General features: G+C 62.8%; 49 protein-coding genes. 27 read left to right on the top strand and 22 right to left on the bottom strand.

Annotated elements, in window-relative coordinates:
* Window positions 1-162: 162 nt before the first annotated feature.
* Window positions 163-2739, bottom strand: a complete 2577-nt coding sequence (locus PG900_RS22230) for a bifunctional acetate--CoA ligase family protein/GNAT family N-acetyltransferase (RefSeq protein WP_270832322.1) — start codon at window positions 2737-2739, stop codon at window positions 163-165.
* A 72-nt stretch (window positions 2740-2811) separates the two neighbouring features.
* Window positions 2812-3003, bottom strand: coding sequence for a hypothetical protein (locus tag PG900_RS22225; RefSeq protein WP_076362872.1), 192 nt, complete (start codon window positions 3001-3003; stop codon window positions 2812-2814).
* Between the two features lie 169 nt (window positions 3004-3172).
* On the opposite strand from PG900_RS22225, the gene PG900_RS22220 reads away from it, so the two are divergent.
* Entirely contained in the window at window positions 3173-4045 is an 873-nt protein-coding gene (locus PG900_RS22220) for a substrate-binding periplasmic protein (protein ID WP_270832321.1), read from the top strand.
* Here the strand turns inward: PG900_RS22220 and ilvY are convergent.
* Window positions 4034-4927 carry an HTH-type transcriptional activator IlvY gene (ilvY, locus tag PG900_RS22215; RefSeq protein WP_017411123.1) on the bottom strand — a complete coding sequence of 298 codons (894 nt, stop codon included), beginning with the start codon at window positions 4925-4927 and terminating at the stop codon, window positions 4034-4036. The genes PG900_RS22220 and ilvY overlap by 12 nt on opposite strands.
* Window positions 4928-5136: 209 nt before the next feature.
* On the opposite strand from ilvY, the gene ilvC reads away from it, so the two are divergent.
* A complete protein-coding gene (ilvC, locus tag PG900_RS22210) occupies window positions 5137-6618 on the top strand; it encodes a ketol-acid reductoisomerase (RefSeq protein WP_029305272.1) in 1482 nt (493 codons plus the stop codon).
* 148 nt (window positions 6619-6766) lie between these two features.
* Here the strand turns inward: ilvC and pgi are convergent, their stop codons facing one another.
* Window positions 6767-8416 (bottom strand): glucose-6-phosphate isomerase, encoded by a 1650-nt coding sequence (gene pgi, locus PG900_RS22205; RefSeq protein WP_270832320.1) that lies wholly within the window; start codon window positions 8414-8416, stop codon window positions 6767-6769.
* A 416-nt stretch (window positions 8417-8832) separates the two neighbouring features.
* On the opposite strand from pgi, the gene PG900_RS22200 reads away from it, so the two are divergent.
* The gene (locus PG900_RS22200; protein ID WP_270832319.1) at window positions 8833-9021 is read left to right on the top strand and encodes a holin; all 189 of its coding nucleotides are present in this window, start codon (window positions 8833-8835) and stop codon (window positions 9019-9021) included.
* Window positions 9022-9146: 125 nt separating this feature from the next.
* Here the strand turns inward: PG900_RS22200 and PG900_RS22195 are convergent, their stop codons facing one another.
* The 4 genes from PG900_RS22195 to coaBC form a co-directional block, all read right to left on the bottom strand.
* Window positions 9147-9983, bottom strand: a complete 837-nt coding sequence (locus tag PG900_RS22195; RefSeq protein ID WP_060389807.1) for a mechanosensitive ion channel domain-containing protein — start codon at window positions 9981-9983, stop codon at window positions 9147-9149.
* Between the two features lie 186 nt (window positions 9984-10169).
* Complete coding sequence (slmA, locus tag PG900_RS22190; RefSeq protein ID WP_011704178.1) at window positions 10170-10766, bottom strand: nucleoid occlusion factor SlmA; 597 nt, start codon at window positions 10764-10766, stop codon at window positions 10170-10172.
* Between the two features lie 69 nt (window positions 10767-10835).
* The gene (gene dut, locus PG900_RS22185) at window positions 10836-11294 is read right to left on the bottom strand and encodes a dUTP diphosphatase (RefSeq protein WP_016349004.1); all 459 of its coding nucleotides are present in this window, start codon (window positions 11292-11294) and stop codon (window positions 10836-10838) included.
* Window positions 11295-11334: 40 nt separating this feature from the next.
* Window positions 11335-12537, bottom strand: a complete 1203-nt coding sequence (gene coaBC, locus PG900_RS22180) for a bifunctional phosphopantothenoylcysteine decarboxylase/phosphopantothenate--cysteine ligase CoaBC (protein WP_101150976.1) — start codon at window positions 12535-12537, stop codon at window positions 11335-11337.
* A gap of 147 nt (window positions 12538-12684) precedes the next feature.
* Between coaBC and radC the strand changes: the two genes are divergently transcribed.
* The 6 genes from radC (at window position 12685) to PG900_RS22150 (ending at window position 16362) form a co-directional block, all read left to right on the top strand.
* A complete protein-coding gene (gene radC, locus PG900_RS22175) occupies window positions 12685-13359 on the top strand; it encodes a RadC family protein (RefSeq protein ID WP_270832317.1) in 675 nt (224 codons plus the stop codon).
* 136 nt (window positions 13360-13495) lie between these two features.
* Window positions 13496-13732, top strand: coding sequence for a 50S ribosomal protein L28 (rpmB, locus tag PG900_RS22170; protein WP_005307492.1), 237 nt, complete (start codon window positions 13496-13498; stop codon window positions 13730-13732).
* 11 nt (window positions 13733-13743) lie between these two features.
* Entirely contained in the window at window positions 13744-13911 is a 168-nt protein-coding gene (gene rpmG / locus PG900_RS22165) for a 50S ribosomal protein L33 (RefSeq protein ID WP_005307500.1), read from the top strand.
* Window positions 13912-14004: 93 nt separating this feature from the next.
* On the top strand, window positions 14005-14460 hold the full coding sequence (locus tag PG900_RS22160; protein ID WP_270832315.1) for a hypothetical protein: 456 nt from the start codon (window positions 14005-14007) through the stop codon (window positions 14458-14460).
* Window positions 14461-14489: 29 nt separating this feature from the next.
* Window positions 14490-15302 (top strand): bifunctional DNA-formamidopyrimidine glycosylase/DNA-(apurinic or apyrimidinic site) lyase, encoded by an 813-nt coding sequence (gene mutM / locus PG900_RS22155; protein ID WP_011704183.1) that lies wholly within the window; start codon window positions 14490-14492, stop codon window positions 15300-15302.
* 178 nt (window positions 15303-15480) lie between these two features.
* Entirely contained in the window at window positions 15481-16362 is an 882-nt protein-coding gene (locus PG900_RS22150) for a VirK/YbjX family protein (protein WP_270832311.1), read from the top strand.
* Between the two features lie 54 nt (window positions 16363-16416).
* Here PG900_RS22150 and coaD read toward each other — a convergent pair whose 3' ends face one another.
* A complete protein-coding gene (gene coaD / locus PG900_RS22145) occupies window positions 16417-16899 on the bottom strand; it encodes a pantetheine-phosphate adenylyltransferase (RefSeq protein WP_011704185.1) in 483 nt (160 codons plus the stop codon).
* A gap of 223 nt (window positions 16900-17122) precedes the next feature.
* Between coaD and PG900_RS22140 the strand changes: the two genes are divergently transcribed.
* Entirely contained in the window at window positions 17123-18166 is a 1044-nt protein-coding gene (locus tag PG900_RS22140; RefSeq protein WP_017411134.1) for a glycosyltransferase family 9 protein, read from the top strand.
* 70 nt (window positions 18167-18236) lie between these two features.
* Here the strand turns inward: PG900_RS22140 and PG900_RS22135 are convergent, their stop codons facing one another.
* Window positions 18237-19025, bottom strand: coding sequence for a glycosyltransferase family 2 protein (locus PG900_RS22135; RefSeq protein WP_039214869.1), 789 nt, complete (start codon window positions 19023-19025; stop codon window positions 18237-18239).
* 241 nt (window positions 19026-19266) lie between these two features.
* On the opposite strand from PG900_RS22135, the gene waaF reads away from it, so the two are divergent.
* On the top strand, window positions 19267-20382 hold the full coding sequence (gene waaF / locus PG900_RS22130) for a lipopolysaccharide heptosyltransferase II (protein WP_016349010.1): 1116 nt from the start codon (window positions 19267-19269) through the stop codon (window positions 20380-20382).
* A gap of 1 nt (window position 20383) precedes the next feature.
* The gene (gene waaA / locus PG900_RS22125; RefSeq protein ID WP_270802634.1) at window positions 20384-21649 is read left to right on the top strand and encodes a lipid IV(A) 3-deoxy-D-manno-octulosonic acid transferase; all 1266 of its coding nucleotides are present in this window, start codon (window positions 20384-20386) and stop codon (window positions 21647-21649) included.
* 66 nt (window positions 21650-21715) lie between these two features.
* Here waaA and PG900_RS22120 read toward each other — a convergent pair whose 3' ends face one another.
* From PG900_RS22120 to PG900_RS22110, 3 genes are read right to left on the bottom strand one after another with little or no spacing between them, the layout of a single operon-like run.
* The gene (locus tag PG900_RS22120; RefSeq protein WP_270832308.1) at window positions 21716-22972 is read right to left on the bottom strand and encodes a PTS ascorbate transporter subunit IIC; all 1257 of its coding nucleotides are present in this window, start codon (window positions 22970-22972) and stop codon (window positions 21716-21718) included.
* A 60-nt stretch (window positions 22973-23032) separates the two neighbouring features.
* The gene (locus tag PG900_RS22115) at window positions 23033-23320 is read right to left on the bottom strand and encodes a PTS sugar transporter subunit IIB (RefSeq protein ID WP_187267976.1); all 288 of its coding nucleotides are present in this window, start codon (window positions 23318-23320) and stop codon (window positions 23033-23035) included.
* A gap of 35 nt (window positions 23321-23355) precedes the next feature.
* Window positions 23356-23799 (bottom strand): PTS sugar transporter subunit IIA, encoded by a 444-nt coding sequence (locus tag PG900_RS22110; protein ID WP_270832307.1) that lies wholly within the window; start codon window positions 23797-23799, stop codon window positions 23356-23358.
* A gap of 252 nt (window positions 23800-24051) precedes the next feature.
* Here PG900_RS22110 and PG900_RS22105 point away from each other — a divergent pair, with 252 nt between their 5' ends.
* The 4 genes from PG900_RS22105 to PG900_RS22090 all read left to right on the top strand — a co-directional run bounded on the left by PG900_RS22105 (window position 24052) and on the right by PG900_RS22090 (window position 26752).
* Window positions 24052-25074, top strand: a complete 1023-nt coding sequence (locus tag PG900_RS22105; protein ID WP_024946139.1) for a LacI family DNA-binding transcriptional regulator — start codon at window positions 24052-24054, stop codon at window positions 25072-25074.
* 29 nt (window positions 25075-25103) lie between these two features.
* The gene (gene acuI / locus PG900_RS22100; RefSeq protein ID WP_270832305.1) at window positions 25104-26084 is read left to right on the top strand and encodes an acrylyl-CoA reductase (NADPH); all 981 of its coding nucleotides are present in this window, start codon (window positions 25104-25106) and stop codon (window positions 26082-26084) included.
* 74 nt (window positions 26085-26158) lie between these two features.
* Entirely contained in the window at window positions 26159-26281 is a 123-nt protein-coding gene (locus PG900_RS22095; RefSeq protein WP_016349017.1) for a hypothetical protein, read from the top strand.
* Window positions 26282-26410: 129 nt separating this feature from the next.
* Window positions 26411-26752: a DUF2799 domain-containing protein gene (locus PG900_RS22090; RefSeq protein WP_011704195.1), complete on the top strand. Its 342-nt coding sequence runs from the start codon at window positions 26411-26413 to the stop codon at window positions 26750-26752.
* A 13-nt stretch (window positions 26753-26765) separates the two neighbouring features.
* Here the strand turns inward: PG900_RS22090 and PG900_RS22085 are convergent, their stop codons facing one another.
* Entirely contained in the window at window positions 26766-26936 is a 171-nt protein-coding gene (locus PG900_RS22085; RefSeq protein WP_005307551.1) for a hypothetical protein, read from the bottom strand.
* A gap of 106 nt (window positions 26937-27042) precedes the next feature.
* Window positions 27043-27477, bottom strand: a complete 435-nt coding sequence (locus PG900_RS22080; RefSeq protein WP_011704197.1) for a flagellar basal body-associated FliL family protein — start codon at window positions 27475-27477, stop codon at window positions 27043-27045.
* Window positions 27478-27621: 144 nt separating this feature from the next.
* Between PG900_RS22080 and PG900_RS22075 the strand changes: the two genes are divergently transcribed.
* The gene (locus PG900_RS22075; protein WP_029302639.1) at window positions 27622-28158 is read left to right on the top strand and encodes a chorismate--pyruvate lyase family protein; all 537 of its coding nucleotides are present in this window, start codon (window positions 27622-27624) and stop codon (window positions 28156-28158) included.
* The gene (ubiA, locus tag PG900_RS22070) at window positions 28155-29018 is read left to right on the top strand and encodes a 4-hydroxybenzoate octaprenyltransferase (protein WP_011704199.1); all 864 of its coding nucleotides are present in this window, start codon (window positions 28155-28157) and stop codon (window positions 29016-29018) included. Before PG900_RS22075 ends, ubiA begins: the two co-directional genes overlap by 4 nt.
* 64 nt (window positions 29019-29082) lie before the next feature.
* On the opposite strand, the gene plsB is transcribed toward ubiA, so the two are convergent.
* Window positions 29083-31506 (bottom strand): glycerol-3-phosphate 1-O-acyltransferase PlsB, encoded by a 2424-nt coding sequence (gene plsB / locus PG900_RS22065; RefSeq protein WP_270802628.1) that lies wholly within the window; start codon window positions 31504-31506, stop codon window positions 29083-29085.
* Between the two features lie 204 nt (window positions 31507-31710).
* Here plsB and lexA point away from each other — a divergent pair, with 204 nt between their 5' ends.
* The 4 genes from lexA to dinF all read left to right on the top strand — a co-directional run bounded on the left by lexA (window position 31711) and on the right by dinF (window position 35317).
* Window positions 31711-32334: a transcriptional repressor LexA gene (lexA, locus tag PG900_RS22060; RefSeq protein ID WP_011704201.1), complete on the top strand. Its 624-nt coding sequence runs from the start codon at window positions 31711-31713 to the stop codon at window positions 32332-32334.
* Between the two features lie 439 nt (window positions 32335-32773).
* A complete protein-coding gene (locus PG900_RS22055) occupies window positions 32774-33061 on the top strand; it encodes a hypothetical protein (protein WP_011704202.1) in 288 nt (95 codons plus the stop codon).
* 221 nt (window positions 33062-33282) lie between these two features.
* A complete protein-coding gene (locus PG900_RS22050) occupies window positions 33283-33909 on the top strand; it encodes an SCO family protein (protein ID WP_016349021.1) in 627 nt (208 codons plus the stop codon).
* 22 nt (window positions 33910-33931) lie between these two features.
* Window positions 33932-35317 carry an MATE family efflux transporter DinF gene (dinF, locus tag PG900_RS22045; protein WP_270802626.1) on the top strand — a complete coding sequence of 462 codons (1386 nt, stop codon included), beginning with the start codon at window positions 33932-33934 and terminating at the stop codon, window positions 35315-35317.
* A 28-nt stretch (window positions 35318-35345) separates the two neighbouring features.
* On the opposite strand, the gene trmL is transcribed toward dinF, so the two are convergent.
* The 3 genes from trmL to PG900_RS22030 all read right to left on the bottom strand — a co-directional run bounded on the left by trmL (window position 35346) and on the right by PG900_RS22030 (window position 37932).
* Entirely contained in the window at window positions 35346-35816 is a 471-nt protein-coding gene (trmL, locus tag PG900_RS22040; protein ID WP_270802660.1) for a tRNA (uridine(34)/cytosine(34)/5-carboxymethylaminomethyluridine(34)-2'-O)-methyltransferase TrmL, read from the bottom strand.
* Window positions 35817-35884: 68 nt separating this feature from the next.
* Window positions 35885-37240: an ATP-binding protein gene (locus PG900_RS22035; RefSeq protein WP_226032707.1), complete on the bottom strand. Its 1356-nt coding sequence runs from the start codon at window positions 37238-37240 to the stop codon at window positions 35885-35887.
* The gene (locus tag PG900_RS22030; RefSeq protein ID WP_016349025.1) at window positions 37237-37932 is read right to left on the bottom strand and encodes a response regulator; all 696 of its coding nucleotides are present in this window, start codon (window positions 37930-37932) and stop codon (window positions 37237-37239) included. The genes PG900_RS22035 and PG900_RS22030 overlap by 4 nt, the downstream gene beginning before the upstream one ends.
* A gap of 86 nt (window positions 37933-38018) precedes the next feature.
* On the opposite strand from PG900_RS22030, the gene fieF reads away from it, so the two are divergent.
* From fieF to PG900_RS22010, 4 genes are all read left to right on the top strand, one after another.
* Window positions 38019-38930, top strand: a complete 912-nt coding sequence (fieF, locus tag PG900_RS22025; protein ID WP_016349026.1) for a cation efflux pump FieF — start codon at window positions 38019-38021, stop codon at window positions 38928-38930.
* Between the two features lie 8 nt (window positions 38931-38938).
* On the top strand, window positions 38939-39718 hold the full coding sequence (gene cysE, locus PG900_RS22020; protein WP_011704210.1) for a serine O-acetyltransferase: 780 nt from the start codon (window positions 38939-38941) through the stop codon (window positions 39716-39718).
* Between the two features lie 21 nt (window positions 39719-39739).
* The gene (locus PG900_RS22015; protein WP_270832303.1) at window positions 39740-41020 is read left to right on the top strand and encodes a hypothetical protein; all 1281 of its coding nucleotides are present in this window, start codon (window positions 39740-39742) and stop codon (window positions 41018-41020) included.
* Window positions 41021-41266: 246 nt separating this feature from the next.
* A complete protein-coding gene (locus PG900_RS22010; protein ID WP_016349028.1) occupies window positions 41267-41476 on the top strand; it encodes a cell division protein ZapB in 210 nt (69 codons plus the stop codon).
* Window positions 41477-41548: 72 nt separating this feature from the next.
* Here the strand turns inward: PG900_RS22010 and elbB are convergent, their stop codons facing one another.
* Window positions 41549-42199 (bottom strand): isoprenoid biosynthesis glyoxalase ElbB, encoded by a 651-nt coding sequence (elbB, locus tag PG900_RS22005; RefSeq protein WP_257686198.1) that lies wholly within the window; start codon window positions 42197-42199, stop codon window positions 41549-41551.
* A 400-nt stretch (window positions 42200-42599) separates the two neighbouring features.
* On the opposite strand from elbB, the gene polA reads away from it, so the two are divergent.
* Window positions 42600-45353, top strand: a complete 2754-nt coding sequence (gene polA / locus PG900_RS22000) for a DNA polymerase I (protein ID WP_139393492.1) — start codon at window positions 42600-42602, stop codon at window positions 45351-45353.
* A gap of 79 nt (window positions 45354-45432) precedes the next feature.
* Here the strand turns inward: polA and PG900_RS21995 are convergent, their stop codons facing one another.
* Together PG900_RS21995 and PG900_RS21990 are read right to left on the bottom strand one after the other, a co-directional pair.
* Window positions 45433-45972 carry a gamma carbonic anhydrase family protein gene (locus PG900_RS21995; RefSeq protein ID WP_270832301.1) on the bottom strand — a complete coding sequence of 180 codons (540 nt, stop codon included), beginning with the start codon at window positions 45970-45972 and terminating at the stop codon, window positions 45433-45435.
* Between the two features lie 89 nt (window positions 45973-46061).
* On the bottom strand, window positions 46062-46255 hold a 194-nt coding region (locus tag PG900_RS21990; protein ID WP_270832300.1), incomplete at its 5' end, for a hypothetical protein.

Genomic DNA, 46255 nt, shown 5'->3' with positions numbered 1-46255 from the left:
CTCAGAAGTGAAACGCGGTAGCGCCGATGGTAGTGTGGCATTCGCCATGCGAGAGTAGGACACTGCCAGGCACCCAACACGAGAAACCCCGCTCATCTGAGCGGGGTTTTTTATTGTCCGAAATTCAGCGATTTATGGCCATAAACCGCTGATTTCTCTGCTTTATACCTGCCCTTGACTGGCGCAGGGCAGCTCCATGTTGACCACCCCATCTTCCAGCTGGATATCGATCTTGAAGCCAAGCCGTTTGGCCAGGTTGATCATGCCGCGGTTGCTGGGCATGGTCATGCCCGACAGCTGGCCAATGCCGCGTTCTCTGGCATAGCGCACTATCTTCTCCATCATCAGCTTGCCAAGCCCCAACCCTTTCAGGTCGGAACGCACCAGGATGGCAAACTCTGCATCAGACAGGTCCGGGTTGGAAATGGCGCGTACTACCCCCAGGATCTGCTGGTCGAACGGACCATCCTGCCCCACGGCGACAAACGCCATTTCCCGGTCGTAATCGATCTGGGTCATGCGGGCCAGCTCTTCATGTCCCAGCTCCCCCACGTCGGCGAAGAAGCGCTTGTACCTGTCTTCATCCGATACCTTGAGTACAAACTGCTTGTGAGCCGGTTCATCCTCCGGCCGGATTGGGCGGAGCAGCACATGGCTCTGGTCCTTGAGCCAGGCCCCCTCTTCCAGTTCGGTGGGATAGGGACGGATAGCCAGTCTGCAGCGGCCTTCTTCAGCCGCTTGCAGGGTCAGGCTGGCATCCAGCACCACCATTTCGGCGCCGCAGGCCTGCAGTGGGTGCAGATCCAGCTGCTGGATCTCGGGGAAAGCGAGCAGGAGCTCCGACAATTGGCACAGCACCTGGCCGAGGGCATCGATATCGAGTCGCTCCGGACTGGCCTGCTCGCGGATCTTGCGGCTCTTGAGCGCCCCAATGATCTGGTAGCGTGCCAGCGCCTGGTTCAGCGGCGGCAAGGCTGCCATCATCTCCTGCGGCTCAGCCCCTGACTCGCCGAGCAGGATGACAGGGCCGAATACGGGATCTTGTTGCAGCCGGATCCGCAGCTCCAATCCGCCGCTGCGCCGCGCCATGCGCTGCACCAGCAGGCCTTCGATGCGGGCACCGGGATCGTGCTGCCTGACTCGATCCAGAATGGCATCCGCAGCCTGGGCGACTTCGGCCGAGGTACGCAGGTTGAGCATGACACCGTGTACCGCCGACTTGTGGAGGATGTCCGGCGAGCGCAGCTTGACTGCCACCGGATAGCCGATCTGCTCCGCGGTCAGGGTTGCCTCGATGGCATCGGAGACGATCCAGGTCGGCAGGGTGGAGAGCCCAGCGGCCTGCAGAATGGGGTGTGCCAGATGGGTGTCGAGGGTGAGTTGTTTGCGTTCCAGCGCTTGTCTGATCAACTGCTGGCACAGCTCGAGGTTGAGCTTGTCACCCTGCAGGGAGGCGGGGGTCTCCATCAGCTGCTTCTGGTTGCGCCGGTATTCCACCATGTGCATGAAGGCGGCGACCGCGCTCTCAGGGGTGCGGTAGGTGGGGAAGCCTGCCTCGCTGAACAGACGACGCCCCTCCTGGGCCGAATATTCCCCCGCCCAGTTGGTCAGGATATTGAAGCGTCTGGCCCTGGGGTGCTGCTTGACGTAGTCGATCAGACTGCGCGCCAGGGCGGCGCCACGGGCGGTGAGTGAAGGGGCATGGATGAGCAGGATGGCGTCAGCCTCATCCCCTTGCAGCAGGTTGTCGAGAGCCTGTTGATAGTCATTGATGTCGGCATCGCTGCCGATGTCGCGGGGCGGCATCGCCAGCTTGCCGCCCCGCTCCAGCAACTTGTCGATCGCCATGTTGGCCAAGCCACGGCCATTGGAGATGATGGCTAGCCGCTCCCCCTTGAGGGTCAGGGAGTGACTCAGGGTCTCGACGGCGGCAAACAGTTCGTGGGTATCCCGCACCCGCAGCATACCGGCGCGACGGATGGCGGCGTCATAGACGTTGTCGAGCCCGCTGTCCGGTTCATGGCGGCCACTCTTGAGCACCAGAATGGGTTTGTTGCGGGCAGCTGCGCGGGCGGCCGAGAGAAAATGGCGGGCGTCCTGCAGCTTGTCCATGTAGAGCAGGATGGCGCGGGTCACGCTGTCGCGGGAGAGCTGATCCAGCAACTGGCCGAAGTTGATGTCGCAGTGATCGCCAAGGGAGATGAAGGCCGAGAAGCCGAGTTCATGCTGTTTGACCCAATCCAGGATGGTGGTGCTGACGGCGGCCGACTGGGAGAGAAAGGCAACCTGACCGGGTTTGGCAGCAATCGGCGAGAAACTGGCATTGATGCCCTGACCCGGCAGCAGCATCCCCATGCTGTTGGGGCCGAGCAGGCGGATGCCGTATTGCTGGCTGAGTTGCTGCAGCTGTTCCCGCTCCGGCGCAGTGAAGTCTGCCGCCAGTATGATGGCGGCGCCCGTTCCCCGTTTGCCAAGCGCTTCGATGAGGGTCAATACCCGTTCCCGCCGGGTACAGACGATGGCGAGATCCGGGGCCAGCGGCAGGCTGTCGATATCGGCATAGGCCAGCACACCGGCGATGGCCTTGCTGTGCGGGCTGACCGGCAGGATGGGGCCTTTGAACTGGCCGGCGAGCAGGTGTCTTATCACCACGTGACCCGCTTTCTGCGGGTCGGTCGAGGCGCCGATGACGGCGATTGACTGGGGTTTGAAGAGCCGATCCAGGCCGCTTGGTTTCATGGGCACTCCCGTGGGTGGCGGATGGTGCCAGTGTAATACGCTTTCAGCGCCGGTTCTGTGACCGGTTGCGGATCACTGCCTGGTCAGGGCGCTGGCTCGCAGGTAAAACTTCAACTCACCTTGAATCTGGCGTACCGCTGCCAGGTGGCGCTCCTGCAGATAGATATCCTGCTCCTGATCAAGCTGTGTTTGTGCTACTCCCAGGCTCTGCAGATACTCATCGAACAGCAGCGAGCTGGTGATTTCGATCAGATGAGGCATCATGGCGCGGCTCCTTGTTCCATTCAGATTGAGCATCCAGTCTAGTCTGTGCGCTGCTTTTCAGGCTGACCATTGTCAGATTTGACACGAAGTGGCTCACACATCTGTGGCGCAATGAGTCAAGAGGGCCCGGCCTGAGGTTATAGTGAATGGATGGTGGGGGAGGTGCGCGATGAGCAGGATCTGGTTGTGTTGCGTCATGCTGTTTGCCGGCAGCGTGCCGGGGGCAGAGGTATCCATCAGGGCCTGGAACCTGCTGCTGGACCATCCCAATCCTGCTGTGGCCGGTCTGCTGCGACTCTCGCTCGATCTGACCGTGCCGGAATACGGCCCCTATCGGCTGATTACCAGCCCGCCGATGGAGCAGGGACGGGCGGTCAAGGAGCTGCAAAGCGGCGAGTTGGTGCAGGTCGGGGTGTTTGCTCCCGATGAGGAGCGCGAGCGTACCCTGCTGGCCATCCACGTTCCGCTGGCAAAAGGGTTGCTGGGCTGGCGGGTGTGCCTCATTCGGCAGGGGGACGAGGGGCGGTTCGCCAACATACGATCGCTGGCTGACTGGCAGCAGGCCGGGTTTCGCATCGGGCAGCACAGATCCTGGCCTGATACCCGTCTGCTCAAGGAGAACGGTCTCAACGTGGTGGTGGGCAGCCTCTACGACGCCCTCTTCAACATGTTGCGCAAGCAGCGCTTCGACTGCTTCCTGCGCTCGGTCATCGAGATTGAGGAGGAGCTCAAGCAGCACCCGGATCTGGCCATCGAGCCGCACCTGGTGTTTCGCTATCCGCTGGCGCTGCTGTTCTTCGTCTCGCCCAAATACCCGGAACTGGCCAAACGCATCGAGCTCGGACTGCAGCGAGCCCGTCAGTCCGGTGACTATGAGCGGGTATTCGAGGCGGGCTTTGGCAGCACCATCCGGCGGCTGCAACTCGATCGGCGGGTAATGCTGGAGCTGAGCAATCCCGATCTGCCGGCCGGCAGCCGGGCCATGATGCAGGATCCTTCGCTCATTTATGCTCCGGCGCTGCCCGCCGTGTCAGCGCAGTGAACCCTGGCCCCGAGCCGTATCCCAGAAGGCGCGGATCAGCGGTTCTTCCAACCGCTTCTTGAGCACGGCGATGCCGACATCGAACGGCTTGAGCGCCGGTTTGGGCTCGACAATACGTACCTTTTCGCCCATGGGGCTGTGGTCGATCACCGCCGCCGGCACCAGCCCCACTCCGAAGCCGAGCGCCACCATGGCGACAATCCCCTCGTTGCCCGCTACCTCCGCATAGATGTTGGGGGCGATCCCCTTGTTGCGCAGCCACTGATCGCAGCGTTTGCGGGCCAGCCCCTGCTCGGAGAGGATCAGTGGCAGCCGCTCCCAGTCTGGCTCTCCCTGAGAAAACCACTGGCTCTGCTGCGGTGCGGTGCGGGGGGCGATGAACACCAGCGGTACCTGCTGCAGACTGGCAAATTCCAGCTTGGCGGAGAGGGCATCCGGGCGGGCGGCGATGGCCAAATCGGCCTCGTCGGCCAGGATCTTGTCCACCGCCAGTGCCGGGTCGCCGGTCTCCAGCTTGATCTCCAGCTGGGGATAACGGCGGCGAAAGCGCTCAAGTACCTCGGGCAGCAGAAAGTAGCTGGCGGTGACCGAACAGAAGACCCGCAGCCGTCCCTGCAGCGGCTCGTCGCTGCGTTTGAGCTCCTGCTTGAGCTGGCGCCACTCCTGCAGCAGGGCGCCGCCGAATTCGCGCAGCTTCTCGCCCGCCGGGGTGAGCCGCACCGAGCGGTTGTCCCGCTCGAACAGCACACAGCCGGTCTCCTGCTCCAGCCGCTGGATGGCGCGGCTGAGAGTGGAGGGGCTGACCGCCATGGCATCGGCGCTCTTGCCGAAGTGGAGGGAGTCGGCGAGGTGGAGAAACAGCTCGAGATTGCGAAGGTCCATCTTTCAACTCCTGGTGCGGCATCTCTACTCGAGAGCCTGGGCATCTGCCATCTGGCGCTAGATCCTGCCAGCGATGATGAAGGGTTAACGTTTCAATTATTGCAACGTACTGTTTCGAATATATCAGTTCAGGCAATAAGTGTCCCGCGCTATAGTGGTTCAGACAACGCCGCTACCCGGCATGGAATCAATCGAACGGAGCAATCACCATGGCTAACTATTTCAACACCTTGAACCTGCGTCAGCAGTTGGCCCAGCTGGGCAAGTGTCGTTTCATGCAGCGCGAAGAGTTCGCGGACGGCTGCAACGTGCTGAAGGGCAAGAAGGTGGTGATTGTGGGCTGTGGTGCCCAGGGTCTGAACCAGGGGCTGAACATGCGTGACTCCGGGCTGGATATCTCCTACGCCCTGCGCAAGGCTGCCATCACCGAGAAGCGCGCCTCCTGGCAGAAGGCTACCGACAACGGCTTCGCGGTCGGCACCTATGAAGAGCTGATCCCGACCGCCGATCTGGTGCTCAACCTGACTCCGGACAAGCAGCACTCCGACGTAGTGAAAACCGTGATGCCGCTGATGAAGCAGGGCGCTGCATTGGGTTACTCCCACGGCTTCAACGTGGTGGAAGAGGGTCAGCAGATCCGCTCCGACATCACCGTCGTGATGGTGGCGCCCAAGTGCCCGGGTACCGAAGTGCGTGAGGAGTACAAGCGTGGCTTTGGTGTACCGACCCTGATCGCCGTTCACCCGGAGAACGATCCCAAGGGTGAAGGAATGGCCATCGCCAAGGCGTGGGCCTCTGCCACCGGCGGCGACCGTGCCGGCGTGCTGGAGTCCTCCTTCGTGGCGGAAGTGAAATCTGACCTGATGGGTGAGCAGACCATCCTCTGCGGCATGCTGCAGGCCGGTTCCCTGCTCTGCTACGACAAGCTGGTTGCCGAAGGGACCGACAAGGCCTATGCCGGCAAGCTGATCCAGTTCGGTTGGGAGACCATCACCGAAGCCCTGAAGCAGGGTGGCATCAGCCTGATGATGGATCGCCTCTCCAACCCGGCCAAGCTGCGCGCCTTCGAGCTCTCAGAGCAGCTCAAGACCCTGATGCGCCCGCTGTTCGAGAAGCACATGGACGACATCATCGCCGGTGAGTTCTCCCGCGGCATGATGGCCGACTGGGCCGAAGACGATGCCAAGCTGTTCGGCTGGCGCGAAGAGACTGGCAAGTCCGCCTTCGAAAACGCCCCGGCGTTTGCAGGCAAGATTGCCGAGCAGGAGTACTTCGACAATGGCGTGGTGATGGTGGCCATGGTCAAGGCGGGTGTCGAGCTGGCGTTCGAGACCATGGTGGCCTCCGGCATCTATGAAGAGTCTGCCTACTACGAATCCCTGCACGAGCTGCCGCTGATCGCCAACACAGTTGCCCGCAAGCGTCTGTACGAGATGAACGTGGTCATCTCCGACACCGCCGAGTACGGCAACTACCTGTTCGCCAACGCCGCCGTGCCGTTGCTGCGCGAGCACTTCATGCCGACCCTGAAAGCGGGCGATCTGGGTGCTAGCAAGGCGGATGAGCAGAGCGTCGATAACCTGGCGCTGCTGGCAGCCAATGAGGCGACCCGCAACCACCCCATCGAAGCGATCGGTCAGGTACTGCGTGGTTACATGAAGGACATGAAACGCATCGCCGTCGGCGGTTAAGCCGGCATCGGGCAGGATGATGAAGGGGCGGGGATGACGATCTCCGTCGCCGGTCGGGCTGGACACCCGACTGGCCAGCCAGAAAACCCGGCCACAAAAAAGCCCCGCTCATCGAGCGGGGCTTTTGCATTCAGAAAGGCCGGCTAAATCAGGCCTTCCATGCTTTCCAGGTGTTGATCAGACCGTTGGTGGAGCAGTCGTGGCTGGTGACAGCCGCATCGGTATTGAGCTCCGGCAGGATCTTGTTGGCCAGCTGTTTGCCCAGCTCCACGCCCCACTGGTCGAAGCTGAAGATGTTCCAGATTGCGCCCTGTACGAAGATCTTGTGCTCGTACATGGCAATCAAAGAGCCAAGCGTCTTCGGGGTCAGGCTCTTGAACAGGATGGAGTTGGTCGGGCGGTTGCCTTCGAACACCTTGAACGGCACCAGATCCTTGACCTGCTCCAGGGTTTTGCCAGCCGCCAGGAACTCGGCTTCGACCTGCTCCTTGCTCTTGCCGAAGGCCAGCGCTTCGGTCTGGGCGAAGAAGTTGGCCAGCAGTTTCGGGTGGTGGTCGCCGATCGGGTTGTGGCTGATGGCCGGTGCCAGGAAGTCACAGGGGATCAGCTTGGTGCCCTGGTGGATCAGCTGGTAGAAGGCGTGCTGGCCGTTGGTACCCGGCTCACCCCAGATGATGGGGCCGGTCTGGTAGTCAACCGGCTTGCCGTTGCGGTCGACGTACTTGCCGTTGGACTCCATGTTGCCTTGCTGGAAGTAGGCAGGGAAGCGGTGCATGTACTGGTCGTACGGCAGGATGGCTTCGGACTCGGCACCGTAGAAGTTGTTGTACCACAGGCCGATCAGCGCCAGCAGCACCGGCACGTTCTGCTCATAGGAGGCTGTGGCGAAGTGCATGTCCATCTCGAAGGCGCCTTGCAGCAGGGCTTCGAAGTTTTCGAAACCGACGGACAGGGCGATGGGCATGCCGATGGCTGACCAGGAGGAGTAGCGGCCGCCAACCCAGTCCCAGAACTCGAACATGTTGTTGGTGTCGATGCCGAATTCGGCCACGGCCTTGCCGTTGGTGGAGAGCGCAGCGAAGTGCTTGGCAACGTGAGCCTTGTCACCGGCGATGTTGATGAACCAGTCGCGAGCGGTCAGGGCGTTGGTCATGGTCTCCTGAGTGGTGAAGGTCTTGGAGGCCACCAGGAACAGGGTGGTTTCCGGATCGATCTTCTTCAGGGTCTCGGCGATGTGGGTGCCATCGACGTTGGAGACGAAGTGCATCTGCAGGTGGTTTTTGTAGGGACGCAGTGCCTCGGTGATCATCACCGGGCCGAGATCGGAGCCACCGATACCGATGTTGACCACGTGCTGGATCGCCTTGCCGGTGTAGCCTTTCCACTCGCCGGAGATGATCTTCTCGCAGAAGCCTTTCATCTTGGCCAGCACGGCATTCACTTCCGGCATCACGTCCTTGCCGTCGCTCTCGATGGGGCGGTCGGAGCGGTTGCGCAGGGCCACGTGCAGCACCGAGCGGCCTTCGGTCATGTTGATCTTGTCGCCGTTGAACATAGCGTCGATCGCGCTGTGAAGATCGGTCTCTTTGGCCAGATCAACCAGTAACTTGAGGGTTTCTTCGGTGATCAGGTTCTTCGAGTAATCGACCAGGATGTCGCCGCCGAAGGTGAGGGAGAATTTGTCGAAACGCTGGGGATCCTGGGCAAACAGATCCTTGAGCCGGGTCTCTTTGTTCGCTGCAAAGTGGGCTTCCAGTGCCTGCCAGGCCTGGGTCTGGGTTGGATTGATGTTTTTCATAGGATTATCAGTCTTCCAAGTTGTGTATGAACCTTGCAGGCAAGGCTCCCGCCAAACCTTATTATTCGAGCATTATACCGGGCCAGTTGCGCCGCCCGTGTAACAGAGCTTTACCAATTGTCTGCCATCGACCGAGTTTACAACCAAAACGCTGCGATTATGAGTCACTGATGGCAGCCGGATCTTGCGTTTGCGCATACTTGGTCGGGCTTGCCGCCGCTGAAAGGGCTTTCAGGGCGAGGGCAGGCTGCGAGTGGGGTGGCAGTTTGGCCTGGCAGCCAAAAGAGTATTCGACAGACGCCTTTTTGCTCATTTCATGCGCAGGCGCAAGTTGTTGGTCCCGGAGGCTGGCTAGCATATGAGCGAATGGACGAGATCTCCCAGGGATGGCCACTGTCTGGAATGAGGAGATCGCTATGAAAGCTGTGTTGTCCCTGTTTGCTCTGAGCTTGATCGCCACCGGCCTCATCGGCCTGCTGACCATGGTACTGACCAGTGCGGCGCCTACCTTGCCGTTACGGGTGCTGGCAGTGATCGGTACCGTGCTGGGAGGCTATGTGCTGGTGCAACCGCTGCTCAACCGGGTGGTTCGTCGGCTGGTGTGAGTCGACGCCCCCGGCATGCTGAACACAAAGTCCGGCCCCGGGTGGCCGGATTTTTTATGCCCGTCAGGGGGCCGGAAACGACAATGCCAGCCCTAAGGCTGGCATTGTGTCATTCAGGAAAAGGCTCAGGCCTGCGGCTTTTGCATGTGCATGACCATCTGCGGGAAGGGGATCTCGATGCCTTCGGCATCGAAGGTGAGCTTCACCTTCTCGTGGAAGTCGAACCAGACACCCCAGTAGTCGCCGGTCTTGACCCAGGGGCGTACCACGATATTGACCGAGGAGTCGGCCAGCGCGGCGACGGCGATAGTGGCTGCCGGCTCCTTGAGGATGCGTGGCTCTTCATTCACCAGGCGCTCGAGGATCTGCTTGGCCTTGCGCAGATCCGAGCCGTAGCCGATGCCGAAGGTCATGTCAACGCGGCGGGTATCCATGCGCGAGTAGTTGACGATGGTGCCGTTGAGGATGGCGGAGTTGGGCACTACCACCATCTTGTTGTCACCGGAGGTGAGGGTGGTGGTAAAGAGCTGAACGGATTGCACCACGCCATTGGTGCCTGCCACCTCGATGAATTCCCCTGCCTTGATGGGGCGGAAGATGATGAGCAGAAAGCCGGCGGCAAAGTTGGAGAGCGAACCTTGCAGCGCCAGACCGATGGCCAGACCGGCGGCACCGATAATGGCGACGAAGGAAGCGGTCTGCACCCCGACCCGGCCCAGCGCGGCGATCACCACGAACACCAGGATGGCGTACTTGAGGATACTGCCGACGAAGTGGGTGACAGTGGTGTCCAGCTTGCGGGCCTGCATCACCTTGACCACGGCGCTGCTGATGAGGTTGGCGGCGATATAGCCGACCAGCAGGGTGATCAGGGCGGCCGCGATGTTGACGGCATACTCGATCAGCAGGCCTTGGTTGTTGACCAGCCAGGTCTGCGCTTCGGTGATGATTTCGGGTTCCATAGGGTGTCCTGTCAGGCGATAAAAGGTTTATGACGCATGAATCTAACATTGGAATGCGACAATCCGGGTCGCATCTGGTGCTCATCGCCTCTTTTGTGCCACAAAAAACAAGGGAGGCCAAGGCCTCCCTCTTTACTGCAACCCGTCTGGAGCGGCGTTGCCGCTACTGATTGCAAATTGAGCTTGTCAGCTCTGCAGCAGCTGGCTGCGGATAAACTGCCACTGATCTTCAAAGCCGGCAGTGGGCTTGATTTTGAACTCGGAGCGGACGAACTGACTGATGCGTCCCTCGGTGTAGGCCAGCAGCAGGTTGGCCAGCATGGTCTCATCGAGCTGGAAGCCCTGGCCTTCACGCAGCCGCTTTTCCCGCAGCACCTGCTTGATCTGGGTCTCCAGCTTGTCGAACAGGACGCTGATACGATCTCGCAGCCGGTCGTGCTCGCCCAACAGGGCATCGCCATTGAGGATGCGGGTGATGCCGGGATTGCGCTCGGCGAACACCAGCAGCAGCTGCAGTATGTGGTGGCAGCGGGCCATGGTGTCCTTCTCTTCGGCCATGATCAGGTTGACCCGTGACAGCAGGGAATCCTCGATAAAGTCGATCAGCCCCTCGAACATCCTCGCCTTGCTGGGAAAATGCCGGTAGAGAGCCGCCTCGGATACCCCCACCTCGGCCGCCAGACGGGCCGTAGTGATGCGCTGGCCAGGGCTGGTCTCCAGCATGTGGGCGAGCGCCTGCAGGATCTGATCGCGCCGACTCTGTTTCTGATTACTGCTTGCCATGGATTCCCCTAAAAAAAACAATGGCCTGATTCTGTTATTAGGCACCGCCGCACGGGCTGGTGTGGTCTGTTATTGGCGACCAGAAGAACCAAAACCGCCTTCACCCCGTTCGCTCTGATTGAACTCATCGACCAGTTGGAAGCTGGCCTGAACTACCGGCATGATCACCAGCTGGGCGATGCGCTCGCCGGGCTGCATTGTGAAGCTGTCATTGCCACGGTTCCACACCGAGACCATCAGCTGGCCCTGGTAGTCGGAATCGATGAGGCCAACCAGGTTGCCCAGCACGATGCCGTGCTTATGGCCGAGACCGGAGCGGGGCAGGATGGTGGCGCACAGGCCCGGATCCTGAATGTGGATGGCCAGCCCGGTCGGCACTAGCGTGGTATCACCCGGGGCCAGGGTCAGCGGGGCATCCAGCAGGGCCCGCAGATCCATGCCGGCGGAACCCGGTGTGGCGTAGGCGGGCAGCGGGTACTCGGTGCCGATGCGGGCATCCAGAATCTTCAGTTCAATTTGTGTTGTCATAAATCGTTTTTAATGGAGTGGAGGTGGTCGATTGACTGGCTCAGTGCCGGTAGTGGTCTGCAATCAGGGCGATGAGATGACGAGCCAGCGTCAGCTTATCGGCCAGGGGCAGGGGTGCTTGACCCCCTTGCCAGAACACGGTCAGGGCGTTGTCATCGGCGTTGAAGCCCTGGCCCGCACGAGATACGTCGTTGGCGGCGATCATGTCCAGCCGCTTACGCTGCAGTTTGTCGAGGGCGTATTGTTCCACATCCACGGTTTCTGCGGCAAATCCGACGGTGAAGGGCTTGTCTGACAAAGCCCCCACGGCGGCGATGATGTCGGGGTTCTTGACCAAGGTCAGCTGCATCTGGTCGTTGTCACCGGTCTTCTTGATCTTCTGGTTGGCCACCTGCGCGGGGCGGTAGTCGGCGACGGCGGCGCAGCCGATGAAGAGGTCGCACTCGCCGACCCGGCTCATCACCGCCTGATGCATCTGCTCGGCGCTCTCCACGTCGACACGGGTGACGCCCGCCGGGGTGACCAGTGCCACCGGGCCGCTCACCAGCGTCACCTCGGCGCCCGCTTCACGAGCTGCGCGGGCGATGGCGTAGCCCATCTTGCCGGAGCTGTGGTTGCTGATGTAGCGCACCGGATCCAGCGCCTCGCGGGTCGGCCCGGCGGTGAGCAGCAGTCTGACCCCGGCCAGCAGTGGCTCGGCGGCGAGTTGCTGGCAGCAGCGTTCAACCAGCTCTAGGGGATCCAGCATCCGGCCCGGGCCCACATCACCGCACGCCTGGCTGCCGGAATCCGGCCCCCACAGCAGGATGCCGCGGCTGGCCAGAGTCTTGAGGTTGGCCTGGGTGGCGGCGTTGAGGTACATCTGCTGGTTCATGGCGGGTGCCAGCGCCACCGGTGCCGGGGTGGCCAGGCAGAGGGTGGTCAGCAGCTCGTCGGCCATGCCGGCGGCCATACGGGCCATCAGGTTGGCGCTGGCCGGGGCGATCAGCACCAGATCGGCCCACTTGGCCAGCTCGATGTGACCCATACCCGCCTCGGCGGCGGGATCCAGCAGACTGTCGGCCACCGGGTGGCCGGAGACGGCCTGCAGGGTCAGCGGGGTGATGAACTCCTTGGCGGAACGGGTCATCACCACACGTACCTCGGCCCCCTGATCTTTCAGGCGGCGTACCAGCTCGGCACTCTTGTAGGCGGCGATCCCGCCACTGACACCCAACAGGATGCGTTTATCGGCCAATCTCATCTGCTGCTTCTCTTCCGGCTCACTCTGACTGGTCGGCTAAGATACCACAGGCAGCGGACGACGACAGAGGCTGACATGGGGGACTTGTGGTCGGGCTCCCGCGATTTTTTGCTATGTTTTCTCTCAATAGGCATGAGGGAGAGACAAATGAGCATCAAGGAGTGGCCGGAAGATGAACGCCCGCGCGAGAAGCTGTTGCGTCACGGGCCTGGCGGCTTGTCCGACGCCGAGCTGCTGGCGATCTTCCTGCGCACCGGGGTCAGCGGTCTGAGTGCGGTCGATCTCTCCCGCCATCTGTTGCAGCAATTTGGTTCGCTGCGGGCGCTGCTTGGTGCCGAACAGCGGGTCTTTTGCGCGGCACACGGCCTTGGGCCGGCCAAATATGCCCAGTTGCAGGCCGTGCTGGAGATGGGCAAACGCCATCTGGCCGAACAGTTGCAAAGAGGCGATCCGCTCACTTCGCCCCAGTTGACCCGGGACTATCTGCAGGCCCAGCTACGGGATCGACCCCGGGAGGTGTTTGCCCTGCTGCTGCTCGACAACCAGCATCGAGTGATTCAATTCGTTGAACTTTTTTACGGTACCCTCGACTCGGCGAGCGTCTGGCCCAGAGAAATCGTGCAGATCGCACTCAAACATAATGCAGCCGCCGTGATTCTGGCGCATAATCACCCGTCCGGCGTCGCCGAGCCCAGTCGGGCCGACCGCCAGATCACGGATCGGATCACGGCCGCCTTGGCCCTGATCGATATCAGAGTGCTGGATCACTTGGTGATCGGTGACGGCATCACGGTTTCTTTCGCCGAGCGCGGTTGGTTATGACTGTGCTCTGGCGCCGTATTAGTTGATCTTTGATCACGGATGCTGTATAAAATGCCGCCTTCTGTTTGCCCCGCAATCGAAGGCCAGCGGGGCAGATATTTGCTCGAGCAATGAAGTAAGATTTGGAGAGACTGACATGTCTAGAGTATGCCAAGTAACCGGCAAGCGCCCGGCAGTTGGTAACAACCGTTCGCACGCTAACAACGCTACCAAGCGTCGTTTCCTGCCGAACCTGCACACTCACCGTTTTTGGGTTGAGAGTGAAAAACGCTTCGTAAGCCTGCGCGTATCCGCAAAAGGCATGCGTATCATCGACAAGCGTGGCGTTGAAGTGGTTCTGGCTGAACTGCGCGCCAGCGGTGTTAAGGTATAAGGAATTAGATCATGGCTAAAGGTATTCGCGAGAAAATTCGCCTGAACTCCAGCGCCGGTACTGGTCACTTCTATACCACTACCAAGAACAAGCGCACCATGCCCGAAAAAATGGAGATCAAAAAGTTTGATCCCGTTGTTCGTCAGCATGTGATCTACAAGGAAGGCAAAATCAAGTAATTACTTGATGCTGCATTCCCAAAAACCCGGCCTAGTGCCGGGTTTTTTTATGGCCGAAATTCAGTACACTGCCGGTTCTAAGGGAGGCTTGCCATGTTCAAACTGAGCCGCAAAGGCTGGAACAACGTGATCATCGTGGTGGTGCTGATCGTGATCACCCTGTTGCACCGGCTGGAGCTGGCCCAGCAGGAGAACAGCGCCAAGCGGGCGCGTCCGCTGCTGCCGGAGAGCGCCGTGGTGCTCACCTGGCAGGGGCCGAGCTGGCAGATCGAACGGATCGGGCAGGGCTGGCGCAGCGGGCCGGATCTGGGGCTCAGCAGTGCCCAGCTGGCGGCGCACATCGAAGCTTGGCAGGGTTGGTTACTGCCGCCCGGCGGATCCGTGCGCGGCAACCCGGTTACCCTCAAGATCTGGGTCGCTGGCCAGAGCGATCCCATCGAGGTGGGCCTTTATCAGGACAGCGGCAAGTTTGCCGCCCTGCTGCCGCCCTCGACTTGGCTCAGCCTGAGCCAGGAGCAGTACCGCAGCCTGCTGCGTCCCGCTCCCTAACCCCTTTTCAGCGTCAGCACGAGGATCCCATGCCTGAATTACCGGAAGTCGAAGTCAGCCGCCAGGGCATTTCACCCTGGCTTACCGGCATCAAGGTCACCCGAGTGGTGGTGCGGGACGGCCGTCTGCGCTGGCCGGTGCCGGGGGAAATCCAGGAGCTGGTGGATCTCACCATCCACCGGGTCAGCCGCCGCGCCAAGTACCTGCTGCTGGAGACCGACTTCGGCACCGCCATCCTCCATCTGGGGATGTCGGGCAGCCTGCGGGTGCTGGACATCGGCACCCCGGCCGAGAAGCACGATCACGTGGATATCGAGCTGGCCAACGGCAAGCTGCTGCGGCTCAACGATCCGCGCCGCTTCGGCGCCCTGCTGTGGACCCGCGAGCCGGCCGAGGCGCACGCGTTGCTGGCCAAGCTGGGGCCGGAGCCGCTCACCGATGCGTTCAACGCCGATTATCTGCGTGAGCGTGCCAAGGGGCGCAGCACCGCCATCAAGACCTTCCTGATGGACAACCAGGTGGTGGTCGGGGTGGGCAACATCTACGCCAACGAGGCGCTCTACGCGGCCGGCATTCACCCCAAGCGGGCGGCGGGCAATATCAGTGCCGAGCGACTGGGCACCCTGGTGGCCGAGATCAAGCGGGTGCTGGCCGAAGCGATTCGGCAGGGCGGCACCACCCTCAAGGATTTCACCAGTGCAGACGGCAAGCCGGGCTATTTCGTGCAGCAGTTGCAGGTGTATGGGCGAGGCGGTCAGCCCTGTTTTCACTGCCATACCCTGCTCAGTGAAATCCGGCTGGGGCAGCGTACCACCGTGTTCTGTTCCCACTGCCAGCGCTGAATCGCGGTTTTTTTGGCCTGAAATGGCCAAGTTGTAAGAGAGTATTTCCAGTCTGTTGAAGATTTGCTCGCCTGTCACTACTATCTCGACCGTTCAGGCGGTTTGAGAAAATAAAATGACAGCTAAATCAATAGACTGGGACCATTTGTCCCGGCAGGGGCACTATTGTGCCCAAAAAATGGCGCGCTTCCTCTATCCCGATGACAGCGCCCGCAAAACTTTCAATCGCGCCAAGTTCGTGCTGCGCAGCCTGCTCTATCGGCAGCAGCTGAGCCGGGTGTTCGAGCTGTTTCAGGCCGAACCACTCAAGGCCCTGCCTGCCCACTATCCCGAGCTGCTCGACAAGCCGATGCGGCCCTATCGCTTTGCCGGCTCCACCGCGACCGAGCGGGCCGAGATGCTGGAAAATCACTACCGGCTGATGCTGGCCCGCTACCCGGATCTGATCGACCCGCTCTATCTGGGGGATGGCATCGAACTCGGCCGTTATCCCGAGAGCGGCTGCCGCATCGTGCTGCGCCACGACGGTACCTTCCGCCGCGAGGCGGAGCTCGCCCTCTCCATCGTCGACCCGCAGGGCAAGCGGCTCTACAGCTGCGCCTTCTCGCTGGCCGGCACCCTCAACCGGCTGGCAGTGGTGATCGGTTCGGTACAGGGCCCGGAGCCCTGCATCGAGCAGGCACAGGACAAGGTGCGTGCGCTGACCAAGGAGGGCCACGGTCTGCGGCCCAAGTCGCTGGTGGTGATGCTGGTGATGCAGCTGGCCGAGGCGATGCAGGCCGAGCACATCTCGGCGGTGCGGATGAAGGCCCACATCTATCAGGCCCGGCGTTACAGCAAAAAGAAGAAAGCCTGTCTGCAGGCGGACTATGACGAGCTGTGGCAGGAGTTTGGCGCCATCGATCTGGATGACAATTTTGTACGGCTGCAGCCCGCTCAGCGCAAGCCGCTGGAGGAGATCGCCTCCAAGAAGCGGGCCATGTACCGGCGCCGTTACGAGTGGCTCGATCAGCTGACCCTGGCGAGTCAGCAACTGCTGGGCCCGCGTCTGGCGGGCTGAGCCGCACAGGCTCCCAGCAGCAAACAGGCTACCCTCGGGTAGCCTGTTTCGTTGTTACTTGGTCTGTTTGGCCTTGATGGCGGCGGCCACGGCGGGGTCGACGAACTGGCGGATGTCACCGCCGTGCAGGGCCACCTCCTTCACCAGAGTGGAAGAGATGAAAGAGTTCTCCTCGGCCGGGGTGAGGAACACGCTCTCCAGCTCCGGCATCAGGCGGCGGTTCATGTTGGCTAGCTGGAATTCGTACTCGAAGTCGGAGACGGCGCGCAGACCGCGGATCAGCACGTTGGCCTGCTGCTCCCTGGCGAAATCCACCAGCAGGCCTGAGAAGCCGACCACCTTGACGTTGGGCAGATGGGCGGTCACCTGGCGGGCCAGCTGCACCCGCTCGTCCAGATCGAACAGCGGCCGCTTGCTCGGGCTGTTGGCCACCCCGACCACCACTTCATCAAACAGTTTGGCGGCCCGGCCGATGAGGTCGGTGTGGCCATTGGTGACGGGATCGAAGGTGCCGGGATAGATTACCTTGTTGGTCATGCTGCTGATTCCTGCAACCGGGAAATTTGGTCGCATTATAGGGTCTGTTGGGGGATTGGCGCGACCGCCTTGGGCCGAGTTTTGGCGCCCCGATGCCGGCTTTGCCGATCCAAATCGGGGTCACCGGGTCTCTTCGCTTGAGAATAGCGATACATCAGGCAAGAATACCCGCACCGCGCATCAAGCCTCCTTGCATTGGTGACAGGGAGCAAAGGGATTTTTTATGAAACGTATTCTGGTAGTCCGCAATGACAAGATTGGTGACTTCATGCTGGCCTGGCCGAGCTTTGCCATGCTCAAGCGCTCCATGGAGTGTCATGTGACTGCCCTGGTTCCTGCCTACACGGCGCCGTTGGCCCGCCTCTGCCCCTGGATTGACGAGATCATCCTGGATCCGGGCTCACGGGCCGACAAGGAACAGCAACGCGCCTTGCAGGCGCGCATCAAGGCCGCCGCCTTCGATGCCTCCATCTGCCTCTTCTCCAACTCCCGCAACGCCATGCTGGTGTGGAAGGCGCATATTCCCTACCGGTTGGCACCGGCAACCAAGCTGGCCCAGGTGCTCTACAACCAGCGCCTGATCCAGCGCCGCTCCCGCTCCCAGAAGCCGGAGTACGAATACAACCTGGATCTGGTGCGCCGTTTCCTCGCTGACCAGCAGGTGAGCGCAGTGGAGCCGCAGGGCCCCTACCTCAGCTTCGATGCGAAGAGCCTGCAACAGGTGCGCGAGCAGGTCGCCGCCCGCCTGCGGCTCGATGCCGGCCGCCCCTGGCTGATGGTGCATGCCGGCAGCGGCGGCTCGGCCAACAACCTCTCCATCGAGCAGTACGCCCGCCTCATCATCAAGCTCAACCAGGCCTGTCCCGAGTTGCAGTGCATCCTGACTGCAGGGCCGGGGGAGGAGAAGATCGCCGAACAGCTGGCGGCCGAGCTGCTGGCCCACGGCGGCAACGGCTGGATCTACCGCTCCGACGAAGGGCTGCCCAAGTTCTGCCAGGTGATGGCCAACGCCGCCCTGTTCGTGGCGGGCAGCACCGGGCCGCTGCACATCGCCGCGGCGCTGGATGTGCCCACCATCGGTTTCTTCCCGGCGCACCGCTCGGCGACGCCGCTGCGCTGGCGTCCGCTCAACAGCGAGGGACGCCACCTGGCGTTCAGCCCGCCGGAAGACAGCGATCACCCGGAAGACATGAGCCAGCTCGATCCCAAGACCATGGCGGCGGCGATCGCCCGCTGGGCGCCGCCGTTCTGGCGCGCTGAACACTGATACCAGATGATGTAAATGCAGACAGGGCCCTTGAAGGGCCCTGTCTCGTATGGGGGGAAGTGCTGGCGGCTTACTTGTCCGCCTGATCCGGTGCCTGCGGCTGCTGGCGGATCCAGAGGTCGGCGTATTTGACGAAGGTGGAATGGGCCGACAGGATGGCCAGCAAGAGCCCCTGCTTGCCGTCGAGGAAGCCGGCCTTGAGCAGGTACATCTTGAGGAAGCAGCCCAGCGCGTGCACCAGTCCCTGGCTGAGGGAGCCCTTCTTGCCGCGGGCGGTGCGCTGATCGGCCCAGGCGCGGGCATAGCCGGCGGATTTGACCAGGTAGTGCTCCAGATCCCGATAGGTGAAGTGGAGCAGGTCGCCGTGCAGGTTGACGATCTTCATGTTGGCGCGCACCTCCACCTTCTCGTGCACCAGCACCTCGTTGTAGCTGGTGAGCGCCTTGGGATAGAGGCGCAGCACCCGGTCCGGATACCAGCCGCTGTGGCGGATGAAGCGGCCGAATACCCAGGAGAGGCGCGGGATCGAGTAGATGGTGTCGCTGGCCGGATTGGCCATGACGGCGGCGATGGCGGCTTTCAGCTCGGGGGTGAGCCGCTCGTCCGCATCCAGCCACAGCACCCAGTCGGATTGCACGTGGGACTGGGCGAGGCGGCGCTGGCGGCCGAAGCCCGGCCACACCGGATTGACGAAGAAGCGGGCGCCGAATTCGGCGGCGATGGCCGGGGTCTCGTCCTGGCTGCCGGAGTCCATGATGACGATCTCGTCGACCAGCCCGTCGAGGGAGGCGAGGCAGGGGCGCAGGTTTTCGGCTTCATTCTTGACGATAAGGACAGCCGCCAGAGTCGGTTTGTTCACGGATTAAAGGCTCTTGTTGGCGCCCGGCTGGCGGGCCATGCTCAAATTGGCGCCCATTCTAGCCTAAAACGGCAGGCGGAGCATGGTTCCGGCTGTCGGGGCTGCGTCAGTTTCAAACGGATGCTTTTTTGGTATGAGAGCGGGTGGTACGGGGATCTTCTGTTATTTCTCGGGCCATTCTTGGGGCATAATCTCGGCCAGCAACGATTAACCGCAGGGCTTGGCCCAAGAGACGCGCGAGATGAAGATATTGGTGATCGGCCCCTCCTGGGTCGGCGACATGGTGATGTCCCAGAGCCTCTACAAGGCGATCAAGGCCAATCACCCCGACAGCGAGCTGCACGTGATGGCGCCCGCCTGGTGTGGTGCCCTGCTGGAGCGGATGCCGGAGGTGGACAAAGCCATCCCGATGCCGCTCGGTCACGGCGACTTCAAGCTGGGGGCCCGCCGCCGGCTCGGCAAGCAGTTGGCGGCCGAGAAGTACGATCAGGCCATCATCCAGCCCAACTCCATGAAGTCGGCGTTGATCCCCTGGTTTGCCCGCATCCCGGTGCGCACCGGCTGGAAGGGGGAGCACCGCTTCGGTCTGCTCAACGACATGCGCAGCAACAAGTCCGCCTTTCCGCTGATGGTGGAGGCCTACCTGGCGCTGGCCTATCCCAAGGCGCAGATGAAGAGCCGGGCCGACATCCCGACCATTCCCCAGCCGGCCCTCAACGTCGATCTCATCAATCAGGAGAAGGCGCTGGAGCGGCTTGGGCTGGATCGCGCCCGCCCGGTGCTGGTGCTCTGCCCGGGGGCCGAGTTCGGCCCGGCCAAGCGCTGGCCGGAGGGCCACTACGCCGTGGTGGCGCAAAAACACCTCGACGAGGGCTGGCAGGTGTGGATCTTCGGCTCCGCCAAGGACGCGGCGGTGGCCAACACCATCCGCGACCGGATCAACCCGCTGTCGCGCCCCAACTGCCACGTGCTGGCGGGCAAGACCAATCTGTACGAGGCGATCGACCTGATGGCGCTGGCCGGGCGGGTGATCGCCAACGACTCCGGCCTGATGCACGTCGCGGCCGCCCTCAACCGGCCGCTGATCGGGGTCTATGGCTCCACCTCGCCGCTCTACACCCCGCCGCTGGCGGACCGGGTCGAGATCGTCCACACCGACATCGAGTGTCGCCCCTGCTTCAAGCGCACCTGCAAGTTCGGCCACCTCAAGTGCCTGATCGAGCTGATGCCGGAGCAGGTCATCGAGGCTGGCCGCCGGCTGGAGTGCAGCGAGACGCCGGCCCCGCCGCTGGCGCTGCCGCCCGGCGAACCGCCCCGTTTTGTCGCCGAGCCGGGCAAACGCGGGGAGCCGCACTAGCATGGGCTATCGGCTGCTCTACAACCTGTTGATCCACCTGGGGTTGCCGCTGGCGCTGCTGGCGCTCTACAAGCCGAAGAAGGGCAAGCCCGGCTTTGGCAAGCGCTGGGCCGAGCACCTGGGGCGGACGCCCGCCAGCGGGCAGGAGGCGCCGCTCTGGATCCATGCGGTGAGCGTGGGGGAGACGCTGGCCATCAGTCCCTTCATCCGCGCCCTCAAGGCCGAGCGGCCCGATCTGCCGATCCTGCTCACCACCACCACCCGCACCGGCGCCGAGCAGGCTGCCAGGCTGGGGGATCTGGTGGAGCACCGCTACGCGCCGCTCGACTACCCCTGGGCGGTGGCGGCGTTCCTCAATGCCGTCAAACCGCGCGCGCTCTGGGTGATGGAAACCGAGTTGTGGCCGAACTGGTTGGCCGCCTGCGAGGCGCGCCACCTGCCGGTGACCATCATCAATGCCCGTCTCTCGGAGCGATCCTGCCGGCGTTATGGCCGTTTTCAGGGGGCGTTCGATGCCCTCAGCCGGCCGTTGACCCATTTGCTCTGCCAGCACCAGGACGACGCGGATCGTTTCCATCGGCTGGGGCTGGGGCGCGAGCGGCTGGCGGTGACCGGCTCCATCAAGTTCGACATCCAGCTCGATGAGCAGGTGCAGGCCAAGGGCCGTGCCCTGCGCCAACTGCTGGGGACAGAGCGGCCGGTCTGGATCGCCGCCAGCACCCATCAGGGGGAGGACGAGCAGGTGCTGGCCGCCTTCGATCGGGTGCTCGCGGCGCAGCCGTCGGCCCTGCTGATCCTGGTACCGCGTCACCCCGAGCGATTCGAGCGGGTGGCGGCGTTGTGTGCCCCCTACGGCTGCGTGCGGCGCACGGCGGGTGGTGCGGTCGGCGAGCACGACAAGGTTTACCTCGGCGATACCATGGGCGAGCTGCCGCTGATGCTGGCGGCAGCCGACGTGGCCTTCGTCGGCGGCAGCCTGGTCAAGGTGGGCGGCCACAACCTGCTGGAGCCGGCTGCGCTGGGCAAACCTTGCCTGAGCGGCCCCGCCTACTTCAACTTCAGCGACATCACCCGCCAGCTGGTGGCTCAGGGGGGCGCCGCCGTGGTGGCCGATGCCGCCGAGCTGGGGGAGCAGGTGAGTGCGCTGCTGGCCGACGAGAGCCGGCGCCGGGAGATGGGCGAGCAGGCCCGCGCCGTGGTGCTGCGCAACCAGGGGGCGCTGGCGCGCACCTTGTCTCACTGCCTCGCCAGCCTGGAGAACGACTGAATCCGGGCAGACGGACATAAAAAACGGAGCGCATGGCGCTCCGTTTCTGTTTTGGCGGGGGCTGGCTCAGCGCACGATCAGACCGAGCAGGATCCCCACCACGCCGAAGTCGGCATCGCTGAAGGTGGTGTTGGCAAAGCCGAGATCCCCCAGCACCGGCAGCAGGAACACCGGCAGGAAGGTGATCAGCAGGCCGTTGGCGAAGGCCCCCAACAGGGCGCCGCGACGGCCGCCGGTGGCATTGCCGAACACCCCGGCCGCCGCGCCGACGAAGAAGTGCGGCACCACCCCCGGAATGATGACGGTGAGCCCCAGCAGGTAGAGCAGCACCATGCCCACCAGACCGGCGGCAAAGCTCGACAGGAAGCCGATCAGCACCGCATTGGGGGCGTAGGGGAAGACGATGGGGCAGTCCAGCGCCGGCTTGGCGTTGGGTACCAGCTTGTCGGAGATCCCCTTGAAGGCCGGTACGATTTCGGCGATGACCATCCGCACCCCCTGCAGGATCACGTAGACCCCGGCGGCGAAGGTGATGGACTGCATCAGGGAGAACATGAACCAGTGCTTGCCCTTGGCGACGCTGGCGACGAACTCGGGCCCGGCGAAGGCGGAGGTGATGAGGAAGATGATGCCCATGGTGAAGGAGATGGCCACCGGGGTATCGCGCAGGAACAGCAGACTCTTGGGCACCTGCACCTCTTCGCTGCTGTGGGCCTTGTTGCCGAACTTGGCGCCGATCCAGCCGGCCAGCACATAGGAGCAGGTGGAGAAGTGGCCGAGTGCCACGTCATCGGAGCCGGTGATCTGCTTCATGTAGGGGTGGGCGAGGGCCGGGAACAGCACCATGGTCACGCCGACCACCAGGCTGCCCACCGCGATGAGCGGGATGCCGCTCATGCCGCCGGCGGAGAGGATGGCCGCCACCATCATCGACATGAACAGGGTGTGGTGACCGGTCAGGAAGATGAATTTCCACGGGGTGAGCCGGGCGATCAGGATGTTCACCAGCATGGCGAAGAACATGATCATCGCCATCTCCTTGCCGAACGACTGCTGGGCAATGGAGACGATGGCCTCGTTGTTGGGCACCACCCCCTTGATGCCGAAGGCGTGCTGGAAGATGGTGGCGAAGTCGCCCAGCGAGTTCACCACCAGGGTGGCGCCGGCCCCCAGGATGACGAAGCCCATGATGGTCTTGACCGTGCCCTTGATGCACTCGGTTACCGGTTTCTTCTGGGCGATCAGGCCGATGAGGGAGATCAGGCCGACCAGCACGGCCGGCTCCGACAGCACGTCAAACATCAGAAAATTGAAAAATTCCATGGTCAGCTCCAAGCAGATGGAAGCGGCGGCTCACCGGCCGCCCAGACAGTCGCAAAGGGGTTAGAGTGCGCCCAGCTCGCGCAGGGCGATGGCGAGTTTTTCTTTCATGGCGGCCTTGTCGACCATGTTGTCCAGCGATACCAGCCGGCCGTTGACGCCCATGCTGACCAGCTGTTCGGCGATGTCGCGGGTGGCGACAAAGATCTCGGCGCGCTCACTGCCGGCGGAGGCGAGATCCCGGTGATCCACCTCGGCCGTCACGGCCAGCTCCTTGAGAATGCTCTTGATGCTCATCTCCATCATCAGGCTGGTGCCCAGGCCGTGTCCGCATACAACCAGAATTTTCATGCTCTCTTCCTCTGTCAGGTGCGCCGTGGCGCAGATCAGTAGCGCGCCAGGATGCGCAGGATGTCGTCTTTGCTGGTGGCCGCCATGATGGCCGCCACGTCTTCTTCATTCATGAACAGCTCGGCCAGCTGGGCGATGGTCTCCACGTGGGAGTTGCTGTCGCTGGCGGCCAGGGTGACCAGCAGCCGCACCGGGTCGTTGCCCTCGGAGCCGAAGTTGACCCCCTCTTTCAGTACGGTCAGCGCCAGTCCCAACCGGTTGACGCCGTCTTCCGGGCGGGCGTGGGGCATGGCCAGGCCCGGGCCCAGCACGTAGTAGGGGCCGAGCTCCTCGTGGGAGCGATAGAGCGCCGCCACATAGAAGGGCTCGATGGTGCCGTTGGCAAGCAGGGGGGCGGTGGCCAGCTCGATGGCGTGGCGCCAGTCGCGGGCGCCCGCTTCGATGGAAATGACCTCCTCGGTCAGCAATTGGGTCAGCATGGCAGTGTCCGGGCTGGATAGGATGGCGCCAATCTAGCGATCTTGCCTCTTGATAACTGTGAGCTTGATCCCGAAAGTTAGCGCTACCAGATAGCGCTAACATTGATCTGTGATAGCGCTATCATTTCTCTCACAGAAGGGATTCATCCTGCCCCTTATCGGCCTCAAAGAAGGTAAAATCCGGTTTGAGCAAATAGTCAGTGCCGCGCTTTTGCCTTAAAGTGAGCACCCGTATGCCGAGGAAGGGAAAGGATGTCAGAAGCGAAGAAACGCCGTAGCACGGGTCGGGTGACCCTCAACGATGTGGCCCAGCTGGCCGGCGTGGGGGCCATGACGGTGTCGCGCGCCCTGCGCACCCCCGAGCTGGTGTCCGACAAGATGCGCGAGCGCATCGAGGCGGCGGTGGACGAACTCGGCTATATCCCCAATCGGGCGGCGGGGGCGCTGGCGTCCGCCACCTCTCAGACCATAGTGGTGATCGTGCCCAGCCTGACCGAGTGCGGCTGCGGCGAGGTGATCGCCGGGCTGCAGCAGACGCTGCGGGGCGAGGGCTACCAGATCATGCTGGGGGATGCCCAGCACCTCAAGCAGCAGGAGGAGAGCCTGCTGACCAGCTTTCTGCAGCACAATCCGGCGGCCGTGGTGCTGTTTGGCAGCGATCCTGGCGAGACCATCCGCCAGCGGCTGCAGGCGGCCCGCCTGCCGGTGGTGGAGGTGGGGGCCATGGCCCGCAGTCCCATCGACATGAACGTCGGGGTCTCCAACTTCGATGCCGGCTACCAGCTGACCCGCCACCTGATCGAGCGCGGCTACCGCAATATCGGTTTCCTCTGCGCCCGCCAGGAGCAGTGGATGCTGCAGCAGCGCATGCAGGGCTGGCAGAAGGCGTTGCTGGACAACTACCTCTCCCCCGACGCCATCATCAACACCTCGGAGCGACCCAGCTTCAGCACGGGGGCGGCCATGCTGGGGGAGTTCCTGCTGCGCTGGCCCGAACTGGATGCGCTGGTCTGCGTCAACGACGAGCTGGCGGCCGGGGTGCTGTTCGAATGCCAGCGCCGCCACCTGAACGTGCCGGGCAAGCTCGCCATCGCCGGTTTCGACGATCTGGACGTGGCGCGGGCCTGCTATCCGGCCCTCACCTCGGTCCGCATCCCCTATCAGCGGATGGGGCAGGAGGCCGCCGATCTCATCCTGCGTCAGCTGGCCGGTGAACCCGTCATGGGCTCGGCGCTGACCCTCGATTTCCAGCTGCAGAAGCGGCAAAGCAGCTGACCCCTTTCACACTCATCAAAGAGGCAACCATGTTCAAGGCTCTGTTACTGGAAAACCAAGACGGCAAGACGGTGCCGACCCTGACCCGGCTGGACGAGAGCCAGCTGCCGGCCGGCGAGGTGCGGGTGGCGGTGCGCTACAGCTCCCTCAACTACAAGGACGGGCTGGCCATCACCGGCAAGGGCAAGATAGTGCGCCAGTGGCCGCTGGTGCCCGGTATCGACTTCGCCGGCACCGTGCTGGAATCTGCTGATAGCCGCTACCAGCCAGGTGACCGGGTGGTGCTGACCGGCTGGGGCGTGGGGGAAGGCCACTGGGGCGGCATGGCCGAACAGGCGCGGGTCAAGGCCGACTGGCTGGTGCAGCTGCCGGCCGGGCTGGATGAACGGCAGGCCATGTGCATCGGCACCGCCGGTCTGACCGCCATGCTCTGCGTACTGGCGCTGGAGGAGGCGGGAGTAACCCCGCAGAGCGGCGAGATCCTGGTGACCGGCGCCGCCGGCGGGGTGGGATCCACCGCCGTTGCCTTGCTGGCTGCGCTGGGTTATCAGGTGGCAGCCCTGACCGGCCGTCCAGAGGAGCAGGGCGAGCTGTTGACCGCGCTCGGCGCCAGCCGCATCGTGCCGCGCAGCGAGCTGCTGGAGCCCGCCAAGCCGCTGGAGAAGCAGCTGTGGGCCGGGGCGGTCGATACCGTCGGCAGTCAGGTGCTGGCCAAGTTGCTGGCCCAGATGAACTACGGCGGCGCCGTGGCGGCCTGCGGGCTGGCGGGTGGCTTCGATCTGCCCACCAGCGTGATGCCCTTCATCCTGCGCAACGTGCGGTTGCAGGGGGTCGATTCGGTGATGTGTCCGCTGGCGCGCCGCCAACTGGCGTGGCAGCGACTGGCGCGGGATCTGCCCGCCAGCTTCTTTGCGCAGGCGGTCACCGAGATAGGGCTGGAGCAGGTGGCGGAGGCCGCCGAAGCCATCACCCAAGGGCAAATCGCGGGGCGCACCCTGGTCAAACTTTGATCCAGCCCTGACTGGCGAGCCCCATTTTTCTGGATAGACTTTGAGTGCGGGTGCACTATCCAAGGAGAATGAGCATGGGTGGACACAAGCCGGATTACGATCTCGATGACGATTGGGAGCCGGAATCCTGGGAAGAAGAGCTGGATGAATGGGAAGACGAGAGCTGGCAGGATGATGACCCTCTCGACGACCAGTAATCCGCGTATTGAATACACAGGCGGGCCTCGGGCCCGCCTGTTTTTTTGGGCGGCTCACAGGAATGGGGAGAGGTGCTTGGAGGGGGCTGCTGCTCTGGCTAGAATGAACTGCCCAAACGACACTCAAGGATGATTATGCGACTCTCGGTGATAGTGTTTGCCGTTCTGCTCGGGGGCTGCGCCTCCCATTCGGACGATCCGTGCGAGAAGGTGTGGAGCGAGGTGGGGGAGGCCGACGGCAAGCTGGGCTTTACCGCCGAGCGGGTCGAGTTTCATCAGGCCCAGTGCGGTGAGAAGGTGGATGCCGAGCTGTGGAAACAGGGGCATCAGAAGGGACTGGCCTGGTATTGCCGGCCGGAGCACCTCTATCTGGCGGGCCGTTCCGGTGGCGAGTATCGCGGGGTCTGCCCCAATGACGTCCAGGCGCGCCGGCTGTTCGAGCAGGGCCGCCAGGGCTGGACCGATCAATAGCCGGGCTGGCGGCTCAGGCTTCTTTCTCTTTCAACCGCAGCGGCTGACACAGATAGCTCTTGTCGTTGGCGCTGCGGGCACACTTGCCGCAGACGAACTTGGGTTTGCGCACGATTTTGCGCAGGGTCTTGAGATCGGCCGGGATCTCGCTGCGCCGCCATTCACACAGGGTCTTGTTGCCCATCTCGAACTACCTCGACAACTCGGTGGGCCCTAGTGTAATCAATTTTCATTTCTAAAACAGCGAGCGGGCCAGGATGATCTCGCTGCCCGCTCGTGGTGACGGGAGATTACTGATAGAGGAACTTGGTAAAGATCAGCTCGCGCACCGCCTTCTTGCCGGTCTCCTTCACCAGCAGCTCGTTGGCCCGGGTCTGGCACTCCTTGCGCAGGTCTTCGCGGCTGACCAGAGACTTGATCTGGTCGGCACTCTTGCTGCCCATCAGCCGGATGATGGCGTCACGAATGAGGGGGTCATGCTGCTCCAGCAGCTTGAGGTCGGCCTCGTTCTCGGCCATCAACTCCACCGTCACCCGGACGTAGCCGAGGGTTTTGCCATCGCTCAGGTAGTTGGTGATGATGTCGGGATCCAGCAGGTGATAGAAGAAACCCGGCTTGGCGGCGGCAGCTTCCCCTTCTGCAGGGGCTTCCCCCCCTTCGGAGGCATAGGCCTGAAGTGCACCGCAGCTTAGCAACAACACCAGCAGAAATTTGAATAGCTTCATAGGATGGCTCATCAGCAAGAGATACCCCATTTTTGATGCTGCCATCGGGGCCGTCAAGCACGGATGTTCTTACAATTCTCGATTGATTTACGGATAATAAACCGGATTTTAACCTGATAACGGAAATCTCCGGATGGTGAAGCTGTGAAGTCCGAGTTGACTGTTCCCCTTGCCCGGCTCGTGCCCTGGCAGACGCCCGCGCAGTGCGAGCCGCCCGAGGCCTTGCTGCCCTGGTTGCTGGAGGCCGATTCCATGACCCGGCGCCTGCGCCGCCACAATCGCCATTTCTCGGTACAACTGTTCGGCAATCGCAGCGTCGCCCTCGACGCCGACGAGCAGCAGCTGGTGGTCGCCGAGCAGCCCATGGGGCTGTGCCGCGAGGTGATCCTGCACGGCGATCATGGGCCGGCCGTACTGGGCTGGACCCTGTTTGCCGAAGCCGCCCTGCAAGAGAGCGGTCTGCGCGAGCTGGGTGAGCAACCCCTGGGTGAACGTATCTTTGGTGACGAGCCTGCCCGGCGCGATCACCTGCAACTGGCCTGTTTCGAGATTGCGAGCAATCCCTGGTGTCCGGCCGGCATCGTCTGGGGACGTCGTTCCCGTCTGTTTCTGGGGCAATGGCCACTGCTGGTCCATGAACTCTTCTTGCCCTCTCTGTCATGCAACAAGGAGCTGGAGTGAATCTGTTAACCAAGGAGCGGGGACTAGCCTACGTGCAGTTGGCCCGCATCGACAAGCCCATCGGTACCCTGCTGCTGCTGTGGCCGACCCTGTGGGCACTGTGGCTGGCGGCTGACGGCCTGCCGGATCTCTGGACCCTGCTGGTGTTCGTGGTGGGGGTGTTTCTGATGCGCTCCGCCGGTTGCGTCATCAACGACTATGCGGATCGCAACTTCGACGGTCACGTGAAGCGCACCGCCGGCCGACCGCTGCCCATGGGCAAGGTCAAGCCGCGGGAGGTGCTGGCGCTGTTTGCGGTGCTGGCGCTCATCTCGTTCGCCCTGGTACTGACCATGAACCCGCTCACCATCGGCCTGTCGTTCGCGGCCCTGCTGCTGGCGGTCTGCTACCCCTTCATGAAGCGATACATCCCGATCCCCCAGCTGGTGCTCGGCATGGCCTTCTCCTGGTCGATTCCCATGGCCTATGCGGCCCAGGCCAATGCCCTGCCGGCGGTGGCCTGGCTGGTGTTTCTCGCCAACCTGCTGTGGACCATCGCCTACGACACCCAGTACGCCATGGTGGATAGAGACGACGACCTCAAGCTCGGCCTCAAGTCGAGTGCCATCCTGTTCGGCCGCCACGACAAGCGGATCATCGGCGCGCTGCAGCTGCTGACCCTGCTGATCCTGCTGCTGGTGGGGCAGTTAAGCGAGCTGGGCTCCAGCTACTACTGGTCGCTGCTGGCGGCGGCGGCGCTGTTCGTCTATCAGCAGCGGCTGATCCGCGAGCGGCAGCGGGAGGCCTGCTTCCAGGCATTTCTCAACAACAACTACGTGGGGGCGCTGATCTTTGCCGGGGTAGTGATCAACTACCTGTGAGTCAACCCCATCATGAAAAAAGGCCGCATGTTGCGGCCTTTTTTATGGTGTCGTGCGAGCGGGGTCAGAGCCGGTTGCCGGCCTGGATGGTGCGTCGGATCTTGGTGCTCAGCAGCGGCACTATGTTGTCGGCCAGCGCCTGGAAGCGGCCCAGATCCGGCTTGCAGCCCGGGTCGAGGTAGCCTTCGCTGCGCAGGGTGTGGATCAGGGTGCTGAACAGCTTCTGGTCGAAGAACTCAGGGGCGTTGATGCCGTGCAGGGTGCCGAGGCGCTCCGCCATCATCAGGCCGTCCGCCTCCAGCTGCTCGGCCTCGATGCGGGGCTGGGCCAGCACCCGGGTCAGCACGATGGCGTAGCGCTGCAGAGTCTCCTGAATGCTCTCGGCCAAGAGCAGCAGGCAGGTCTGGTTGACCGGATTGACCCAGAAGCCGCCGTCGCGGGCCTCGATCAGCTGCTGGCGCTGCAGTTCGGCCAGCAGGGCATCGACCAGCTCCGGCAGCTCGTCCTCTTCATAGCGCAGGAACAGCTCGGTCTTGAGCAGCGGGTAGATGTCGATGCAGCGGGCAACGATCTCGCTGCGGGAGATCCCCTCGCAGCGCTCGATCAGCGCCGCCACCAGGGAGGGCATGGCGAACAGATGGAGGATGTTGTTGCGGTAGTAGGTCAGCAGGATCGCCTGATAGCGGTCCAGGCTGACGATCTGGCCCAGCTTGTCCTCGCTCACCTCGAACTTGTTGAGCTCCATGGCCTGATCCAGCAGGGTCTTGGCATCCTCGTCCGGGATAGTGCTGTGCGGGCTGTAGGGCACCTGCTTGAGCAGATCCAGATAGGTGTTGAGCTGGGCCTGCAGTTCGTCGCGGGTCAGGGCGTGGCGCTCGGCGGCCAGCAGTGCCAGCGCGCTCAGGGTCAGGCCGTTGACGGCGGCGGCCCCGTTGATGCGGGTCATCAGCAGCTCGGCCAGCTGGTTGACGGTGGGCGCCATCCACTCGGGACGCTCCTCCTCGCCGATGTGCTCCTTCCAGCTGGGCACGTGTTCGTTGAGGTAATTGTTGAGGGTCAGCGGCTCACCGAAGTTGACGAAGCCGCGGCCGTAGTTGCGCAGCTTGCGCAGGATGCCGAGCACCTGCAGGAAGCTCTCCTTCTCCTTGCGGCTGCCCTTGAGCTCGTTGTGGTAGGTGTTCACCTCCATCACATGCTCGTAGCCCAGATAGACGGGCACCAGGGTCACCGGTCTGTCCAGCCCGCGCATCATGGCCTGCAGGGTCATCGCCAGCATGCCGGTCTTGGGCGGCAGCAGGCGGCCGGTACGCGAACGCCCGCCCTCGGTGAAGAACTCCACCGAATAGCCCTTGGCAAACAGCAGATTGAGGTATTCCCGGAATACCGTGCTGTAGAGCGGATTGCCCTTGAAGGTACGGCGGATGAAGAAGGCGCCGCCGTGGCGGAAGATCGGGCCCGCCGGCCAGAAGTTGAGGTTGATGCCCGCCGCGATGTGGGGCGGCACCATCCCCTGGTGATAGATGACGTAGGAGAGCAGCAGATAGTCCATGTGGCTGCGATGGCAGGGCACATAGACGATCTCGTGCCCTTCCTGGGCCAGCTGGCGCACCTTCTCGGCGCCGTTGACGGAGAGGCCGCGGTAGAGCTTGTTCCACAGCCAGCCGAGGAAGCTCTCGCCAAGCCGGATCAGCCGGTAGGAGAAGTCGGAGGCGATCTCGTCCATGTAGCCGTGGGCCCGTTTCTGGGCTTTCTCCAGGCTGATCCCCTCGCGCTGTGCTTCTTCCTCGATGGCCTGCTGAATGACGTTCGAATCGAGCAGCTGTTTGAACAGCAGGTTGCGGTTGGGCAGCTTGGGGCCGGTAGCGGCCAGCTGCTGGCGGCTGAAGTGGGTGCGGGCAACCCGCGCCAGCTTGTGGGCGATGGCCTCGTCGGTGCCGTGCTTGTCCGCCATGTGACGCAGGGAGAGCGGCGGGGAGAAGCGCACCAAGTTCTCACGTCCTTTCAGGATCACGATCAACGCCTTCTTGAGGCGGTTTGGCGCCAGGCTGCTGATGATGTTCCAGCCGGAGGCTTCCTCGCCTTCCCGACCGGGCGCGCGGCCCCAGAACAGGGTGACGGGTACCACCTGGATATCCAGCGCCGGATCCTGTTTGTGCAGATCCAGCAGCTGGTGGAACTCCTGCATGAAGGGCAGCGGCTTGCTGCGCTTGCCGAACAGGGGAGGCGGACGGTCCAGACAGACATAACGGGGCAGCAACTGGCCGTTCAGCTCCAGCGGGGTGAAGGGGCCGGGCAGGCCGAGATCCTCGCAGCACTGTTGCAGGGTCATCAGGTCGGTGATCGAGCTGGTCTTCAGGGCGTAGACGATGGGTCTGGCCGGATCCAGCTTGAGCTCGGTGATGGGGTTTTCCGGCAGGCTCTTGTGATTGACCAAGCCGCTGACCGGCCATTGCAAGATGGCTCTGGAAATGTTCTGTCCAAGGGACATGTGCGTCTGCTCTCCAAAAAAATGCGGCGTGAGCATAGCAAATCACCGACTGCTTGTCGCCGAGAGGTACGATGAGTCGGCTGCGCGGGATCAAATCTGCAGCAAATGAGCGCCGGGTCGCGACAAATGTCAGCTGCGCCTTGCCTTGGCCACTGCACTGTATATACTGCCAGTGTGCTGTATAAAAAGACAGGTGCCCATGCTATGAAACCCCTTACTCCCCGCCAGGCCGAAGTGCTGGAGTTGATCAAGGCGAACATGAACGAAACCGGCATGCCGCCGACTCGCGCCGAGATAGCCCAGAAGCTTGGTTTCAAGTCGGCCAATGCGGCCGAGGAACATCTGAAGGCCCTGGCCAAAAAGGGGGTCATTGAGATCATGCCGGGCACGTCCCGCGGCATTCGCCTGTTGCTCGAAGAGGAAGAGCCGCTGGAAGAGAGCGGTCTGCCGCTGATCGGCAAGGTGGCCGCCGGCGAGCCCATCCTGGCGCAGGAACACATCGAGAGCCACTACCAGGTGGATCCGGCCCTGTTCCACCCGCGGGCCGACTTCCTGCTGCGGGTACAGGGCATGAGCATGAAGAACATCGGCATTCTGGATGGCGACCTGCTGGCGGTGCACAAGACCCAGGAGGTGCGCAACGGCCAGGTGGTGGTGGCACGGCTCGACGAGGATGTCACCGTCAAGCGCTTCCAGCGCAAGGGCAGCCAGGTGTGGCTGCTGCCGGAGAACGAAGAGCTCTCCCCCATCGAGGTGGATCTCTCCTGTCAGCAGCTCACCATCGAGGGGCTGGCGGTCGGCGTCATTCGCAACGCCGACTGGATGTAATCCTTGCCATGAAACGGCCTCCTGCGGGAGGCCGTTTCGTTTCTGTACTCCTTTCCCCATGATTTCAATCAGATCCTGATACCCGCTACTTTTGTCTGCGGGCGGCGGCCGCAGGCGATTCATTTCAGATATATCATTTGGTAAGGCGGACTCGTTGGCTTGAGCCGCCCCCGCTGCTCGCCATGACGCGCGTTATCCAGATCGCTGGTAGCAGGAACCCGGAGGGCAGCAGGGAAAAACAACAGCCTCGTGCGGTGTGCAGCGCACACCTGGCAAAGAGGCGCTTGCGGGATAGAAGGGAGAGTGGTCAGCAGGGCGCCGGCAGTCGGCCCCGCAGCGGCACACTCGCGCAGTCGACACGCGGCAGTCATTGACTCATTCACCCCGGTGGTGATGGGCGGTGCCGGTTGGCGTGACCTGTTGATCGAGGAGGACAGGTATGGCTTCAAGCTCGCCATGGGATCCGGGTCTGGCATCGCCCGTTTCTTCCATCACCCGTTTCATCAAGGGTAACCGGATGACCCGTTTCTATGCCCTCTGGGTACACCACAAGGGTGCCTGCTGGACCATCTGGCTGGGGTGCCCCAAGGACAAGATTGTCCGGCTGGTGCGCCTGTTTCACAGCCATCATGACGGCGGGCTAGCCGACGCCCCCTGGACCGCACCCGTCATCCCGCTGCGGGCACAGTCCAGACGCCCGCATGAGCGGCGCCGACAACAGCCGTGAGCGTCACTGCTTCTTGCGCAGCCCCACCTTATGGTGGGGCTGTTGTTTTGGGCGGGTTCGGGCCGATATCACCGGCCCTTGCGTCATCTTCTGACGGAAGTTGGCCAGCGAACGGGCATCCGGTACAAGGGGGTGACCGGTCCGGCGCCGGCTGGGTTACAATGGCTCTTCCATTCGGGCCCGGTTGGCGGGTATGTCGAAGTGAAAGGGTCTGTTCTCTTATGGTTAAACCGCGTTACCCCTTGCTGTTTCTGCTGCTGGTCGGGGGCATGATGGCCGGATTTTACTGGAACCAGCCCTCTCTGCCCGAGCATGCCGACTACTACCCGGCGGGGCGGGACATCAATCCGTTCGCCTTCACCGATCAGGATGGCCAACCTTTCGTCCCCGCTAGCCTGACTGGCCACTGGACCTTCCTGTTCGTCGGCTACACCTTCTGTCCCGACATCTGCCCGACCACCCTGGCGGATCTGCGTTCCGTCTACCCCGAGCTGAAAAAGATCGCCCCGAACAGCCAGGTGGTATTCATCTCGGCGGATCCGCAGCGGGACGATGTGGCCCGTCTCAAGACCTATACCGCCTTCTTCAATCCGGAGTTCAAGGCGGCGACCGGCCCCCACGACAAGTTGTTCCCGTTCGTGCGCAATCTGGGGCTCATCTACTCCATCGCCGACCAGGGTGAGAAGGATTACCTGATCGACCACTCCGCCTCCATCGTGCTGATCAATCCGGCCGGCAAGCTGGAGGCCGTGTTTCGCCCCCGTCTGAGCGAGGGCAGTGTGCCCAGAGTCGTGATGGCGAGCATGGTGTCGGACTTTGCCAAGATAGTGCGGCTGGACGACGCATGATGAGCAACGGACTCCCTGCGACATGCTGACCCCCGTCTGGTGGCGGGACGGGCGGCGCCACCGCGCCGTGTTTGCCCTGGCCCTGCCCATGGTGTTTTCCAATGTCACCACTCCGCTGCTGGGGCTGGTGGATACCTGGGTGATCGGTCATCTCAGTCAGGCCTGGTTCCTCGGCGGCGTGTCGGTCGGCGCCACCCTCATCAACCTGCTGTTCTGGCTGCTCGGCTTCTTGCGGATGTCCACCACGGGGCTGACCGCCCAGGCTCATGGCGCCAGCAGCCCGGCCGGCCAGCTCGACACCCTGGCCCGTGCGCTGGGGCTCGCCGTCGGGCTGGGAGTGGTGTTGCTGCTGCTGTTGCTGCCGCTGATCCCCACTCTTATTGCCCTCAGCGGTGGCTCCGCCGAGGTGCAGCACTATGCCGCCGAGTATGTTTCGGTGCGGGTCTGGAGCGCTCCGGCGGCGCTCTGCAACCTGGTGATCATGGGCTGGCTGCTGGGCATGCAGGATGCGCGCAGCCCCATGCTGCTGCTGATCTTCACCAACCTGGTCAACATGGGGCTCGATGCCTGGTTCGTGCTGGGACTGGGCTGGCAGGTGAAGGGGGTCGCCGCCGCCTCGCTGCTGGCGGACTACAGCGCGCTCGGATTGGGGCTCTGGCTGGTGAGCCGTCACCTGCGCCGGCTGGCCGCATCGGCGTGGCAGGGTGCCTGGCAGCGCTGGCGCCAGTGGCCCGCACTGCTGCGACTGCTGGCCCTGAACCGGGACATCTTCATCCGCTCCCTCTGCCTGCAACTCTGTTTCGCCTTCATGACCCTGCAGGGTGCCAGGCTGGGGGATGTGGCGGTGGCGGCCAATGCGGTGCTGCTCAACTTCCTGATGCTGATCTCCTACGGGCTGGACGGCTTCGCCTACGCGGTGGAGGCCATGGTGGGCCGCGCCATCGGGCGGCGGGATCGGCAGGGGTTGCGGGAGGCCATCGTCCTCAATCTCGGTTGGGCGCTGCTGATCGCCCTGACGTTCAGCCTGTTGTTTGCGGTGGGCGGCAGCCGGCTGATCGCGCACATCACCGATCTGCCGGCGGTGATCGCCGCCGCCAATGCGCAGCTGCCCTGGCTCATCGCCATGCCGCTGCTGGCGGTCTGGTGCTTCCTGCTGGACGGGGTCTTCATCGGGGCGACCCGGGCGCGGGAGATGCGCAACAGCATGCTGGTGGCGGCACTGTGCGGCTTCTTCCCGGTTTGGTGGCTCTGTCAGGGTTGGGGCGTGGCGGCCTTGTGGGCCGCGATGGCGGCCCTGATGGCGGGGCGTGGGTTGACGCTGGGCTGGCTCTGCTGGCAGCTGGAGCGCGATGGCCGGTTGCTGCACTCAGCCCACGGGGTGGGAGAGGCGCAGCAGACGTCTTCCTGACGTCAGCGCCTGCCTGGAGCTGTCGGGTTTACTCCTGCAGCGAGCCGGCATAGCCCAGCTGGCGCCAGCTTTCGTAGACGAATACCGCCACCGCATTGGCGAGGTTCATGCTGCGGCTCTGGGGCAGCATGGGGATGCGCAGCCGCTGCTCGAACGGCAGGCTCTCGATGATCTCGATGGGTAGGCCGCGGCTCTCGGGCCCGAACAGCAGGGCATCACCTGCGGCAAACTGCACCGCCGAATGGGCGGTGCGCCCCTTGGTGGTACAGGCGAATACCCGCGTCGGCGCCACCGCCTCGATAAAGGCCTCGAAGTTCGGCCAGCGCTTCACCTCGGCAAACTCGTGGTAGTCGAGCCCCGCCCGCTTCACCCGCTTGTCATCCCACTCAAACCCCAGCGGCTCTATCAGGTGCAGTCGATAGCCGGTGTTGGCGCAGAGGCGGATGATGTTGCCGGTGTTGGGCGGAATTTCCGGTTGGTAGAGCACGATGTCGAGCATGACGGCGTCCTGATGGGGCGAAAAGGGCGCCAGCATACCCAGCGCCCGTGCGGATGAAAAGAGTCTGCTCAGCCGATGGGCAGGCGGATGGTGATGGTCAGCCCGGCCGGTTGATTGCTGCTGGCGCGGATGGTGCCGCCGTGGCGCGCAATGGCCTCCGCGGCGATGGCCAGCCCCAGCCCGGTGCCGCCGGTCTTGGCGTTGCGGGCATCATCCACCCGAAAGAAGGGCAGGAACAGCTGGGCCTGCTGCTCCACCGGCACGCCAGGTCCGTCGTCGCGTATGGTCATCACCCACTCCAGTCCCTCCCGATACCAGTCCACCTTGATGAACTCGCGGGCGTATTTGAGCGCGTTGCGCAGTGGATTCTCCAGTGCCCTAGCCAGCAGATCGGGCCACATCCGCAGCGATTCAGCCGGCAGCGGTGGCAGCCGGAGCTGCTTGCCGCTCTGGTTGGCCTCGAACATGGCGTCGTCCAGGATGGGCTCCAGCAGCTCGGCCAACGGCATCACCACCGGCGCTTCCACATGCTGCTGTACCCGCGACAGGTCGAGCAGGTCGCCGATCAGCTTGTCGAGCCGGCCGATCTCCGATTCGATCCGTACCAGCTCGTTGCTGTCCCCCTGTTTGCGGCGGATCAGCGCCTGCGCCAGCTGAATGCGGGTGAGCGGGCTGCGCAGCTCGTGGGAGATGTCGGAGAGCAGCTGTTTCTGCTTCTGGATCATGTTCTTGAGGGTATCGACCATGTGGCTGACGTGATCCGCCAGCTGGCCGATCTCGTCCCGCCGTCCCAGGTTGGGGATCTGCGCTTCCAGATTACCCTCCGCCAGCTGGGAGACCGACTGCTGCAGTTGCAGGATGGGGCGGGTCAGCCGCCAGGCCAGCAGCAGACAGAGCGGGGTGCTGACCAGCATGGCGATGCCGAGGATCTGGATCGGGTGATCCAGGATCTGGATGAACAGGAACAGATAGGAGTTCTCGACGTTGAGGCCGAAGTAGATGTGATAGACCTGGCCGTGATGCGTCATCTGGAAGGGGCCGGCGATGGCCCGCTTGTGCTCGCTGCCCAGCATGGGCTTGGCCGGGTTGTCCGAGTCGAGCATGAAACGGATCACGAACTTGCTCAGGCGGGTGCTGGACTGCATCTGTCCCTTGGCATCGCGCAGATAGATGTTGTCGACCGGCAGCAGGCCGGCGGCATCGATGGCTTGGGCCAGATCGAAATCCTGATTGGGGTCGGCCCCCTTCTGCAGTGCCTTTAGGTTGTTGTTGAGGCGGGTGATCTCGTGGGCCGGCAGCGGAATGATGTTGCGGGGATCCAGGGTCGGCAGGATCACCACGGCGGCCACCACCAGCAACAGCATGAACCAGAACCAGAGGAAGATCTGGGTGGAGAGACCGTTGAAGGTGCGGGCGGTTCTCATGCCTGTTCCAGCCACAGATAGCCCCTGCCGCGCACCGTCTTGAAGCGGGGTTGGCCATCGGTGCGCTCAGGCAGCTTCTTGCGCAGGTTGCTCAGGTGCATGTCGATGGCACGATCGAAGGGCTCGAGTTTCTTGCCGAGCACCAGCTCGGAGAGCTGGCTCTTGCTGACGATCTGGCCAGGGTTGCGCAGCAGGCACTCCAGCAGGCCGAATTCGGTGGCGGTCAGCTCCAGCAGTTCGCCGTGGCAGCTGGCCTGTTGCAGGCCGGGTTGCAGCACCAGATCCATGAAGCGCACCTCTTCCGAGCTGCCGCCGCGCTGGGGCTGGGTGCCCTGGGTACGGCGCAAGATGGCGCGCACCCGGGCCAGCAGCTCCCGATCGTCGAACGGCTTGGCGAGATAGTCGTCAGCCCCGGCCTCCAGCCCGTTGACCCGATCCTGGCTGTCGCCACGGGCGGTCAGCATCAGCACCGGGGTGTCGTGGGTCTTGCGCAGTCGGGCCAGCATGGCGAAGCCGTTGAGCTTGGGCATCATCACGTCCAGCAGCACCAGGTTGAAGTGCTGTTCGGCCAGCCGTTGCAAGCCCTCTTCGCCATCCTCGGCGACGGTCACCTGGAAGCCTTCCAGGGTCAGAATTTCGGTGAGCAACTGGGTCAGCTCGAGATCGTCGTCGACCAGGAGTATTTTGTGCATCTGAAGTCATTCCGCTGATTTTTCGCGCCAATCCGGCGTCGGGGTCAGGGTATAATAGATTTTTAACCGCAAGAGGAAAGCCGGTTTTGAGCCATCAACAATATTCCCGCTGGGTGACGCTGGCCAGCATGGCCGCCGTCACGACCGCCACCCTGCTGATCACCGGCAAGCTGATCGCCTGGCTGATGACCGACTCCTCGAGCCTGCTGGCCTCCCTCACCGACTCCTTCATGGACGTGAGCGCCTCCATTATCAACCTGCTGGCGATCCGCTATGCCCTGTCACCGGCCGATGACGAACACCGCTTCGGCCACGGCAAGGCGGAGTCGCTGGCCGGGCTGATCCAGGCGGCCTTTATCTCCGGTTCCGCCCTGCTGCTGGTGATGCACGGCATCTCCTCCCTGCTCAAGCAGGCGCCGCTGGAGCGGCTCGAAGCAGGTCTGTGGGTCAGTGGGGGCTCCATCGTGCTCACCCTGCTGCTGGTCAGCTTCCAGAGCCTGGTGATCCGCAAGACCAACAGCGTGGCCATCAAGGCCGACATGCTGCACTACCGCTCCGACCTGCTGCTCAACGGCGGCGTGCTGCTGGCACTGGTGCTGGCGGGGCAGGGCTGGTACTGGGCCGACGGCCTGTTTGCCATCCTGATCGGGCTGTTCCTCTTGTGGGGGGCGCTGCACATCGGCTATGAATCGGTGCAGGCGCTGCTCGATCGTCAGTTGCCAGCCGAGGAACAAGCGAGAATAATGGCCCTCTGCTGTGACGTCGAAGGTGTACACGGGGTGCATGATCTGCGCACCCGCCAATCCGGTCCGACCCGTTTCGTGCAGTTGCATCTGGAACTGGACGATCAGCTCCCTCTGGTCAAGGCCCATCAGATTGCCGATGAAGCCGAACTGGCGGTTCGTCAGGCGTTCGAGCGCATGGATGTCATCATTCATATGGACCCCATCTCCGTGGTGCACAAGGAACAGCAAGGCACTCCCTCAGAACAACAGTAGGCTGCAACATGGATGATCTGGTTGCCAGAACCTGGCAAAAAATTCAGCAAGAAGCGGCGAGCATGGCGACCGAAGAGCCCATGCTGGCCAGCTTCTTCCACTCCACCATTCTCAATCACAAGAACCTGCGTTCGGCCCTCAGCTTCCAGCTGGCAAACAAGCTCGACAGTGCCACCATGCCTGCCATCGCCCTGCGCGAGGTGATCGAACTGGCCCTGCGCAGCGAGCCCGAGCTGCTGGCTGTCGTGGCGGCCGACATCTGTGCGGTGCAGGAGCGCGACCCGGCGGTCGATCTCTTCTCTACCCCGCTGCTCTACCTCAAGGGATTCCATGCCCTGCAGGGCTACCGGGTCGCCAACTGGCTGTGGCGCCAGGGGCGGCGCTCGCTGGCGCTCTACCTGCAGAACCAGATCTCGGTGGTGTTCGGAGTGGACGTGCACCCGGCCGCCCGTATCGGCAAGGGCATCATGTTTGACCATGCCACCGGCATCGTGGTGGGTGAGACGGCGGTGATCGAGGACGATGTCTCCATCCTGCAGAGCGTTACCCTGGGCGGTACCGGCAAGGAGAGCGGCGATCGCCACCCCAAGATCCGGGAAGGGGTGATGATAGGGGCGGGCGCCAAGGTGCTCGGCAACATCGAGGTGGGCATGGGAGCCAAGATCGGCGCCGGCAGCGTGGTGATCAACCCGGTGCCGCCGCACACCACGGTGGCGGGCGTACCCGCCAAGATCGTGGGTCGTCCGGAGTGCGACAAGCCTTCGCTGGACATGGATCAGTGTCTCTGATCCCCTGACCGAGGTGCATTGATGGCCAAGCGCTGGTCGGGTTATCTGATCCTGGGGATGTGGCTGCTCAATCTGCTGCACCTCTATCTGGGATTCTCCCCCTGGCCGGCGGCCATCGCGGCCTGGGGGGCCTCGCTGCTCACCTGGCCCTGGCTGGTGGGGGCGGCGCGGCGCCAGGCGCTGGCCCTGTACGGGGCAGCGCTGGCACTGCTGATCTTCTCCTGCTGGCGGGGAGCAAGCCTCACCGCCGGTGACTGGCTGCTGCCCAACATCAACATGCTCACCATGTTTGCGGCGGTGAGCACCCTCAATCTCGCCACCTCGGGCCTCTTGACCGGCACCACCTCATGGCAAGGGCGCAAGGGGCTGTGGAGCACCATGGCCAGCCTCAACCTGCTGGGGGCCGTCATCAACCTCTCGGTGCTGTTCATCATCGGCGATCGGCTGGAGCGTAACGGCACCCTTGAGCGGCGTCAGGTGCTGGTGCTGAGCCGGATCTTCTGCGCGGCGGCCTTCTGGTCCCCTTTCTTCGTCGCCATGGCGGTGGCGCTCACCTATGCGCCCGGCCTGCAGCTGTCGCGCATCCTGCCGTTCGGGGTGGTGGCGACTCTGCTGGCGATGGGGCTGACCGCCTGGCAGGTGGAACGGCTGGGGGTGGCGGACTTTGCCGGCTATCCGCTGCGGCTGCAGACTCTGGGCCTGCCGGTGGCACTGGCCCTGCTGGTACTGCTGATCAAGCAGAGCTGGCCGGATCTCGGCATTCTGGCGGTGATCGCCCTGGTGGCACCACTGTTGGCCTTTGCCTTCATGCCGAGCGCGGGGCGCGGCCCGGCCCTCAAGCGGCAGGTGGTGGAACGCTTCCCCGCCATCGGCGGCCAACTGGTGCTGTTTCTGGGGGCTGGCCTGCTGGCCGCCGGCATCAACAGCGCGCTGTCGGTGCTCGAGCTGGGTGGCGGCCACGGCTTGCCCTTCTTCCATCATTTCGGCTGGCTGGAGTCTTCGCTCACCCTGTTGCTGATCCTGCTGGTGGCCATCGTCGGGGTGCACCCGCTCATCAGCATCTCAGGATTGGCGCCACTGTTGTGGCCGCTCTCGCCGGATCCCAGCCTGCTCGGCATGTGCTTCCTGCTGGGCTGGGGGCTGGCCACCGGTACCAGTCCGCTCTCCGGCTCCAACCTGGCGCTGGCCTCCCGCTACAACCTGAGTGCCGGGGCGATTTTGCGCGGCAACCTGCTCTACGGCCTGCTGATGTACGGGGTCGCCTGTCTGCTGCTGGGGGCCTATATCGCCCTGCACGCCTGATGATGCGGGCTCTCGGCAAGGGCGTGCAGGGCGGTTGCGCAGGGGCTAGGTGGCGACTTGTGCGGGGCCGGCCGTGGCTTGGGCGCAGGATGCGAGAAAAATAGACGCATATTTAGGCAATACATCCATGGAAGGCGCATTTTACAGCGCACCGGCTTGTTTGTGCCGATAGGCTCGGGGTATGCTGGCTTCACGCGCTTGAATCGCCCTCTGTGGGGCATCGCAATTGAACATACAGGTATGCATATGTCACTAGAAGTCCTTGAGCAACTCGAATCCAAAGTACAATCCGCCGTCGACAACATCTCCCTGCTGAAGATGGAGCTGGACGAGCTGAAAGAGCAGAACAACAAGCTGCAAGACGAGAACCATCAGCTGCGCAACGAGCACGTCGCCTGGCAAGAGCGTCTGCGTGCCCTGCTGGGCAAGATGGACCAGATGGGCGAAAGCATCTGAGTCGTCGCCATCCGCGAGAATTGAAAACGGGCCGCTCCATGAGCGGCCCGTTTGTTTGGGTCAGTCTGGCAATCAGAGTGCCAGCAGCTGTTTGACGGTCTTCTCGATGCCGTCCGCCGCTTCCACTATGTTGTTGGCCAGCATGTAGGCGGGGGTGGAGATCACCTTGCGCTCCTGATCCACCACGAACTCGTTGACCGGGCAGTTGAGGTGGCTGCCTCCCATCGCCTCGATGGCGTTGGCGGTGCCCTCGTCGTGGCCTATGGTGGCCAGGGTGCCGGCGCCATAGATGAGCGGGATCATGGCCGGTGCGATGCAGATGTAGGCGGCCGGCTTGCCGGCCTTGGCGAAGCTCTGGCACGCCTTCAGTACATCCGGCTGGATTTGGCACTCGGCCCCCTTGATGGCGAAGTCGCACAGGTTCTTGGCGGCGCCAAAGCCACCCGGCACCAGCAGGGCATCGTAGTCGGCCGCATCCAGCTCGGCCACGTCCCTTATCTGGCCGCGGCAGAGGCGGGCCGCTTCGACCAGCACGTTGCGGTGCTCGCCTTCACTCACTTCCCCGGTCAGGTGGTTGATCACATGGAGCTGTGGAACATTGGGAGCGAAGCACTGGACTGCTGCGCCCTGCCTGGCCAGCGCCAGCAGACTGATGACGGCCTCGTGGATTTCGGCCCCGTCAAAGACGCCACAGCCACTCAAGATCACGGCCACTTTTTTCATGACAGACTCCTCGTTGTTGAAAATGTGAGCCAGAATGGATTGTTGTACTTTTGTATGGTTATCGTTCGTCCTCAGCTGGTCAAGTCATCTTGCTGTGCTAGGATTGTTTCGTTTTGGATCCTGCCGTACTTACTCCCTTAAATTTTTTTCCACATTGATCGAGATCATTCAAGTCGTCTCGCGATCGGTTTTTAAGTGCGCAACCAATTGTTATTTATTGGTTTTTATATTTTTGTGCACAGTTTTATCACTGTGGTTCATACTGCCCCCCATTTTTGAGCACAGAGTTATCCACAGATTGATGGCCTGTGAGGATCCACTGGCAGGGTCTTTGCCCCCCTTGGTGTGAGGGGGGCCCTGTGGCATCCTAGCGGCTGTTTATCTCTGGCAGGACGATTTCATGGCCCCTAGCAATCCCCTTATTCTGGTCGACGGCTCTTCATATCTTTACCGCGCCTTCTTTGCCTCCCAGCAGGCCGATCTGCGCACCTCGACCGGTTTGCCGAGCGGCGCCGTCCGTGTCATGGCCAACATGATGCGCAGCCTGCGCAAGCAGTACCCCGACTGCCACGTGGCCGTGGTGTTCGATGCCAAGGGCAAGACCTTCCGCGACGACATCTATCCCGAATACAAGGCCAACCGGGCCAGCATGCCGGACGATCTGCGCAGCCAGGTCGCGCCTATCCATCAGATGATCAAGGCGATGGGCTTCCCCTTCCTGATGGTGGAAGGGGTGGAGGCTGACGATGTGATCGGCACCCTGGCCCGCCAGGCGACCGAGAAGCAGCTGCCGGTGCTGATCAGCACTGGCGACAAGGACATGGCGCAGCTGGTCTCCGACCATGTCACCCTGATCGACACTATGAAAGACGTGAAGACCGATCGGGAAGGGGTGATCGAGAAGTTCGGCGTACCGCCCGAGCTCATCATCGACTACCTGGCCCTGATGGGGGACAAGGTGGATAACATTCCCGGCATGACCGGCGTCGGCGAGAAGACCGCACTGGCCCTGCTGCAAGGGATCGGCAGCATCGACGAGATCGCCGCCAACCTCGACAAGGTGGCTGCGCTCGGTTTCCGTGGCTCCAAGGCGTTCGCCGACAAGTTCCGCGAGCAGGAAGAGCAGGTGCGCCTCTCCTATGTGCTGGCCACCATCAAGACCGATGTGGCGCTGGAACAGAGCCTGGAAGAACTGCAGCTCGGCCCCATCGACAAAGAGGCTCTGCTGGCGGTCTATCGTGAGTACGAGCTGCGCAACCTGATCAAAGAGTTGGAATCCGGCGGCGCTGAGGAGAGCGAAGCCGAAAGTGATGATGAAGGTGCCGCCCCGGTAGCCGCCATCGAGACCGACTATCGCTGCATCCTGGACGAGGCCGAATTCGACGAGTGGCTGGCCCGTCTGCAGGCGGCGCCGTTGTTTGCCTTCGACACCGAGACCACCAGTCTCGACTATATGGAAGCGCGCGTCGTGGGCGTCTCCTTTGCCATCGAGCCGGGCAAGGCGGCCTACGTCCCCTTCGGTCACGACTATCTGGGGGCGCCGGTGCAGCTGACCGAGGCCGTGGTGCTGGGCAAGCTCAAACCGCTGCTGGAAGATCCGACCCGTCTCAAGGTGGGGCAGAACCTCAAGTACGATCGCAACGTGCTGCTCAATCACGGTATCGAGCTGCAGGGCATCGCCTACGACACCATGCTCGAATCCTATGTGCTCAACTCCACCGCCAGCCGCCACGACATGGATTCGCTGGCCCGCAGGTATCTGAACGCCGAGACCATCTCGTTCGAGGATATCGCCGGCAAGGGGGTCAAGCAGCTTACCTTCAACCAGATTGAACTGGAGCAGGCGGCTCCTTACGCGGCGGAAGATGCCGACATCACCCTGCGTCTGCATCAGGCGCTGTGGGGCAAGCTCTCTGCCGAGCCGGGCCTCGCCAAAGTATTCAGCGAGATCGAACTGCCACTGCTGCCGGTGCTGGCGCGAATGGAGCGACTCGGTACCACCATCGAGCCCAAACTGCTGCACCAGCAGAGCCAGGAGATCGAAGTGCGTCTGGCAGAGCTGGAGAAACAGGCTCACGAGCTGGCCGGGCAGGAGTTCAACCTCTCCTCGCCCAAGCAGCTGGGGGAGATCCTCTTCACCAAGCTGGGGCTGCCGATCATCAAAAAGACTCCCAAGGGAGCCCCATCCACTGCGGAAGAGGTGCTGGCCGAGCTGGCGGAGACCTATGAGCTGCCGCAACTGCTGATGGAGCACCGTGGGCTGGCCAAGCTCAAGTCCACCTACACCGACAAGCTGCCGCTGATGATCAAGCCGCAGACCGGGCGGGTGCACACCTCCTATCATCAGGCGGTGGCGGCGACCGGCCGGCTCTCCTCCACCGATCCCAACCTGCAGAACATCCCGGTACGCAACGAACAGGGGCGCCGCATCCGGCAGGCCTTCATCCCGTGCGCCGGTTACAAGCTGGTGGCGGCGGACTACTCCCAGATCGAGCTGCGCATCATGGCGCACCTCTCCGGTGACAAGGGGTTGCTGACCGCCTTCGCCGAGGGCAAGGACATCCACAAGGCGACCGCCGCCGAGGTGTTCGGGGTCGCGCTCGAGGCGGTGACCAGCGACATGCGCCGCAGTGCCAAGGCGATCAACTTTGGTCTCATCTACGGCATGAGTGCCTTCGGTCTGGCCAAGCAACTGGGGATCGGTCGTGCCGAAGCGCAGAAGTACATGGATCTCTACTTCGAACGCTACCCGGGCGTGCTGGAGTACATGGAGCGCACCCGCCAGCAGGCGGATGCTCAGGGTTATGTCGAGACTCTGTTTGGCCGTCGCCTCTATCTGCCGGATATCAAGTCCCGCAATGCCGGTCTGCGCAAGGCGGCTGAACGGGCCGCCATCAACGCCCCCATGCAGGGTACGGCCGCCGACATCATCAAGCGGGCCATGATCAACGTGGATGGCTGGATCCGCGGAATTGAAGACCAGTCGATCCGCATGCTGATGCAGGTGCACGATGAACTGGTGTTCGAGATCCGCGAAGAGAAGCTGGAGGAGTACATTGCCATCATCAAGGAGAAGATGTCAGCCGCAGCCGAGCTGCATGTGCCGCTGGTGGTGGAGGCGGGTACCGGTGACAACTGGGATCAGGCCCACTGACCCTGTCTGACGCTCATATAGCTATATAAGAAGAGAAGCCCGGCATGATGCCGGGCTTCCTGTTTGTGGTGGCGGGGTGTCAGGCCTCTTGCAGATACTCGTCCTTGAGTAGTACATAGTTGTCGGCCGAGGTCTTCAGGAAGGCGATCTCGGCCGGCTTGAGGGCACGAGCCTGCTGGACCGGATTGCCCATATAAAGAAAGCCTGCCTCGAGCCGCTTGCCTGGCGGCACCAGGCTGCCCGCCCCGATCATCACATCGTCTTCAACGATCACCCCATCCAGCAGGATGGTACCCATGCCGACCAGCACCCGGTTGCCGATGGTGCAGCCGTGCAGCATGGCTTTATGACCGACCGTGACATCCTCGCCGATCAGCAGTGGATAGCCGCCGGGGTTGCTGGCGCTCTTGCGGGTCAGGTGCAGCACTGTACCGTCCTGAATATTGCTGCGCGCACCGATGCGGATATGGTTCACATCCCCCCGCGCTGCCACCATGGGCCAGATACTGGCATCGTCACCCAGCTGGATATCCCCCACCAGGGTGGCGCAGGGGTCCACATATACCCGTTTGCCCAATTGCGGGCGCTTTCCCTTGTAAGGTCTCAGTCGCAAGTCCATCTCGGCCTCCTTGTTTTCGGCCATTCTAGCAATTCGAGACCGGTTTCTGTGGATAAGTTTGTATAAAAGCTGTGCTTGGATATGAATAACTAAAAAAGTGCAGTTTTTTGCAATTTTATTGCCGATGAGGGGTTGCCAGAAAGAATCCGTTCCCTATAATGCGCCTCCATCGACACGGCAAGCGGCAACGCAAACAGCCAGGTCGATAACCTCGAAAAGCCTTTGAAAATAAGGCTTGACTCGAGAAGGCGGTTGAGTAGAATGCCACTCCCGCAGCAGCCAA

Source organism: Aeromonas sp. QDB03 (genome assembly GCF_027707985.1).
Taxonomy (GTDB): Bacteria; Pseudomonadota; Gammaproteobacteria; order Enterobacterales; family Aeromonadaceae; genus Aeromonas; species Aeromonas hydrophila.
Note: the sequence above shows the minus strand (reverse complement) of the source record. Positions and strands in the feature narration are given on the sequence as shown.

Excerpts from the sequence above, each read along its gene's own strand:
- acuI (WP_270832305.1), top strand. The coding sequence starts at position 25,104 with ATGTTCAAGGCTCTGTTACTGGAAAACCAAGACGGCAAGACGGTGCCG.
- PG900_RS22140 (WP_017411134.1), top strand. The coding sequence starts at position 17,123 with ATGAAACGTATTCTGGTAGTCCGCAATGACAAGATTGGTGACTTCATG.
- PG900_RS22090 (WP_011704195.1), top strand. The coding sequence starts at position 26,411 with ATGATTATGCGACTCTCGGTGATAGTGTTTGCCGTTCTGCTCGGGGGC.
- PG900_RS22120 (WP_270832308.1), bottom strand. The coding sequence starts at position 22,972 with ATGGAATTTTTCAATTTTCTGATGTTTGACGTGCTGTCGGAGCCGGCC.
- radC (WP_270832317.1), top strand. The coding sequence starts at position 12,685 with ATGAGCATCAAGGAGTGGCCGGAAGATGAACGCCCGCGCGAGAAGCTG.
- PG900_RS22035 (WP_226032707.1), bottom strand. The coding sequence starts at position 37,240 with ATGAGAACCGCCCGCACCTTCAACGGTCTCTCCACCCAGATCTTCCTC.
- PG900_RS22050 (WP_016349021.1), top strand. The coding sequence starts at position 33,283 with ATGGTTAAACCGCGTTACCCCTTGCTGTTTCTGCTGCTGGTCGGGGGC.
- PG900_RS22115 (WP_187267976.1), bottom strand. The coding sequence starts at position 23,320 with ATGAAAATTCTGGTTGTATGCGGACACGGCCTGGGCACCAGCCTGATG.
- PG900_RS22085 (WP_005307551.1), bottom strand. The coding sequence starts at position 26,936 with ATGGGCAACAAGACCCTGTGTGAATGGCGGCGCAGCGAGATCCCGGCC.
- elbB (WP_257686198.1), bottom strand. The coding sequence starts at position 42,199 with ATGAAAAAAGTGGCCGTGATCTTGAGTGGCTGTGGCGTCTTTGACGGG.
- PG900_RS22010 (WP_016349028.1), top strand. The coding sequence starts at position 41,267 with ATGTCACTAGAAGTCCTTGAGCAACTCGAATCCAAAGTACAATCCGCC.
- cysE (WP_011704210.1), top strand. The coding sequence starts at position 38,939 with ATGGATGATCTGGTTGCCAGAACCTGGCAAAAAATTCAGCAAGAAGCG.
- lexA (WP_011704201.1), top strand. The coding sequence starts at position 31,711 with ATGAAACCCCTTACTCCCCGCCAGGCCGAAGTGCTGGAGTTGATCAAG.
- PG900_RS22220 (WP_270832321.1), top strand. The coding sequence starts at position 3,173 with ATGAGCAGGATCTGGTTGTGTTGCGTCATGCTGTTTGCCGGCAGCGTG.
- coaD (WP_011704185.1), bottom strand. The coding sequence starts at position 16,899 with ATGACCAACAAGGTAATCTATCCCGGCACCTTCGATCCCGTCACCAAT.
- rpmG (WP_005307500.1), top strand. The coding sequence starts at position 13,744 with ATGGCTAAAGGTATTCGCGAGAAAATTCGCCTGAACTCCAGCGCCGGT.
- waaA (WP_270802634.1), top strand. The coding sequence starts at position 20,384 with ATGGGCTATCGGCTGCTCTACAACCTGTTGATCCACCTGGGGTTGCCG.
- rpmB (WP_005307492.1), top strand. The coding sequence starts at position 13,496 with ATGTCTAGAGTATGCCAAGTAACCGGCAAGCGCCCGGCAGTTGGTAAC.
- pgi (WP_270832320.1), bottom strand. The coding sequence starts at position 8,416 with ATGAAAAACATCAATCCAACCCAGACCCAGGCCTGGCAGGCACTGGAA.
- waaF (WP_016349010.1), top strand. The coding sequence starts at position 19,267 with ATGAAGATATTGGTGATCGGCCCCTCCTGGGTCGGCGACATGGTGATG.
- dut (WP_016349004.1), bottom strand. The coding sequence starts at position 11,294 with ATGACAACACAAATTGAACTGAAGATTCTGGATGCCCGCATCGGCACC.
- PG900_RS22200 (WP_270832319.1), top strand. The coding sequence starts at position 8,833 with ATGAAAGCTGTGTTGTCCCTGTTTGCTCTGAGCTTGATCGCCACCGGC.
- PG900_RS22225 (WP_076362872.1), bottom strand. The coding sequence starts at position 3,003 with ATGATGCCTCATCTGATCGAAATCACCAGCTCGCTGCTGTTCGATGAG.
- PG900_RS22030 (WP_016349025.1), bottom strand. The coding sequence starts at position 37,932 with ATGCACAAAATACTCCTGGTCGACGACGATCTCGAGCTGACCCAGTTG.
- PG900_RS22160 (WP_270832315.1), top strand. The coding sequence starts at position 14,005 with ATGTTCAAACTGAGCCGCAAAGGCTGGAACAACGTGATCATCGTGGTG.
- ilvY (WP_017411123.1), bottom strand. The coding sequence starts at position 4,927 with ATGGACCTTCGCAATCTCGAGCTGTTTCTCCACCTCGCCGACTCCCTC.
- PG900_RS22095 (WP_016349017.1), top strand. The coding sequence starts at position 26,159 with ATGGGTGGACACAAGCCGGATTACGATCTCGATGACGATTGGGAGCCG.
- PG900_RS21995 (WP_270832301.1), bottom strand. The coding sequence starts at position 45,972 with ATGGACTTGCGACTGAGACCTTACAAGGGAAAGCGCCCGCAATTGGGC.
- PG900_RS22150 (WP_270832311.1), top strand. The coding sequence starts at position 15,481 with ATGGCGCGCTTCCTCTATCCCGATGACAGCGCCCGCAAAACTTTCAAT.
- ilvC (WP_029305272.1), top strand. The coding sequence starts at position 5,137 with ATGGCTAACTATTTCAACACCTTGAACCTGCGTCAGCAGTTGGCCCAG.
- PG900_RS22105 (WP_024946139.1), top strand. The coding sequence starts at position 24,052 with ATGTCAGAAGCGAAGAAACGCCGTAGCACGGGTCGGGTGACCCTCAAC.
- PG900_RS22055 (WP_011704202.1), top strand. The coding sequence starts at position 32,774 with ATGGCTTCAAGCTCGCCATGGGATCCGGGTCTGGCATCGCCCGTTTCT.
- dinF (WP_270802626.1), top strand. The coding sequence starts at position 33,932 with ATGCTGACCCCCGTCTGGTGGCGGGACGGGCGGCGCCACCGCGCCGTG.
- slmA (WP_011704178.1), bottom strand. The coding sequence starts at position 10,766 with ATGGCAAGCAGTAATCAGAAACAGAGTCGGCGCGATCAGATCCTGCAG.
- trmL (WP_270802660.1), bottom strand. The coding sequence starts at position 35,816 with ATGCTCGACATCGTGCTCTACCAACCGGAAATTCCGCCCAACACCGGC.
- PG900_RS22110 (WP_270832307.1), bottom strand. The coding sequence starts at position 23,799 with ATGCTGACCCAATTGCTGACCGAGGAGGTCATTTCCATCGAAGCGGGC.
- polA (WP_139393492.1), top strand. The coding sequence starts at position 42,600 with ATGGCCCCTAGCAATCCCCTTATTCTGGTCGACGGCTCTTCATATCTT.
- coaBC (WP_101150976.1), bottom strand. The coding sequence starts at position 12,537 with ATGAGATTGGCCGATAAACGCATCCTGTTGGGTGTCAGTGGCGGGATC.
- plsB (WP_270802628.1), bottom strand. The coding sequence starts at position 31,506 with ATGTCCCTTGGACAGAACATTTCCAGAGCCATCTTGCAATGGCCGGTC.
- PG900_RS22080 (WP_011704197.1), bottom strand. The coding sequence starts at position 27,477 with ATGAAGCTATTCAAATTTCTGCTGGTGTTGTTGCTAAGCTGCGGTGCA.
- PG900_RS22195 (WP_060389807.1), bottom strand. The coding sequence starts at position 9,983 with ATGGAACCCGAAATCATCACCGAAGCGCAGACCTGGCTGGTCAACAAC.
- PG900_RS22015 (WP_270832303.1), top strand. The coding sequence starts at position 39,740 with ATGGCCAAGCGCTGGTCGGGTTATCTGATCCTGGGGATGTGGCTGCTC.
- mutM (WP_011704183.1), top strand. The coding sequence starts at position 14,490 with ATGCCTGAATTACCGGAAGTCGAAGTCAGCCGCCAGGGCATTTCACCC.
- PG900_RS22230 (WP_270832322.1), bottom strand. The coding sequence starts at position 2,739 with ATGAAACCAAGCGGCCTGGATCGGCTCTTCAAACCCCAGTCAATCGCC.